The organism is Pseudomonas sp. IPO3749, assembly GCF_013386605.1.
Taxonomy (GTDB): domain Bacteria; phylum Pseudomonadota; class Gammaproteobacteria; order Pseudomonadales; family Pseudomonadaceae; genus Aquipseudomonas; species Aquipseudomonas azotoformans_A.
On the sequence record NZ_JACARN010000077.1, the window covers coordinates 1 to 55,557 of the forward strand.

Annotated in this window: 49 protein-coding genes and 2 pseudogenes; 28 read left to right on the plus strand and 23 right to left on the minus strand. The window is 60.8% G+C overall.

Going from position 1 to position 55,557, the window contains the following annotated elements; translation table 11 throughout:
- The 3 genes from HX812_RS26455 to secA form a co-directional block, all read right to left on the minus strand.
- On the minus strand, positions 1–893 hold an 893-nt coding region (locus HX812_RS26455; protein ID WP_178949135.1), incomplete at its 3' end, for a Nudix family hydrolase.
- 13 nt (positions 894–906) lie between these two features.
- Positions 907–2,124: a bifunctional glutamate N-acetyltransferase/amino-acid acetyltransferase ArgJ gene (argJ, locus tag HX812_RS26460; RefSeq protein WP_038845959.1), complete on the minus strand. Its 1,218-nt coding sequence runs from the start codon at positions 2,122–2,124 to the stop codon at positions 907–909.
- A 124-nt stretch (positions 2,125–2,248) separates the two neighbouring features.
- A complete protein-coding gene (secA, locus tag HX812_RS26465) occupies positions 2,249–4,984 on the minus strand; it encodes a preprotein translocase subunit SecA (protein ID WP_038845958.1) in 2,736 nt (911 codons plus the stop codon).
- Between the two features lie 305 nt (positions 4,985–5,289).
- On the opposite strand from secA, the gene HX812_RS26470 reads away from it, so the two are divergent.
- Positions 5,290–5,745, plus strand: coding sequence for a DUF721 domain-containing protein (locus HX812_RS26470; RefSeq protein WP_033898507.1), 456 nt, complete (start codon positions 5,290–5,292; stop codon positions 5,743–5,745).
- A gap of 4 nt (positions 5,746–5,749) precedes the next feature.
- Here the strand turns inward: HX812_RS26470 and HX812_RS26475 are convergent, their stop codons facing one another.
- Positions 5,750–7,228: a helicase HerA-like domain-containing protein gene (locus tag HX812_RS26475; protein ID WP_038845986.1), complete on the minus strand. Its 1,479-nt coding sequence runs from the start codon at positions 7,226–7,228 to the stop codon at positions 5,750–5,752.
- Positions 7,229–7,432: 204 nt separating this feature from the next.
- Here HX812_RS26475 and HX812_RS32485 point away from each other — a divergent pair.
- A pseudogene (locus HX812_RS32485) lies at positions 7,433–8,464 on the plus strand (cache domain-containing protein); the annotation flags it as partial.
- 93 nt (positions 8,465–8,557) lie between these two features.
- Positions 8,558–9,322, plus strand: coding sequence for a methyl-accepting chemotaxis protein (locus tag HX812_RS32490; RefSeq protein WP_371318416.1), 765 nt, complete (start codon positions 8,558–8,560; stop codon positions 9,320–9,322).
- On the opposite strand, the gene HX812_RS26485 is transcribed toward HX812_RS32490, so the two are convergent.
- Positions 9,323–9,493, minus strand: a complete 171-nt coding sequence (locus tag HX812_RS26485; RefSeq protein ID WP_016975469.1) for a hypothetical protein — start codon at positions 9,491–9,493, stop codon at positions 9,323–9,325.
- Between the two features lie 86 nt (positions 9,494–9,579).
- Positions 9,580–10,428: a formyltetrahydrofolate deformylase gene (gene purU / locus HX812_RS26490; protein WP_010208067.1), complete on the minus strand. Its 849-nt coding sequence runs from the start codon at positions 10,426–10,428 to the stop codon at positions 9,580–9,582.
- Between the two features lie 350 nt (positions 10,429–10,778).
- Here purU and mvaT point away from each other — a divergent pair, with 350 nt between their 5' ends.
- Positions 10,779–11,153 (plus strand): histone-like nucleoid-structuring protein MvaT, encoded by a 375-nt coding sequence (gene mvaT, locus HX812_RS26495; RefSeq protein WP_016970296.1) that lies wholly within the window; start codon positions 10,779–10,781, stop codon positions 11,151–11,153.
- An 89-nt stretch (positions 11,154–11,242) separates the two neighbouring features.
- Here the strand turns inward: mvaT and sbcB are convergent, their stop codons facing one another.
- The gene (gene sbcB / locus HX812_RS26500) at positions 11,243–12,670 is read right to left on the minus strand and encodes an exodeoxyribonuclease I (RefSeq protein WP_038845956.1); all 1,428 of its coding nucleotides are present in this window, start codon (positions 12,668–12,670) and stop codon (positions 11,243–11,245) included.
- 167 nt (positions 12,671–12,837) lie between these two features.
- On the opposite strand from sbcB, the gene HX812_RS26505 reads away from it, so the two are divergent.
- From HX812_RS26505 to HX812_RS26530, 6 genes are read left to right on the plus strand one after another with little or no spacing between them, the layout of a single operon-like run.
- Positions 12,838–13,530 (plus strand): RDD family protein, encoded by a 693-nt coding sequence (locus HX812_RS26505; protein ID WP_038845954.1) that lies wholly within the window; start codon positions 12,838–12,840, stop codon positions 13,528–13,530.
- Positions 13,527–14,507 carry a stage II sporulation protein M gene (locus tag HX812_RS26510; RefSeq protein WP_038845952.1) on the plus strand — a complete coding sequence of 327 codons (981 nt, stop codon included), beginning with the start codon at positions 13,527–13,529 and terminating at the stop codon, positions 14,505–14,507. Before HX812_RS26505 ends, HX812_RS26510 begins: the two co-directional genes overlap by 4 nt.
- Complete coding sequence (locus HX812_RS26515) at positions 14,494–16,023, plus strand: DUF4129 domain-containing protein (RefSeq protein ID WP_038845950.1); 1,530 nt, start codon at positions 14,494–14,496, stop codon at positions 16,021–16,023. The genes HX812_RS26510 and HX812_RS26515 overlap by 14 nt, the downstream gene beginning before the upstream one ends.
- Positions 16,020–17,189, plus strand: coding sequence for a DUF4350 domain-containing protein (locus HX812_RS26520; protein ID WP_038845949.1), 1,170 nt, complete (start codon positions 16,020–16,022; stop codon positions 17,187–17,189). The genes HX812_RS26515 and HX812_RS26520 overlap by 4 nt, the downstream gene beginning before the upstream one ends.
- The gene (locus HX812_RS26525) at positions 17,186–18,181 is read left to right on the plus strand and encodes a MoxR family ATPase (RefSeq protein ID WP_038845947.1); all 996 of its coding nucleotides are present in this window, start codon (positions 17,186–17,188) and stop codon (positions 18,179–18,181) included. The genes HX812_RS26520 and HX812_RS26525 overlap by 4 nt, the downstream gene beginning before the upstream one ends.
- Positions 18,182–18,188: 7 nt before the next feature.
- Entirely contained in the window at positions 18,189–19,520 is a 1,332-nt protein-coding gene (locus tag HX812_RS26530; protein ID WP_038845945.1) for a DUF58 domain-containing protein, read from the plus strand.
- Positions 19,521–19,544: 24 nt separating this feature from the next.
- On the opposite strand, the gene HX812_RS26535 is transcribed toward HX812_RS26530, so the two are convergent.
- The gene (locus HX812_RS26535; RefSeq protein ID WP_016975477.1) at positions 19,545–19,904 is read right to left on the minus strand and encodes a PilZ domain-containing protein; all 360 of its coding nucleotides are present in this window, start codon (positions 19,902–19,904) and stop codon (positions 19,545–19,547) included.
- A gap of 225 nt (positions 19,905–20,129) precedes the next feature.
- Positions 20,130–20,504 carry a hypothetical protein gene (locus HX812_RS26540; protein WP_025854787.1) on the minus strand — a complete coding sequence of 125 codons (375 nt, stop codon included), beginning with the start codon at positions 20,502–20,504 and terminating at the stop codon, positions 20,130–20,132.
- 173 nt (positions 20,505–20,677) lie between these two features.
- Between HX812_RS26540 and pyk the strand changes: the two genes are divergently transcribed.
- On the plus strand, positions 20,678–22,129 hold the full coding sequence (gene pyk / locus HX812_RS26545) for a pyruvate kinase (protein ID WP_038845943.1): 1,452 nt from the start codon (positions 20,678–20,680) through the stop codon (positions 22,127–22,129).
- A gap of 56 nt (positions 22,130–22,185) precedes the next feature.
- On the opposite strand, the gene HX812_RS26550 is transcribed toward pyk, so the two are convergent.
- Together HX812_RS26550 and HX812_RS26555 are read right to left on the minus strand one after the other, a co-directional pair.
- The gene (locus tag HX812_RS26550) at positions 22,186–22,935 is read right to left on the minus strand and encodes an enoyl-CoA hydratase-related protein (RefSeq protein WP_038845942.1); all 750 of its coding nucleotides are present in this window, start codon (positions 22,933–22,935) and stop codon (positions 22,186–22,188) included.
- Between the two features lie 30 nt (positions 22,936–22,965).
- Positions 22,966–23,898 carry an iron-sulfur-binding ferredoxin reductase gene (locus HX812_RS26555; RefSeq protein ID WP_038845941.1) on the minus strand — a complete coding sequence of 311 codons (933 nt, stop codon included), beginning with the start codon at positions 23,896–23,898 and terminating at the stop codon, positions 22,966–22,968.
- Positions 23,899–24,114: 216 nt separating this feature from the next.
- Here HX812_RS26555 and HX812_RS26560 point away from each other — a divergent pair, with 216 nt between their 5' ends.
- From HX812_RS26560 to HX812_RS26580, 5 genes are all read left to right on the plus strand, one after another.
- Complete coding sequence (locus tag HX812_RS26560) at positions 24,115–25,638, plus strand: fumarate hydratase (RefSeq protein ID WP_010208051.1); 1,524 nt, start codon at positions 24,115–24,117, stop codon at positions 25,636–25,638.
- Between the two features lie 103 nt (positions 25,639–25,741).
- On the plus strand, positions 25,742–27,508 hold the full coding sequence (locus tag HX812_RS26565) for an ATP-binding protein (RefSeq protein ID WP_038845984.1): 1,767 nt from the start codon (positions 25,742–25,744) through the stop codon (positions 27,506–27,508).
- Positions 27,502–28,836, plus strand: coding sequence for a sigma-54 dependent transcriptional regulator (locus HX812_RS26570; protein WP_038845940.1), 1,335 nt, complete (start codon positions 27,502–27,504; stop codon positions 28,834–28,836). Before HX812_RS26565 ends, HX812_RS26570 begins: the two co-directional genes overlap by 7 nt.
- Positions 28,837–29,002: 166 nt before the next feature.
- Positions 29,003–30,322, plus strand: a complete 1,320-nt coding sequence (locus tag HX812_RS26575; RefSeq protein WP_038845939.1) for an MFS transporter — start codon at positions 29,003–29,005, stop codon at positions 30,320–30,322.
- Positions 30,323–30,449: 127 nt separating this feature from the next.
- Positions 30,450–31,073, plus strand: coding sequence for a flavin reductase family protein (locus tag HX812_RS26580; RefSeq protein WP_038845938.1), 624 nt, complete (start codon positions 30,450–30,452; stop codon positions 31,071–31,073).
- On the opposite strand, the gene HX812_RS26585 is transcribed toward HX812_RS26580, so the two are convergent.
- Both HX812_RS26585 and HX812_RS26590 read right to left on the minus strand, forming a co-directional pair.
- Positions 31,070–31,312, minus strand: coding sequence for a hypothetical protein (locus HX812_RS26585; protein ID WP_033898533.1), 243 nt, complete (start codon positions 31,310–31,312; stop codon positions 31,070–31,072). The genes HX812_RS26580 and HX812_RS26585 overlap by 4 nt on opposite strands.
- Before the next feature lie 42 nt (positions 31,313–31,354).
- The gene (locus tag HX812_RS26590; RefSeq protein ID WP_016975490.1) at positions 31,355–31,696 is read right to left on the minus strand and encodes an antibiotic biosynthesis monooxygenase family protein; all 342 of its coding nucleotides are present in this window, start codon (positions 31,694–31,696) and stop codon (positions 31,355–31,357) included.
- Positions 31,697–32,024: 328 nt separating this feature from the next.
- Here HX812_RS26590 and HX812_RS26595 point away from each other — a divergent pair, with 328 nt between their 5' ends.
- Positions 32,025–32,954, plus strand: a complete 930-nt coding sequence (locus HX812_RS26595) for an AraC family transcriptional regulator (RefSeq protein ID WP_016975491.1) — start codon at positions 32,025–32,027, stop codon at positions 32,952–32,954.
- On the opposite strand, the gene HX812_RS26600 is transcribed toward HX812_RS26595, so the two are convergent.
- The 4 genes from HX812_RS26600 to edd are packed head-to-tail and all read right to left on the minus strand — an operon-like array spanning position 32,951 to position 37,956.
- Positions 32,951–34,378 carry an ATP-binding protein gene (locus tag HX812_RS26600; protein WP_161630237.1) on the minus strand — a complete coding sequence of 476 codons (1,428 nt, stop codon included), beginning with the start codon at positions 34,376–34,378 and terminating at the stop codon, positions 32,951–32,953. The genes HX812_RS26595 and HX812_RS26600 overlap by 4 nt on opposite strands.
- Positions 34,379–34,409: 31 nt before the next feature.
- Positions 34,410–35,144, minus strand: a complete 735-nt coding sequence (locus tag HX812_RS26605; RefSeq protein ID WP_016975493.1) for a response regulator — start codon at positions 35,142–35,144, stop codon at positions 34,410–34,412.
- Between the two features lie 32 nt (positions 35,145–35,176).
- Positions 35,177–36,133: a glucokinase gene (locus HX812_RS26610; RefSeq protein ID WP_038845937.1), complete on the minus strand. Its 957-nt coding sequence runs from the start codon at positions 36,131–36,133 to the stop codon at positions 35,177–35,179.
- Positions 36,130–37,956, minus strand: coding sequence for a phosphogluconate dehydratase (edd, locus tag HX812_RS26615; RefSeq protein WP_038845936.1), 1,827 nt, complete (start codon positions 37,954–37,956; stop codon positions 36,130–36,132). The genes HX812_RS26610 and edd overlap by 4 nt, the downstream gene beginning before the upstream one ends.
- 221 nt (positions 37,957–38,177) lie before the next feature.
- Between edd and gap the strand changes: the two genes are divergently transcribed.
- The 8 genes and pseudogenes from gap to HX812_RS32500 all read left to right on the plus strand — a co-directional run bounded on the left by gap (position 38,178) and on the right by HX812_RS32500 (position 46,999).
- The gene (gap, locus tag HX812_RS26620) at positions 38,178–39,179 is read left to right on the plus strand and encodes a type I glyceraldehyde-3-phosphate dehydrogenase (RefSeq protein ID WP_038845935.1); all 1,002 of its coding nucleotides are present in this window, start codon (positions 38,178–38,180) and stop codon (positions 39,177–39,179) included.
- 91 nt (positions 39,180–39,270) lie between these two features.
- Positions 39,271–39,789, plus strand: coding sequence for an RNA polymerase sigma factor (locus HX812_RS26625; protein ID WP_033898538.1), 519 nt, complete (start codon positions 39,271–39,273; stop codon positions 39,787–39,789).
- Positions 39,790–39,863: 74 nt separating this feature from the next.
- Entirely contained in the window at positions 39,864–40,832 is a 969-nt protein-coding gene (locus HX812_RS26630) for a FecR domain-containing protein (protein WP_038845934.1), read from the plus strand.
- A gap of 114 nt (positions 40,833–40,946) precedes the next feature.
- Positions 40,947–43,520: a TonB-dependent receptor gene (locus tag HX812_RS26635; RefSeq protein ID WP_038845933.1), complete on the plus strand. Its 2,574-nt coding sequence runs from the start codon at positions 40,947–40,949 to the stop codon at positions 43,518–43,520.
- A gap of 133 nt (positions 43,521–43,653) precedes the next feature.
- Entirely contained in the window at positions 43,654–44,262 is a 609-nt protein-coding gene (locus tag HX812_RS26640; protein WP_038845931.1) for a biliverdin-producing heme oxygenase, read from the plus strand.
- A gap of 57 nt (positions 44,263–44,319) precedes the next feature.
- The gene (locus HX812_RS26645) at positions 44,320–44,721 is read left to right on the plus strand and encodes a YbaN family protein (RefSeq protein ID WP_038845929.1); all 402 of its coding nucleotides are present in this window, start codon (positions 44,320–44,322) and stop codon (positions 44,719–44,721) included.
- Between the two features lie 280 nt (positions 44,722–45,001).
- Positions 45,002–46,141, plus strand: a pseudogene (locus HX812_RS32495) (HAMP domain-containing protein); the annotation flags it as partial.
- 102 nt (positions 46,142–46,243) lie between these two features.
- Positions 46,244–46,999, plus strand: coding sequence for a methyl-accepting chemotaxis protein (locus HX812_RS32500; protein ID WP_370468593.1), 756 nt, complete (start codon positions 46,244–46,246; stop codon positions 46,997–46,999).
- Between the two features lie 63 nt (positions 47,000–47,062).
- On the opposite strand, the gene HX812_RS26655 is transcribed toward HX812_RS32500, so the two are convergent.
- Positions 47,063–47,626, minus strand: coding sequence for an NAD(P)H nitroreductase (locus HX812_RS26655; RefSeq protein WP_038845925.1), 564 nt, complete (start codon positions 47,624–47,626; stop codon positions 47,063–47,065).
- A 140-nt stretch (positions 47,627–47,766) separates the two neighbouring features.
- Here HX812_RS26655 and HX812_RS26660 point away from each other — a divergent pair, with 140 nt between their 5' ends.
- The 3 genes from HX812_RS26660 to HX812_RS26670 are packed head-to-tail and all read left to right on the plus strand — an operon-like array spanning position 47,767 to position 51,390.
- Complete coding sequence (locus HX812_RS26660) at positions 47,767–49,194, plus strand: di-heme oxidoredictase family protein (RefSeq protein WP_038845923.1); 1,428 nt, start codon at positions 47,767–47,769, stop codon at positions 49,192–49,194.
- 31 nt (positions 49,195–49,225) lie between these two features.
- Positions 49,226–50,290 carry an imelysin family protein gene (locus HX812_RS26665; RefSeq protein WP_016975505.1) on the plus strand — a complete coding sequence of 355 codons (1,065 nt, stop codon included), beginning with the start codon at positions 49,226–49,228 and terminating at the stop codon, positions 50,288–50,290.
- A gap of 2 nt (positions 50,291–50,292) precedes the next feature.
- Positions 50,293–51,390 carry a DUF1513 domain-containing protein gene (locus HX812_RS26670; protein ID WP_038845920.1) on the plus strand — a complete coding sequence of 366 codons (1,098 nt, stop codon included), beginning with the start codon at positions 50,293–50,295 and terminating at the stop codon, positions 51,388–51,390.
- A 64-nt stretch (positions 51,391–51,454) separates the two neighbouring features.
- Here the strand turns inward: HX812_RS26670 and HX812_RS26675 are convergent, their stop codons facing one another.
- The 5 genes from HX812_RS26675 to colR form a co-directional block, all read right to left on the minus strand.
- Complete coding sequence (locus HX812_RS26675; RefSeq protein WP_028617789.1) at positions 51,455–51,682, minus strand: hypothetical protein; 228 nt, start codon at positions 51,680–51,682, stop codon at positions 51,455–51,457.
- Entirely contained in the window at positions 51,679–52,398 is a 720-nt protein-coding gene (locus HX812_RS26680; protein WP_038845918.1) for a lipopolysaccharide kinase InaA family protein, read from the minus strand. The genes HX812_RS26675 and HX812_RS26680 overlap by 4 nt, the downstream gene beginning before the upstream one ends.
- A gap of 4 nt (positions 52,399–52,402) precedes the next feature.
- Positions 52,403–53,083, minus strand: coding sequence for a class I SAM-dependent methyltransferase (locus HX812_RS26685; protein ID WP_038845916.1), 681 nt, complete (start codon positions 53,081–53,083; stop codon positions 52,403–52,405).
- Between the two features lie 189 nt (positions 53,084–53,272).
- On the minus strand, positions 53,273–54,553 hold the full coding sequence (locus tag HX812_RS26690; RefSeq protein WP_038845913.1) for a HAMP domain-containing sensor histidine kinase: 1,281 nt from the start codon (positions 54,551–54,553) through the stop codon (positions 53,273–53,275).
- The gene (colR, locus tag HX812_RS26695) at positions 54,543–55,226 is read right to left on the minus strand and encodes a two-component system response regulator ColR (RefSeq protein WP_003175870.1); all 684 of its coding nucleotides are present in this window, start codon (positions 55,224–55,226) and stop codon (positions 54,543–54,545) included. The genes HX812_RS26690 and colR overlap by 11 nt, the downstream gene beginning before the upstream one ends.
- Positions 55,227–55,557 lie beyond the last annotated feature (331 nt).

A 55,557-nucleotide genomic window follows, 5' to 3' on the forward strand; every position in this document is an offset into this window, starting at 1 on the left:
TCCCAAGCCTGCTCTCGCTCGGCAGGCCCCACCCCGCCCAACAGAAACACCGGCTTGCTGAACCCACGGATCAACTCTGCCGCCTGCTCCCATCCCAATGGCTGTGCATCGGGGTGAGTCTGGGTCGGCTGCACCGGCGACAGTGTGACGAAATCCACGTCCATCATTTCCGCCAGCGCCAGCTCCTCGGCATTGTGGCAAGACGCCGCCAACCAACGATCTTTAGGAAGCGGTCGACCTTTGCTCGCGTATTTACGCAGTTGCGCCGAGGTCATGTGCCAGCCGGCCGAAGGAAAATCCCCCAGCCATTCAAACGGCCCCTTGAGCATCAGTTGTGCCTTACCCGCGCACAGCCCCACCGCATCCACCGCGAGGTCACGGTATTTAGGGTCGTAGCCGTTGGGCGCACGCAGTTGCACCAGCTTGATACCGCCAGCAATGGCTTTCTGAATACCCCGCAGTAACGTCGGGGTTTCCAGTTCGCCTGGGGTGATCAGGTATTCAGCCGGCAAACGCGCCGCCGCCACAATCGGCGCATTGGCTGCCGGGAACTCGTAGTTGATCAGGTCCCGAGGAGCGACCCATTCCAACGGTTGCCCTTCAACACCATGAGGCTCGCCGGTAAACGCCGACACTTCCCAGACATCCAGCAACACCTGTTTGTCCGGATAGTCGTGCTGAACCTTGATCAGCGGCCGCGCGGTGGTGACCTGGATACCCAGCTCTTCCTGCAATTCGCGGGACAGCGCGCTGGCGACCGATTCATCGGCCTCCACCTTGCCGCCGGGAAATTCCCAGAGGCCGCCCTGATGCTGGGTATCGGCGCGGCGCGCCAACAGGATCCTGCCGTCGACACCGCGGATCACCGCGGCTGCTACATGCACTCGTTTCACCGCGCGTTTCCTCTTAGGTACGGTATTCCGCGTTGATCTTCACGTATTCGTGGGACAGGTCGGTGGTCCAGATGGTTTCGCTGCACGCGCCGCGACCCAACTCGATACGGATGGTGATTTCTTCCTGCTGCATCACCGCCGAGCCCTGGGCTTCGGTGTAGGTCTCCGCGCGGGCGCCACGGCTGGCGATGCACACGTCGCCGAGGAACACGTCGATCTTGCTCACATCCAGGTCCGGCACACCGGCACGACCCACTGCCGCCAGGATACGGCCCCAGTTGGGATCGGAGGCGAACAAGGCCGTCTTGATCAGCGGCGAATGCGCCACGGTGTAGCCCACGTCCAGGCATTCCTGGTGATTGCCGCCGCCGTTGACTTCAACGGTCACGAACTTGGTGGCGCCCTCGCCGTCACGCACGATGGCCTGGGCCACTTCCATGCACACGTCAAATACGGCTTGCTTCAATGCCGCGAACAACGGGCCGCTGGCCTCGGTGATTTCCGGCAGGTTGGCCTGGCCGGTGGCGATCAGCATGCAGCAGTCGTTGGTCGAGGTGTCGCCATCGATGGTGATGCGGTTAAAGGACTTGTTGGCGCCGTCGAGGATCAGGCTGTGCAGCACGTCGCGGGAAACTTTGGCGTCGGTGGCGATGTAGCCGAGCATGGTGGCCATGTTCGGACGGATCATGCCCGCGCCCTTGCTGATACCGGTCACGGTCACGGTCACGCCATCGTGCACGAACTGGCGGCTCGCGCCTTTTGGCAGGGTGTCAGTGGTCATGATGCCGGTCGCGGCTGCGGCCCAGTTATCCACAGACAGGTCGTCCAGCGCAGCTTGCAGGGCACCTTCGATTTTTTCTACCGGCAATGGCTCACCGATCACGCCGGTGGAGTACGGCAGCACTTGGCTGGCGTCCACGCCGGTCAACTGGGCCAGCTTGGCGCAGGTGCGCGCGGCGGCGACCAGGCCAGGCTCACCCGTGCCAGCGTTGGCATTGCCGGTGTTGGTCAGCAGGTAACGGATCGTGCCAGAAACGCGCTGCTTGGCCAGGATCACCGGTGCGGCGCAGAACGCGTTGAGGGTGAACACACCGGCGACGGTCGAACCTTCGGCACAGCGCATCACCACCACATCCTTGCGCCCAGGGCGCTTGATGCCGGCCGAAGCGATACCGAGTTCAAAACCGGCAACCGGGTGCAATGTGGGCAAAGGACCAAGACCAACAGCCATGAATGCGCTCCTTAAAAATCAGATGATGTCTGTGCCGTCGTAAGCGACGGCGAAATTAATGGCAAAACGCCGCGACGGCAGAGGCCGGTCGCGGCGCGGGGTGTTGCAGCGTCAGGCAAAAATCTTATTCGATCTGGCCGTGGCAGTGTTTGAACTTCTTGCCCGAACCGCAGTAGCACAGCTCGTTGCGGCCCAGCTTCTGGTCATTGCGAACCGGGGTTTGAGCCAGGGCCACGTCGACCTCTTCGCCCAATACCTCAGGCGCTTCCAGGCCCGGTGCTTCGTCATGCTGGAACTGCATGCGCGCAGCCAGAGCCTCGGCTTCCTGACGCAGGCGGGCTTCTTCCTCGATCGGGTCTTCGCGACGCACCTGAACGTGGGACAGCACGCGGATTGAATCGCGCTTGATCGAATCCAGCAGTTCGGAGAACAGCGTGAACGACTCGCGCTTGTACTCCTGCTTCGGGTTCTTCTGGGCGTAGCCACGCAGGTGGATGCCGTGACGCAGGTGGTCCATTGTCGACAGGTGGTCTTTCCACAGGTCGTCCAGCACGCGCAGTACGATTTGCTTCTCGAAGGTGCGCAGTGCTTCGGCACTCGCCTGCTCTTCTTTCTCGTTGTACGCAGCCAGCAGCTCGGTCATCAGCTTCTCGCGCAGCGTTTCTTCGTACAGGTGATCGTCTTCGTCCAGCCACTGCTGAACGGGCAAGTCCACACCGAAGTCGCTCTTCAACGCGGCTTCCAGACCGGCAACATCCCACTGCTCTGGCAGGGACTGTGGCGGGATGTGTGCGCTGACGGTAGCGTTGAGCACGTCCTGACGGAAATCAGCGATGGTCTCGCCAATGTTGTCGGCGGCCAGCAACGTGTTACGCATGTGATAGATCACTTTACGCTGTTCGTTGTTGACGTCATCGAACTCAAGCAGTTGCTTACGAATGTCGAAGTTACGGCCTTCAACCTTGCGCTGGGCCTTCTCGATGGCGTTGGTCACCATGCGGTGCTCGATCGCTTCGCCGGACTGCATCCCTAAGGCCTTCATGAAGTTCTTCACGCGGTCCGAAGCGAAGATGCGCATCAGGCTGTCTTCCAGGGACAGGTAGAAGCGGCTGGAACCGGCGTCACCCTGGCGACCGGCACGACCACGCAGTTGGTTGTCGATACGGCGCGATTCGTGACGCTCGGAAGCGATCACCTGCAGGCCACCGGATTCCAGCACGGCCTGGTGCCGTTTCTGCCAGTCAGCCTTGATCTGGGCGATCTGCTCAGGGCTCGGATTTTCCAGTGCCGCGACTTCCACTTCCCAGTTACCGCCCAACAGGATGTCGGTACCACGACCGGCCATGTTGGTGGCGATGGTCAGTGCGCCTGGGCGACCGGCCTGGGCAATGATCTCGGCTTCTTTTTCGTGGAACTTGGCGTTGAGGACCTTGTGCTCGATGCCTTCCTTGTTGAGCAGGTTCGATACGTGCTCGGAAGTCTCGATGGTGGCGGTACCCACCAGGATCGGGCGACCCTGGGCCATGCCGTCCTTGATGTCGTTGATGATGGCCGCGTATTTCTCTTCGGCCGTCAGGAACACCAGGTCGTTGAAGTCTTTACGCGCCAACGGCTTGTTCGGCGGAATGACCATCACCGCCAGGCTGTAGATCTGGTGGAATTCGAACGCTTCGGTGTCGGCCGTACCGGTCATGCCGGACAGTTTGTTGTACAGACGGAAGTAGTTCTGGAAGGTGGTGGACGCCAACGTCTGGCTTTCAGCCTGGATGTTGAGGTGTTCCTTGGCTTCGATGGCCTGGTGCAGGCCTTCGGACAGACGACGACCCGGCATGGTGCGGCCGGTATGTTCGTCAACCAGCACGACCTGGCCGTCCTGCACGATGTATTCGACGTTGCGATGGAACAGCTTGTGGGCACGCAGGCCGGCATACACGTGGGTCAACAGGCCCAGGTTGTGTGCCGAGTACAGGCTTTCACCTTCGGCCAGCTCGCCGATCTGGGTCAGCATTTCTTCGACGAACTGGTGACCGGCTTCGTTGAGTTCGACCTGGCGGGTCTTCTCGTCGATGCTGAAGTGACCTTCTTTGGTCACCACGCCTTCCACTTCCTCAATGTGCTGCTCCAGGCGCGGAATCAACTTGTTGATTTCGGTGTACAGGCGCGAGCTGTCTTCGGCCTGGCCGGAGATGATCAGCGGGGTACGGGCTTCGTCGATGAGGATGGAGTCGACTTCGTCGATCACGGCAAAGTTGAGTTCTCGCTGGAATTTTTCATCCATGCTGAACGCCATGTTGTCGCGCAGGTAGTCGAAACCGAATTCGTTGTTGGTGCCGTAGGTAATGTCGCAAGCGTAGGCAGCGCGCTTCTCTTCCGGCGGCTGGAACGGCGTAACCACGCCGACGGTCAGGCCGAGGAATTCATACAGCGGGCGCATCCAGTTGGCGTCCCGGCGGGCCAGGTAGTCGTTCACCGTCACAACGTGCACGCCCTTGCCGGACAGTGCGTTGAGGTAAACGCCCAGGGTTGCCACCAGGGTCTTGCCTTCACCGGTACGCATTTCGGCAATCATACCTTCATGCAAGGTCATGCCGCCGATCAACTGGACATCGAAGTGGCGCATGCCCATGACACGCTTACCGGCTTCACGGGCGACCGCAAAGGCTTCGGGCAGCAGCTTGTCGAGGGTTTCACCTTTGGCTATGCGGGCCTTGAACTCTTGGGTCTTGGCGCGCAATTGCTCGTCCGAAAGGGCAACCATCTGCTCTTCGAAGGCATTGACCAGCTGCACCGTCTTGAGCATGCGTTTGACTTCGCGCTCATTCTTGCTTCCAAAAAGTTTCTTTAACAAAGGCGCAAACATATCGGCAGGTTCTTCCACACATAGGGATGGAGGGCGCACCGTGAGTGGCCCGAGCAGCCCTCACGGCCGCATGCGAACGCGCATTCTACCCGGATTCGTGGGTGAGGAAAGTGGCGTTGTTCCCCGATGCTGGCATGGTGCTGTGAGAGGGCTTGTTTAAAATAAGGGCTTTTGTCGGAACTTCAACCCATGGAGCGAAGAAGTTACCAATTGATTTCATGAACAAAACCCTACGAATGCATTGGCTGGGGGCGTTCAGGCGCGTTCTGCTAAGATGGTGGCTCTGTTACTTAAGGTGTCAAATAATGGCGTTTCGCCCCTTATCAGCCCGCGCTCCCGCCGTGTTGCTTCGCGATGCCAAGCCGCTGAAAGCCATCTTTGGCCATGCGCAACGCCTGGGCCGCCTGCAACGACTGCTCGAAACCCAGTTGCAACCGGCCGCACGCGAACACTGCCGCGTGGCGTCCTGGCGTGAAGGCAACCTGCTGCTTATTGTCACAGATGGCCACTGGGCGACACGTTTGCGTTATCAGCAAAAACGCCTGCAGCGTCAATTGATGGCTTTTGATGAATTCGCCGGTTTGACACGCATCCAGTTCAAGGTGCAACCGCCCACCACCCAACCTGGCGTGGCGGAACATATTCATGATTTGTCGACCCATGCGGCCGAAGCCATTCAGGCAACGGCCGACGGGATCAGCAACCCAGGCTTGCGCGCGGCGCTTGAACGGCTGGCGGCCCACGCCAAAGCCAAGCCCTGAATCGCTACTTGCGTTTGCTGCCGCCCAACAACGACCCCAACAAACCACGGACCAATTGTCGCCCCATCTGATTGGCCGCTTGCTGCATTGCGGACTTCAGCGCCTTGCCTGCGGTTGTGCCGAGAAACGCCCCGGCCCTGTCGGTGAAGCTAGGCTCCTCGGCGGCCGGTTTGGCCTCTTCGGTTGGCCCAAGCTCTTTGCGTGCCATCAGCACTTCATACGCGGACTCCCGATCAATCGGCTTGTCATACCGACCCTGCAACGGTGAACTGGCCACCAATGCAGCGCGTTCGGCTTCGCTGAGCGGCCCGATCCGCGATTGCGGCGGAGCGACCAGGACACGCTGGACGACTTCCGGCGTACCCTTTTCCTGCAACGTCCCCACCAGCGCCTCACCCGTGCCCAGCTCGGTCAATACCGAAAGGGCATCAAAGGCCGGGTTCGGCCGAAAACCGTCGGCTACGGCGCGCAAGGACTTCTGTTCCTTAGTGGTGAACGCCCGCAGGCCATGCTGGATGCGCAGGCCGAGTTGCGCCAGCACGCTGTCCGGCAGGTCGCCTGGCGACTGGGTGACAAAATACACGCCAACGCCTTTTGAACGGATCAGCCGCACCACTTGCTCCAGTCGCTCCTGCAACGCCTTTGGCGTGTCGGCGAACAGCAGATGCGCCTCATCGAAAAACAGTGCGAGCAACGGCTTGTCGGCATCACCGCGCTCGGGCAGTTGCTCGAACAGCTCCGCCAGCAGCCACAGCAGGAAGGTCGCGTACACCTTCGGCGCTTCGTGAACCAGACGGCTCGCGTCCAGCAGATGGATGCGACCACGCCCGTCACCCGTGGGCTGCAGGATATCTTCCAGCTGCAGGGCCGGCTCGCCGAACAAGGCTTCGGCGCCCTGCTGTTCCAGCACCGCCAGACGCCGCAACAACGCCTGGCTGGAACCGGTGGTCATCAGCGCCGCGTCTTCGCCCAGCAACTCCGGGTGATAGCGCAGATGATTGAGCAATGCCTTGAGGTCCTTCAAATCCAGCAGTAGCAGGCCTTCGCGGTCTGCGACCTTGAACGCCGCGTAAAGCGCCGATTGCTGGCTGTCGGTGAGTTCCAGCAGGCTACCGAGCAGCAATGGGCCCATTTCGCTGATCGTAGTGCGCAACGGATGACCGGATTGCCCGTGGATATCCCACAGCGTGACCGGATAAGCCTTGGCCGTGTAATTGAGGAACGGCATGCCGGCGATGCGCTCGGCTACCTTGCCCTGCGGGTTCGCCGCAGCGCCCAGGCCGCACAAGTCACCCTTGATATCCGCCGCAAACACCGCCACGCCTGCATCACTGAAGGCTTCGGCCAGGCGTTGCAGCGTGACGGTCTTGCCCGTGCCAGTGGCACCGGCGATCAACCCGTGACGGTTGGCCAGGCGCATGGCCTGGGCGATGGGCTGGCCGTCGAGGCCGGCGCCAATTAGCAGTTGCGTGGAGTCAGGCATTTCGTCACCCATGGTTAATCTTTAGTGCGGCCAGGTCGATACAGAGAAGTGTGAGACCCACAAAGTCTAAAAATAGGTCAGATAGTTCCCACAGGGACCACCGGAACCATCACAAGAAGTATCACACCTTTTTTGACGCTGCCATTTTGCGCCTCCCATAAGGACGCGCTTCGGATATTAAGACCTTAGCGGACCCTACAAGCCATGAATAAAAATCTGCGCTTCAGCCACAAAATCCTGCTTGCAGCCTCCCTTATCGTCATCGCCGCATTCGCACTGTTCACCCTTTACAACGACTACCTGCAACGCAACGCGATACGCGACGATCTCAACAACTACCTGCATGAAATGGGCGATGTTACCGCGAGCAACATTCAAACCTGGCTTACCGGGCGCATTGCCCTGGTGGAAAACGCCGCGCAAAACATCGCCATCAACCCCGAGCCGTCCGCGGTTGCCAGCCTGCTGGAACAGAAAACCCTGACGTCCTCCTTCATGGCGACCTACGTCGGTGACAGCAAAGGTGCCTTCACCATCCGCCCCGACACCAAGATGCCGGACGGTTTCGACCCGCGTGTCCGCCCCTGGTACAAGGGGGCCCAGAGCAGCAACGGTTCAACCCTGACCGAGCCCTATATCGATGCGGCCACCGGCAAGCTGATCATTTCCGTTGCCACCCCCAGCACTCAAGGCACCCAAAGCATCGGCGTGGTCGGCGGTGACCTGAGCCTGCAAACCCTGGTGGATAACATCGGCGCGCTTAATTTCGGCGGCATGGGCTATGCGTTCCTGGTCAGTGCCGACGGCAAGGTACTGGTACACCCGGACAAAAACCTGGTGATGAAGACCCTGGCCGACGTGTATCCGAAAAATACGCCGAAGATCAGCGCAGACTTCAGCGAAGTCGAGGCCAACGGCAAAGACAACATCGTGACCTTCACTCCGATCAAGGGCCTGCCCTCGGTAAACTGGTACCTCGGCATTTCAGTCGATAAAGACAAGTCCTTCGCCATGCTCAGCGAATTCCGCACCTCAGCGGTCATCGCCACGCTTATTGCAGTGGTGATTATCATCGCCCTGCTCGGCATGCTGATCCGAATCCTGTTGCAACCGCTGCATGTGATGACCCGCGCCATGCAAGACATCGCCGATGGCGAGGGCGACCTGACCCGCCGCCTGACCATTCAGAACCACGATGAATTCGGCACGCTGGGTAACGCCTTCAACCGCTTCGTGGAGCGCATTCATACGTCGATCCGCGAAGTGTCTTCGGCCACCGAACAGGTGAATGAAGTGGCACTGCGGGTGGTCAGCGCCTCAAACTCGTCGATGGTCAATTCCGATGAGCAGGCCAACCGCACCAACAGCGTCGCCGCCGCCATCAATGAACTGGGCGCTGCGGCCCAGGAAATCGCGCGCAACGCGGCGCAGGCCTCCCATCAGGCCAGCGATGCACGGCATCTGGCTGAGGATGGCCAGCAGGTGGTGGAACGCAACATCAAGGCGATGAACCAGTTGTCGTCGATGATCAGCGCCTCCAGCAGCAACATCGAAGCGCTCAATAGCAAGACGGTGAACATCGGCCAGATTCTCGAAGTGATCACCAGTATTTCCCAGCAAACCAACCTGCTGGCATTGAACGCCGCCATCGAAGCGGCGCGTGCCGGGGAAGCCGGGCGTGGGTTTGCGGTGGTCGCGGATGAAGTGCGCAACCTGGCGCATCGCACTCAGGAATCGGCGCAACAGGTGCAGAAGATGATTGAGGAACTGCAAGTCGGCGCGCGGGACTCGGTCAGCACCATGGGTGAAAGTCAGCGCCACAGTCTTGAAAGCGTCGATATCGCCAACCTGGCCGGCGAACGCCTGAACAGCGTGACCCAGCGCATCTGCGAAATTGATGGCATGAACCAGTCAGTCGCCACCGCCACTGAAGAACAGACCTCGGTGGTGGAGTCGATCAACATGGACATTACCGAGATCAACACCCTCAACCAGGAAGGTGTGGAAAACCTGCAATCCACGTTGCGTGCTTGTGCCGATCTGGAACAACAGGCTGCACGGTTGAAACAATTGGTTGGCAGTTTCCGGATCTGATCAGGCGTCCTTAGTCTCGGACTTGGCCCGCTCCTGCTCCCACAGTTCGGCGGCACCGGGAAACTCGGTGCCGTCCTCGCTGCTGAGGTCATCCGGGTCGTATCGACTCAAACAGCCCTCCCCTAATGTGGCGGGGGCTTTTGAAGTGGCTTTGTCCAGCGGATCACTCATGATTCAATCCTCGGCAGCGTACAAAGAAAAAGGGCCTGGATCGATTTAACGCCTAGGCCCTTCATTCTTCAATCACAACAGCTCGATCAGAACACGACCGTCTTGTTGCCATGCACCAGCACGCGGTCTTCCAAGTGGTAACGCAGGCCACGGGCCAGCACCATCTTCTCGACGTCACGGCCGAAACGCACCATGTCCTCAATGCTATCGCTGTGGCTGACACGCACCACGTCCTGCTCGATGATCGGACCGGCGTCCAGTTCTTCGGTGACGTAGTGGCAAGTAGCACCGATCAACTTCACACCCCGCAGGGACGCCTGGTGGTAGGGCTTGGCGCCGACGAACGACGGCAGGAAGCTGTGGTGAATGTTGATCACCTTGCCAGCGTATTCGCGGCAGAGTTCCGGTGGCAGGATCTGCATGTAGCGCGCCAGCACCACCACGTCGGCTTCGTGCTGCTTGACCAGACGCGAGACCTCGGCGAACGCCGGCTCCTTGTCCTGCGGGTTGACCGGCACGTGGTAATACGGGATGCCATGCCACTCGACCATGCTGCGCAGGTCATCATGGTTGGAAATCACGCACGCGATCTCGCAGTCCAGCTCATCGCTGTGCCAGCGATGCAGCAAGTCGGCCAGGCAATGGGATTCACGGCTGGCCATCAACACCACGCGTTTTTTCTGCTCGGTGTCGGTGATATGCCAGGTCATCGAAAACTCTTCGGCGATGGGCGCAAACGCGTCGCGGAAGGCATCAAGACCAAAAGGCAGCGAATCGGCACGAATCTCGTGACGCATGAAGAACCAACCGCTGAGATTGTCCGAGTGATGACTCGCCTCGGTGATCCAACCGTTGTGGGAGGCCAGAAAGTTACTGACCTTGGCAACGATGCCAACCCGGTCCGGGCAAGCAATCACCAGCCGAAAAGTGCGCATTAGGGGGAAACTCCAGAACTTCGCAAAGGCCGCCATTCTAGCGATTACGCAGGAAAACTGCAGTATTCGTTGACGCTTATTCTGATCGCTGGCCGACGGCTTGCCCCTTAATAGCCTATGGTTTTACCACCTTTATATGAATCTACTCCCTCAACCTACGGCTATTCCCCGTATTTCAACGAGATTATCTTAAGGCATACGCCCTAGTAATTAACTCGAATGCATAGCAATGCTACAAACATTCAAAGTAATTCACATAAATGCGAGCTTAAATGTTTACTTGGGCAAACTGCCTGACTATTATTGGGCCACTATCCCTGTCAATCAGCGCTCTACATAAGGTAGTCCACATGTCTCTGATCAACGAATACCGTGCCACCGAAGAAGCTATCAAAGAGCTGCAAGCCCGTTTGAAGAACCTGTCCCAAGACGACAAACTGCAAACCGAGCTGGAATTCGAAGGCAAACTGCGCGCCCTGATGGGTGAGTACTCCAAATCCCTGCGTGACATCATCGCGCTGCTGGATCCAGAATCGAAAGTTAAAGCTCCGCGTGGCGCTGTGAAAACTACCGGCACCAAGCGTGCTCGCAAAGTCAAACAGTACAAAAACCCACACAACGGCGAAGTGATTGAAACCAAAGGTGGCAACCACAAAACCCTGAAAGAGTGGAAAGCCAAGTGGGGCGGTGACGTGGTTGAAGGCTGGGCTACCCTGCTGGGCTAAGGCTCGCCAGGCCTGCGCCTGATACGCGATACATTAAAAACGCCAGCTTGCTGGCGTTTTTTATTGCCTGTGTATTGTATGAGAGCCGACTACAGATTCACCTTATGGGCCAGCGCATCGGCATACTCCTGCCACTGCTCAAGCACCTGCGCCTGAAAAGGCGTCGCACTAACGGCAAATTCCTGTTTAGCCTGCTTAAATGCTGCAAGGGTATTTGGCGCGCCCCACTCTGGGTCCGACAAACGTTGCTGACAGAAAAGCTGCCAGCGTTGTTGCTCCTCACTGTTCAAGGTATCGGGGAAGTTACGCGCTCGGTAGCGAAACAGTAATTCAGGTAAACGATGATCATCAAAAGGCCATTGCTGGCGAGCTAATTGCGCAGGCTCGGCCATCCGGACTTGTTCACATAAGCGCCGATCACGATCTCCGATAAAGCCATCGTAAAGCTGTTGCTCCGGGTCTGAACTCGGCGCGAAATCTTCCTCGGCATAAATGGCCGCCAACTTATCGCGCAAAAGTTCCTGTGCGTCAGTTAGCCGCAGGGCGCGCGCCTGATAAAGATCCATGTCCAAGTGCAGACGCTCACGATCTTCTGCCCGAAGCACATTCAAGGGAGCAACCACAGGGCAGCGATTGATGTGCACCAACTTGAGCGGCACCGGCAACTCGCCCTCGGCAAGATCGTCACGACGGGTATAGAGACGCTGACGCAAGGTTTCGGCATCCAGGTCCAACAACCCTTGAGGATCGAGCCCAAGGTCGCAGACGATCAGTGCATTGCGATTGCGTGGGTGCCACGCCAATGGCAATACGACGCCCAGGTAATGACGCTCGGCGGAAAAACGCCCGGAGATGTGCACCATGGGTTGCAGCAATCGCACCTGGTCCATCACCGCCTGCTTGCTGCGCAGTTGAAATAGCCACTTATACAGCTTGGGCTGTTTCTCACGAACCAATCGGGCCAGGGCAATAGTGGCTCGCACGTCGGACAGAGCATCGTGCGCCTGGCCATGGTCGATACCGTTGGCTTCGGTCAGGCGCTCCAGCTTGAGCGTGACGCGCCCATCCTGTTGCGGCCATTCAATACCCTCCGGGCGCAGGGCGTAGGCGGTGCGGATCACGTCGATGAGATCCCAACGACTGTTACCGCCCTGCCACTCGCGTGCGTAAGGGTCGAAAAAGTTGCGGTACAGGCTGTAGCGCGTCATCTCATCGTCAAAGCGCAAGGTGTTGTAGCCAGCGCCACACGTACCCGGAGCCGCCAGCTCGGCATGCACCCGAGTCATGAAGTCGGCCTCGGCCAAGCCTTTTTCCGCGAGGATTGCGGGAGTGATCCCGGTAATAGCGCAGGCGACGGGATGGGGCAGGATATCGTCGCTGGGCTGGCAATAAAGATTGACCGGCTCGCCGATCTCATTGAGCTCGTGGTCCGTTCGAATGCCCGCTACCTGGAGCGGGCGATCACTGCGCGGATTGATGCCGGTGGTTTCATAGTCGTACCAGAAAATGGAGGTCACGGGCTATTCCTGTACTGAAGATCGACAAAGTCTAGGCGCTGGACGGCGTCCGCGACCAGCACCAAATCAACTGTACAAACATCCAGCAAAACCTTGAATGGTTGCTTCCATCGCCGACACTGCTAGCATCCGTGTCTTCCAGCCACTCTGCACTGCCAAGGATCGCGATGCCGTCAGCTCCATTGGACACCCGCTACCAGATCGAAACCCCGGAGGGCATCGACCTGCCGCTGCGCCCCGCTGGCCTAATGCCACGCGCGCTGGCCTTTGCGTTTGACCTGGGTTTGCGCGGGGTGGTGATGGGCGTTCTGCTGGTGCCATTGGCCTTACTTGGCAATGTTGGCATCGGCCTGGGCTCGCTGCTGCTGTTCCTGATCAGTTGGTGGTACATGGTGCTGTTCGAGGTGCTCAACCAGGGTTGTTCGCCCGGCAAGCAAGTCATGGGTTTGCGGGTAGTCCACGATGACGGCACCCCGGTCGGCTGGTCCGCGTCACTGATCCGTAATCTGCTGCGGTTTGTCGACATGCTGCCCTTCGGTTACTTCCTCGGCGCGATCAGTTGCCTGCAGCATCCTCATTTCAAGCGCCTGGGCGACCTGGCCGCCGGTACACTGGTGATCTACCGGGAACAACCGCTGGTACGTCCCAAGATTCCTCAAGCTGCCGCCCTACGCCTGCCCTTCGCCCTGGAGCTGAGTGAACAACGGGCCATCCTTGGCTTCGCGGAACGCCAGGGTGAGCTTTCCACGGAACGCGTTCACGAGTTGGCGTCGATTCTCGCCACCCCGTTGCAGGTATCCCCGGCCCGCGCCGTGGAACAACTCAACGGCGTGGCCCGTGGCCTGTTGGGGCCAACATGAAGCAGAGTCTTTTCGAAAGCCGTCACCAGCCTCAATGGCAGGCGTTTGCCCAACACCTGCAACAGTTGGAACAAGGCAAGGTTAAAACCAGTGACATGGCCGATTTCCCCCATCAGTACCGACGCCTGTGCCAGCACCTGGCCCTGGCCCAGGAACGTGGCTACAGCAGCTATTTGGTAGACCCCTTGCAACAACTGGTCTTGCGCGGCCATCAACAACTCTACCGCCATCGCAGCCAATTGACGGCAAATGTACTGAGTTTCGTACTTGCCGATTTTCCTCGGTTGGTACGGGAACAGTGGCGTTTCGTGCTGGTAGCCAGCCTGCTGTTCTTTGGCAGCCTGGTGGGTATCGCGTTGCTGGTCTACCTGTTTCCCGACCTGATCTACAGCATCGTCAGTCCCCAGCAGGTTGCCGAGATGCAGGGCATGTATGACCCTGATGCCAGCCGGCTGGGCCGCACCGCTGAGCGTGCCTCAAGCGAAGACTGGATGATGTTCGGCTACTACGTGATGCACAACATCGGTATCGCGTTCCAGACTTTTGCTGCCGGATTACTGTTCGGGCTGGGCAGCGTGTTCTTCCTGATTTTCAACGGACTGGTCATCGGTGCGGTCTCCGGGCATCTGACCGAGATCGGCTACGGGCAGACCTTCTGGTCATTCGTGATCGGGCATGGTGCCTTCGAGCTGACGGCTATCGCCCTCGCCGGTGCCGCGGGTATGCAACTGGGCTGGGCGCTGATCGCTCCCGGGCAGTTGAGCCGCGGCGAATCACTGCGGCTGGCGGCGCGCAAGAGCGTGCAAATGTTATGCGGCGTCATGCTCTTCCTGCTGATCGCAGCCTTCATTGAGGCGTACTGGTCATCCACCACCCTTATAGCTCCGTGGGTCAAATATCTGGTTGGCGCGGCGCTGTGGCTGCTGGTAGTCGCTTACTTGAGCCTTGCCGGAAGGACTCGCCATGCGCCTGAGTGATGCCAGCGTGGTAATCCGCCCACGTACTGCCTGGGAGGCGATGGACCTTGGCGTATTGATGGCCCGTGAGCATCGCCTGCTGTTGATGGGCAGTTGGGCATTGGTGACGCTGCCAGTGTTCGCCGTGCTCACGGCACTGCTGTGGAAGTACCCGTCCACCGCAATGTTCCTGTTCTGGTGGCTCAAGCCGGCCTTTGATCGCCTCCCCCTGTATATCTTGTCCAAGGCCCTGTTTGGCGAAACACCCAGCATCAAGCAGGCCGTTCGTCATTGGCCGCGCCTGCTCAAGGGTCAACTGTTGGCCAGCCTGACCTGGCGCCGGTTCAGTCTGAGCCGCAGCTTTGTGATGCCGGTCAGCCAGCTCGAAGGCCTGGATGGGCCCGCACGCCAAAAACGACTGGGTGTACTGCAGCAACGTAATGCCGGGGCCGCACGCTGGTTGACCACCATTGGGGTGCACCTGGAGATCGGCTTGTGGTTCGGTTGCATGGCGCTCTTCTACCTGTTCATTCCCCAAAACGTCGAGATGGATTGGGATTGGCAGCGCCTGGTACTGGCGACAAGCTCGGAAGGGTTATGGCTGGAACATTTGGGCAACGCCTTCTACGCCTTGATCCTGGTGTTTTGGGAACCCATCTATGTAGCCTGCGGTTTCAGCCTCTACCTCAACCGCCGCACCGTATTGGAGGCCTGGGACCTGGAGTTGGTCTTCCGTCGCCTCCGTCAACGCCTGAGCAATGTGGCGCCGCTGCTATTGCTGATGATTGGGCTGACGCTGCTGCCATTCAGCGCGCCCGTCATGGCAGAAGCGTCCAGCCCCTCAAAACCACTGAGCACCCAGAGCGCAAGCCAATCTGTCCAGTCCCTACTGGACAAGCCTCCCTTCAAGAACCCGGAAACCGTCACGCGCTATCGCTTTGGCGAAGAAAAGCCGTCGGTTAAAAGCAAAGCTCACAGCGACGGCAAGCTTCCAGACTGGCTGAAGGCGCTGTTGGATAACTTCAACAGCAATACTTTCAAGTCGATCGCCCTGGGCTTGGAGGTGCTGTTGTGGGGGCTTCTGATCGGCGCCCTGTTCCTGCTGGCGTGGCGTTATCGTGAGTGGTTGCGCACTTTTGTCAGTCGGCGCGGGCCTCGCACGATCAAGGTTGGCGGCCCCGTTCCCACGCAACTGTTCGGCCTTGAACTGGACACGCAGACGTTGCCCGACGATGTGGCCAGTGCCGCCGAGCATTTGTGGGCCACCCATCCCAGGGAAGCCCTTGGCTTACTGTATCGAGGCCTGCTCAGCCGGCTGTTGCATGATTTCAATGTGCCGCTGAAAAGCGCTGATACCGAAGGCCAGGTCCTGGAGCGGGTTCAACGGTTGCGACAACCGCAGCTGCTGGCTTTCAGCGATGAGTTGACCCAACACTGGCAGAACCTTGCCTACGGTCATCACCTGCCTCCCCCCTCAGCCCAGCAAAAACTGTGCAGTGATTGGCGCACCCTGTTCAACCCGGGGAGCAATCAATGAACCGGCCGTTACTGTGGGTCGGGCTATTGTTGGCATGCGTGTTTGGAGCCGGTGCCTTCTACGTGTGGACCAAGGCAATTCCCTACGACGAGGTGGTGGATCGTGGCCCTTCTCCAGAAGCCTTGGCCAACCCCTACTTGGCAGCCGAACACTTTCTACGCCAACAAGGCGTGACCGTTGAGCACGCCAATAGCCTGGAGCGGCTGGCTACCCTACCGGGCAAGGGCAACAGCCTGTTGCTGCTCGGCGAGCGCAGCAACATGTCACCCCGCCAGGTAGAGCAACTGCTGAGCTGGGCCAAATCCGGTGGTCATCTGTTGCTGGTGGCCGAGGCGTTGTGGGATGAGGAGACCGGCAAAAGTGGCGACCTGCTGCTCGATCGCGTGCATATCCATCAAACCTTGAGTGACGAACCTGAGGAACCTGCGCCTTCCAGCAAAAAGCCCCTTAAAAACAAAAGCCAGGACCTCACCAAACTCTACGTCGACAATGAAACGGCCTCGGCGTACTTCAGTTTCGACACGGATTTCAATCTCACCGACCCTAGGCACCAGGCCCAATTTTCCGCCAACAGCTCAAGATCGAGCCACCTGATGCAACTCGACCTCGGGGAAGGCAGCGTCACAGTGATCACCGACAGTGACTTGTGGAAAACCCCGAACCTCGGCAAGCACGACAATGCCTGGCTACTGTGGTACCTGAATCAGGGCACGGCCGTGACCCTGTTGTTCAACAGTGACTTCGACGACCTGTTCACGTTACTGATGCGGTATTTTCCCCAGGCCCTGATCGCACTTATTTCGTTGATCGCCCTGACACTGTGGCGGGCCGGTATGCGTCAAGGCCCGACTCGATCGCCAACCTCCAATGCTCGCCGCCAATTGCAGGAACACCTTAAAGCCAGCGCCGACTTCCTGCTGCGCCGCAGCGGCCAGGGCACGCTGCTGCAAGCCTTGCAACGCGACATCCTGCGCGCGGCCCGGCACCGTCACCCCGGTTTTGAACACCTCGACAGTGCAGCACAGTGCCGGGTGCTTGAACACCTGACGCGACAACCCCTTCATGTCATCAGCCAGGCCCTTGACCCACTCCCGCAGAAACGGCTTTCCAGTGCCGATTTCAGCCGGCAGGTGGCGTGCCTGCAAACCCTCAGGAATGCCCTATGAGCGAACTTCCAAGCGCCACTGCCCTGACCAGCGAGACATTGCAACGTGCCAGCAGGCAAGCCCAAGCCCTGCGTACTGAATTGCGCAAAGCGGTGATTGGCCAAGACCCGGTGATCGACGATGTCCTGACCGCGCTGATCGCCGGCGGCCATGTGCTGCTCGAAGGCGTGCCGGGGCTGGGGAAAACCCTGCTGGTGCGTGCCCTGGCACGTTGCTTTGAGGGGGATTTCGCGCGTATTCAATTCACCCCGGACCTGATGCCCAGCGATGTCACCGGCCACGCCGTGTATGACCTGCATACTGAACAGTTCAAGTTGCGCAAAGGCCCGGTGTTCACCCATTTGTTGCTGGCCGATGAAATCAACCGTGCCCCGGCCAAGACCCAGGCCGCGTTGCTGGAGGCGATGCAGGAACGGCAAGTCACCCTCGAAGGCGAGGCATTGCCCATCGGTCAGCCGTTCATGGTACTGGCGACCCAGAACCCTATTGAACAGGAAGGCACCTACCCTCTGCCGGAAGCGGAGCTGGATCGCTTCATGCTCAAGGTGCGCATGGACTACCCCGACGCGCAGCAGGAATTGGACATGGTACGTGAAGTCACCCGCTCGTCTCGCGCCGACATGCTGGATGTACAACCCTTGCGTACGGTACTGCTGGCCGAAGATGTGCTGCTGCTTCAGCAGATAGCCAGTGAACTGGCACTCGACGAACAAGTGCTCGACTATGCCGTGCGGCTGGCACGCGCCACCCGTAGCTGGCCAGGGCTGGCCATTGGTGCCGGCCCGCGGGCGTCCATCGACCTGGTACGTGGCGCACGTGCCCGTGCCCTGTTGCGCGGTGGTGAGTTCGTCACCCCGGACGATATCAAGGGTTGCGCGCTGGCAGTGCTGCGCCATCGGGTACGCATCGCGCCAGAGCTGGATATCGACGGGCTGGAGGTCGACCAGGTGATCAAGCAACTGCTCGATCAGATCCCGGCACCTCGGCAATGACTCGCCCATGAAACCGACCCGTCTGCTGTTGAACTGGCTTGGCGTATTGCTGGGCTTGGGCATCCTGCTGGGGATTGCGGCAGCGTTGCAGTTCAAGGTGCCCGACACCTTGCACTCCATCGCGTGGGGTCTGCTACTGGCGCTGTTACTGCTCGCGCTGCTGGATGCGATGCGCCTGCGTAGCCGCCCTTCGCCCCGTGTGCAGCGGCAAATTCCCGGAAGCCTGGCTCTGGGCCGCTGGGGGGAAATTCGCCTGGTTCTCGAGCATGACTTCCCGCAGACACTGAGCGTGCAGGTGTTCGATCATGTCCCTGATGGGCTGTCGGTGGAGCACATGCCCCAATCCATAGACCTGCGCCCCGGTGAACGCAGTGAACTGGGTTATCGCCTTCGCCCCTTGAGGCGTGGTCATTTCAGTTTCAACCGCTGTGAAATTCTCCTGCCCAGCCCCATGGGCCTGTGGTCGGCACGACGACTGATCGAAGTGGGCGATACCACCCGCGTCTACCCGGATTTCGCCCGTCTGTACGGTGCCCAACTGCAGGGCGTAGATAACTGGCTGAGCCAACTGGGTGTACGCCAACGTCAGCGCCGTGGCTTGGGACTGGAGTTTCACCAGTTGCGTGAGTTTCGCGAAGGGGACAGCCTGCGGCAGATCGACTGGAAGGCTACCGCCCGGCAACGCACACCCATCGCCCGTGAATACCAGGATGAGCGTGACCAACAGATCGTGTTCATGCTTGATTGCGGCCGCCGCATGCGTAGCCAGGATGACGAACTGTCCCACTTTGACCATGCCCTGAATGCCTGCCTGCTGCTCAGCTATGTCGCGTTGCGCCAGGGGGATGCGGTTGGGCTGTGCACCTTCGCCGGTGACCAGCCACGCTACTTGGCGCCAGTCAAAGGCAGTAGCCAGTTGAACCTGTTGCTCAACGCGGTATACGACCTTGATACCACCCGGCGAACTGCTGATTATCAGGCTGCGGCAAGCCAACTGCTGGCTCGGCAGAAAAGACGCGCGCTGGTGATAGTGGTGACCAACTTGCGGGATGAAGACGATGAAACACTGCTGACCGCAGTCAATCGCATCAGTCGGCACCACAGGGTGCTGGTGGCCAGTTTACGTGAGGAAGCCCTTGATCAACTGCGCCAAGCCCCCGTGCAAACCTTGCCCGAAGCCTTGGCCTACAGCGGCACCATCGACTACCTCAATACCCGCAACGAACTGCATGACCGACTCCGCGCCCAAGGCCTGTCCCTACTGGACACCTTACCGTCTGAACTGGGACCGGCCCTGGTCACGCGTTACCTGGGGTGGAAGAAAGCCGGCGTGCTCTGAAAAGGGCCCGCCGAAGCTCCTTGACTAAGCCGAAGCCTGCAAAGGATCAAAGCTGAAGTAATTCAACAAGACATTGATCAACTGCCCATATTCCTCAGGTGCCTGGAGCACCCTGAACCCGGAGTCGTAGTGTTGCGGGTTGATGTCCTCATGGCTCCACAAACAGGTCACTGTGAGATCGATGGGGTGGAAAGTGTCGTCAGCGCCTGGAATCTTCAAGCGCAGCTCGAAGTCCACGTCGACCATCATGGGCAATTGGCTGATTAACATCAGCCCGTCTTCCGAGACATTGCCCAAAAAGCCGATGGGCTTGTCGGTGAGACGATTAAACACTTGCAGGAAATAAGGAAGCTGATGCCGCTCGATCCTTCGGTCGGTAAACATGGTGAGATCGCCATCCAGTGGCCATGACTGCGGCCGTGCCAGTGATTCGGAACAGGCAACATCGCCTGCTCTCCCTGGATCTCGGTGCGACAACAGGCAATTGCCTGTCGCTAGACAGCCACCCAGTCAGGGACCCACATCCGTTTGCATAGGAACTTATACAAACGAACATTCAAAGAATAGCCCAAGACTGGCGACGGGCCAGTTATTGAATGACGAATATCATCACAAGGACGCTGGACGCGGTTGCGCGACGCTTGCGCCGGGGTAATGCCCCAGTTGTTGCAGGGTGTCGAGCCTTGCGCGGGCACGGTAGGCGTACTCACTCGACGGGTATTGATTGATGATGAATTGATAAGTCTGTACTGCGTCGACGAACAGTTTCTGCCGTTCCAGGCACTGGCCGCGCAACATCGAGACTTCCGGCTGTACATAACGTCGGGTGCGACTTTCACGGTCGACCTGGGACAATTCCAGGGTAACGCGCTCGCAGTCACCGACCTTGTAGGCGCGGTAGGCATTGTTCAGATGATGGTCCATCGACCAGCGGGTGCAGCCGACAACACTGACGGCCAGGGCAGCAATGAGCAAAATTCGCATGAGGGTTCTCCTGTCTTGTGCAGTGTATCGACCCCCCGTCGAAAATCTTCAAGGATGTTCGTATTCAGCCGCAACGAAAACAAGTCAATCGTCGATAAGTAGTGCAAACGAACAATGACTACAACGAAAGAGCATAGTAGCCTTCCTCAGCGCTTGAACTCAGGAGTCTGTGCATGTCCGTCCGTCGTACCAAAATCGTCGCCACCCTTGGCCCGGCCAGCAACTCGCCGGAAGTCCTCGAACAGCTGATTCTGGCTGGTTTGGACGTTGCCCGTCTGAACTTCTCCCACGGCACCCCGGACGAGCACAAGGCTCGCGCCAAGCTGGTGCGTGACCTGGCCGCCAAGCACGGCCGCTTCGTCGCACTGCTGGGTGACCTGCAAGGCCCGAAAATCCGTATCGCCAAATTCGCCAACAAGCGGATCGAGCTGAAGATCGGTGATCAATTCACCTTCTCCACCAGCCACCCGCTGACCGAAGGCAACCAGCAAGTCGTGGGTATCGACTACCCGGACCTGGTCAAGGACTGCGGCGTCGGCGACGAGCTGTTGCTGGACGACGGCCGTGTGGTCATGCGCGTCGAAACCGCGACCCCGACTGAACTGCACTGCGTCGTGCTGATCGGTGGTCCGCTGTCCGACCACAAAGGCATCAACCGTCGTGGCGGTGGCTTGACCGCACCGGCCCTGACCGAAAAAGACAAGGCCGACATCAAGCTTGCCGCCGAAATGGAAGTGGACTACCTCGCCGTGTCCTTCCCACGCGACGCCGCCGACATGGAATACGCCCGTAAACTGCGCGACGAAGCCGGTGGTACTGCCTGGCTGGTGGCGAAGATCGAACGTGCCGAAGCCGTGGCCGATGACGAAACCCTCGACGGCCTGATCAAGGCTTCCGACGCGGTGATGGTTGCCCGTGGCGACCTGGGCGTGGAAATCGGTGACGCCGAGCTGATCGGTATCCAAAAGAAGATCATCCTGCACGCACGCCGTCACAACAAAGCGGTGATCGTGGCGACCCAGATGATGGAGTCGATGATCCAGAACCCGATGCCGACCCGCGCTGAAGTGTCCGACGTGGCCAACGCCGTGCTCGACTACACCGACGCCGTGATGCTCTCGGCCGAAAGCGCCGCTGGCCCGTACCCGCTGGAAGCTGTGCAAGCCATGGCGCGTATCTGCCTCGGCGCTGAAAAGCACCCGACCAGCAAGACCTCCAGCCATCGTATCGGCAAAGAGTTCGAAAGCTGCGACCAGAGCATCGCGCTGGCGGCCATGTACACCGCGAACCACTTCCCGGGCGTGAAGGCGATCATCGCGCTGACCGAAAGTGGCTACACGCCGTTGATCATGTCGCGCATCCGTTCCTCGGTGCCGATCTACGCGTTCACCCCGCACCGCGAAGCCCAGGCTCGCGCTGCGATGTTCCGTGGCGTGTACACCATTCCGTTCGACCCGGCCTCGCTGGCACCGAACGAAGTCAGCCAGAAGGCGATCGACGAGCTGGTCAAACGTGGCGTCGTAGAGAAAGGCGACTGGGTCATCCTGACCAAGGGCGACAGCTACCACACCACTGGTGGCACCAATGGCATGAAGATCCTGCACGTGGGCGACCCGCAGTACTGAGTAACACGCTGAAAAACAAAAGCCCCGCCCTGTGAATGGCGGGGCTTTTTGCTTTCTCAGGACCGGTTGATAAACCCCGACAACGCCGCAATCGCTTCCGGCGACTTCAACCGCTGGACAAACAAAGCGCCCTCTTCCTCAATCACCTGGCGCAATTGCTCACGGTCCACACCCTTCATCAACTGCTTGGTCACCTGCACAGCCCCCGGCGCCAAGGTCTCAAAGCGCTCGGCCATTTCCCGCGCCTTCGCCAACGCCGCCTCGCCGCTGCCCAGCGCCTCGGTGGCAATCCCCCACGCAGCCGCCTGCTCGCCGGTAAAACCCTCGCCCAGCAACAATAATTCCGCAGCCTTTGCGTGCCCCAGCAACCTCGGCAGGATCAGGCTCGACCCAAACTCCGGGCACAGCCCCAGATTGACGAATGGCATGCGCAGCCGCGCATCACGGCTGATGTATACCAGGTCGCAATGCAGCAGCAGGGTCGTGCCAATACCCACCGCAGCGCCCGCCACAGCGGCAATCACCGGTTTGCGGCAGTTGAGCAGGCTCTTCATGAAGTAAAACGGTGGGCTGTCGAGATCGCTGGGCGGCTGTTCAAGAAAATCGCCAATGTCGTTGCCGGCGGTGAAACAGTCACTGCTGCCCTGGATCAGCACGCAGCGGATGGCCTCATCCGCATCGGCCTGCTCCAGGGCCTCGGCCAGTTGCATGTACATGGCGCGGGTCAGGGCGTTTTTCTTGTCGGGGCGATTGAGCTGCAAGGTCAGCAACCCGCGTTCGCGGTGTTGCAGGATGGCATCGGTCATGGCGAATCTCGCGGCTGTAGAATTCAGCGCTCAACCACGGGGCAGGAACACATCGGCCAGCAGTTGATTGCGCGGCAGGCCCGCCAGGAACAGACGCTTGGAAAACGCCTCGACACTGGCCGGGTGCCCGCAGAGTAAAGCCAGAGTTTGCCGCGAAACAAGCCGCAGTTGCGCCAATGCCTGGGCCGCCTGCGCCGCCGTCCACAGCTCCACCGTCACGTTGGGATGCTGTGCCGCCAGCTGCGCCAGGGGTTCGGCCAGGTAATGCCCAGCCGCATCATGGGCGAGGTGAATCACGCGGATGTCGCCCTGATGATCCTGACGCAAGGCCTCACGCAACACGCCCCAAAGCGGGCCAAGGCCGGTGCCGGACGCCAGCAGCCACAACGGCCGACTTTGCCAGTCAGGGTCGTATTGCAGCGCGCCACCGCGCAATTCGCCCAGGCGCAGACGGTCGCCCAGCTGCAACTGACGGGCAAGATCACTGAACTCGCCAGGCAGACGGCAATCGAGGTGAAACTCCAGGAATGGGTCATCCTGAGGCAAGCTCGCCAGGGAATAGGGCCGCGCCACTTGTCCCGCCCACAACACCAGATGCTGCCCGGCCCGATAGCGCAAGCCACGCTCGGGTTGCAGACGCAGGCGCAGCACGCTCGGGCTCAACCAATCCACACCCAGCACCTGGGCCGGCAACCCGTCACGCGTCGGGTCAAAGGCTTCAACGCGCAGGTCCCCGCTCACCTGGCACTGGCACGCCAAGCGCCAGCCGTCCAGGCGTTGCGCCGGGCTCAAGGCCTCGGGCTGCTTGTCCTCGACCTCCCCCCGGCATCGCACCAGGCACGCATGGCAACTGCCGGCGCGGCAACTGTAGGGCACGGCCACACCGGCCTGGTTCAAGGCATCCAGCAGGTTGCTGCCGGAAGATACCGACCAATGGCGTTCGCCGACGTAGAGTTCAGGCATATAAGGGCTCAATCACAAGGGGCGCGCACAGGGAATCATGCCTGCGACAGTTTGACCATAGTCGGGTGTATCGGCCACCGAGCCGGGTTATACTGCCGCGCCTTTTTAGCGTCGCGCCTGCACCACTTTGGCGTGCCTTGGAAAGGTGGCTTCAGCCGACCGATGCAACACTGAAGCCACCTTTATTGAATGTTCCCTTATAGAGGAGCGCGACTCATGACCGTGATCAAGCAAGACGACCTGATTCAGAGCGTTGCCGACGCCCTGCAATTCATTTCCTACTACCACCCCGTTGATTTCATCCAGGCCATGCACGAAGCCTACCTGCGCGAAGAATCGCCAGCGGCCCGTGACTCCATCGCCCAGATCCTGATCAACTCGCGCATGTGCGCCACCGGCCATCGCCCGATCTGCCAGGACACCGGTATCGTTACCGTGTTCGTGCGCGTGGGCATGGACGTGCGTTGGGATGGCGCCACCATGGGCCTGGACGACATGATCAACGAAGGCGTGCGTCGCGCCTACAACCTGCCGGAAAACGTCCTGCGTGCTTCCATCCTGGCCGACCCGGCAGGCGCGCGCAAAAACACCAAGGACAACACCCCGGCGGTCATCCACTACTCCATCGTCCCAGGCAACACCGTGGAAGTGGACGTGGCGGCCAAGGGCGGCGGTTCCGAGAACAAGTCGAAAATGGCCATGCTCAACCCGTCCGACTCGATCGTTGACTGGGTGCTCAAGACCGTTCCGACGATGGGCGCCGGCTGGTGCCCACCGGGCATGCTCGGCATCGGCATCGGCGGCACCGCCGAAAAAGCCGCCGTCATGGCCAAAGAAGTGTTGATGGAGTCCATCGACATCCACGAGCTGAAAAAGCGCGGCCCACAGAACCGTATCGAAGAGATGCGCCTGGAGCTGTTCGAGAAGGTCAACCAACTGGGCATCGGCGCCCAGGGCCTGGGTGGCCTGACCACCGTGCTCGACGTGAAGATCATGGACTACCCGACCCACGCCGCGTCCTTGCCGGTGTGCATGATCCCCAACTGCGCCGCCACCCGTCACGCGCACTTCGTGCTCGACGGTTCGGGCCCGGCATCGCTGGAAGCGCCACCGTTGGACGCCTACCCGGAAATCGTCTGGGAAGCCGGCCCATCGGCCCGTCGCGTCAACCTCGACACCCTGACCCCGGAAGAAGTGCAGAGCTGGAAGCCGGGCGAAACCGTGTTGCTCAACGGCAAGATGCTCACCGGTCGCGACGCCGCGCACAAGCGCATGGTCGAGATGCTGAACAAGGGCGAAACCCTACCGGTTGATCTGAAAGGTCGCTTCATCTACTACGTCGGCCCGGTTGATCCGGTGCGCGAAGAAGTGGTTGGCCCAGCCGGCCCGACCACCGCGACGCGGATGGACAAGTTCACCCGTCAGATCCTCGAGCAAACCGGCCTGCTGGGCATGATCGGCAAATCCGAGCGCGGCCCGACTGCGATCGAAGCGATCAAGGACCACAAGGCCGTGTACCTGATGGCCGTGGGCGGCGCCGCCTACCTGGTGGCGCAAGCCATCAAGAAGTCGCGCGTGGTGGCCTTCGCCGAGCTGGGTATGGAAGCGATCTACGAGTTCGACGTGAAGGACATGCCGGTCACCGTTGCTGTCGACAGCAAAGGTGAATCCGTGCACATCACCGGTCCTGCCATCTGGCAGAAAAAGATCAGTGAAAGCCTGGCGGTAGAAGTGCAGTAAGCCCTTCCGCTGCAGACATAAAGGCGACTGTGGCCATGGCCCAGTCGCCTTTTTTATGGCTCATGGTATGGTGCACTCCCTTACCGTGCCTGCCCATCACCGTATGATCGTGATCCCTCGCCCCCTGCGCCTGACCTTCTATTCCCTGCTGATCATCGCCGGCGCGCTGTTGGCCGCAGCCTTGGCCACGCGCCACGCCGAACGCCAGGCGCTGGTGGACGACGCCGCCCGTGCCAATCAGCAGCTCGCGCTGTACGCCAACTCGTTGCACACCCTGATCGAACGCTACCGCGCCCTGCCCGCCGTGCTGGCGCTGGACTCGGAGATGATCAATGCCTTGAAGAGCCCGCTGGATACCGCAACCCAGGACCTGCTCAACCGCAAACTGGAGCGCATCAACGGCGCGGCGCAGTCGTCCACCTTGGAATTGATGGACCGCACCGGCCTGGCCGTGGCCGCCAGCAATTGGAACCTGCCCAGCAGTTATGTGGGGCACAACTACGCGTTTCGCCCCTATTTCAGCCAGACCTTGAGCCAGGGCACCGGGCGTTTTTACGCGGTGGGCGTGACCACCGGCATCCCCGGTTACTTTCTCTCCAGCGCGGTGGTCGATGAACACGAGCAGTTCCTCGGTGCGATGGTGGTCAAGCTGGAGTTCCCCGAACTTGAGCGCGAATGGGCCCAGGGTAATGACCTGCTGCTGGTCAGCGATGCGCGTGGCATCGTGTTCATCGCCAATCAACCCGGCTGGCGTTACCGCAACCTGCGACCGTTGACGGCCAGCGACCTTGCCGAGCTGAAAGCCACACGCCAATACGACAAGAAACACCTGCAGGCGCTGGAAACCAGCACCCTGCAACGCTTCGACGAAAACAGCCATTTGATGCGCGTCAACGGTCCGGATGGCAGTGCCAATTACATCTGGGAATCTCTGCCGCTGAAGGCCGAAGGCTGGACCCTGCACCTGCTGCGCAAGCCGCAGTTCGCCTTTGAAGATCAGCGCAACGCCGGGTTGGCCGCCGCCGGTTCCTGGCTGGCGCTGGTGTTCCTGGTGCTGTTCCTGACCCAACGTTGGCGCCTGGCCCGCTTGCGTCAGCGCAGTCGCGAAGAGCTTGAGCAACTGGTGGAAGAACGCACCCAGGCGCTTCGCACGGCGCAGGATGGCCTGGTGCAATCGGCCAAGCTCGCGGCGCTGGGGCAGATGTCCGCCGCCCTCGCCCACGAAATCAATCAGCCACTCACCGCCCAACGCATGCAATTGGCCACATTGCGCCTGCTGCTGGATCACGGTCGTGTCGACGATGCCTACCAGGCGCTCACGCCACTGGACGACATGCTCACGCGCATGGCGGCCCTCACCGGCCACCTCAAGACCTTCGCGCGCAAAAGCCCCAGCGGCCTGCGTGAACGCCTGGACCTGGCCACCGTGGTCGACCAGTCCCTGCACTTGCTCGATGCGCGCCTGCGCGATGAATCCATCGGCGTAGTGCTGGACCTGACCCGCCCCGCCTGGGTGCGCGGAGATGCGATCCGCTTGGAACAGGTTCTGATCAACCTGCTGCGCAACGCCCTCGACGCCATGGCCGACAAGCCGCGCAAACGCCTGGAAATCCGCCTGCATGCCGATCAACAACTGTGGCAGCTCACCGTCAGCGACAGCGGCGGCGGGATTGCCGAAGAACATCTGAACAGCGTATTCGACCCGTTCTTCACCACCAAGCCCGTGGGCGACGGGCTCGGCTTGGGGCTGGCGGTGTCCTACGCTATCGTGCACGAATTGGGTGGGCGCCTGATCGCCGGCAATCGTGGCGACGGCGCGGTATTCACCCTGACGCTGCCTATCGCGCTGGAGACGCCCGACCTATGTTGAACGCGGTGATTGTGGTCGATGACGAAGCCAGCATCCGCACGGCCGTCGAGCAATGGCTGAGCCTCTCGGGGTTCGAGGTGCAGTTGTTCAGCCGCGCCGAGGAATGCCTGGCGCAATTGCCCAAGGATTTCCCCGGTGTGATCCTCAGCGATGTGCGCATGCCCGGACTCAGCGGCCTCGAACTGCTGGCCGAAGTGCAACGTCGCGATGCCGATTTACCGGTCATCCTGCTCACCGGCCACGGCGATGTGCCGATGGCGGTTGAGGCCATGCGCGACGGTGCCTACGACTTTTTGGAAAAACCCTTCAGCCCCGACGCCCTGCTCAACAGCCTGCGCCGGGCCTTGGACAAACGCGGGCTGATCCTGGAAAACCGACGCCTGCACCAACAGGCCGATCATCGGGCGCAGTTGGAAACGACCCTGCTGGGTGTGTCGCGTGGTTTGCAAACCTTGCGCCGCCAGGTGCTGGACCTGGCGAGCCTGCCGGTCAACGTACTGATCCGTGGCGAGACCGGCAGCGGCAAGGAAATGGTCGCCCGTTGCCTGCATGATTTTGGCCCTCGGTCGAAGAAACCCTTTGTCGCGCTCAACTGCGCCGCCATCCCCGAGCAGTTGTTTGAAGCCGAGCTGTTCGGCCACGAAAGCGGCGCGTTTACCGGCGCCCAGGGCAAGCGCATCGGCAAACTGGAATATGCCCACGGTGGCACGCTGTTCCTCGATGAAATCGAAAGCATGCCACTGGCCCAACAGGTGAAACTGCTGCGTGTGTTGCAGGAACAGAAACTGGAGCGACTGGGCTCCAACCAAAGTATCCACGTCGACCTGCGCATCATCGCCGCGACCAAGCCGGACCTGCTGGAAGAGGCCCGCGCCGGGCGCTTTCGTGAAGACCTGGCCTACCGCTTGAACGTCGCACAATTGCGCCTGCCGCCCTTGCGTGAACGCCGCGAAGATATCCCGCTGCTGTTCGACCACTTTGCACAGAGTGCCGCCGAGCGCCTGGGCCGCAGCGTCGAGCCCCTGAGCGGCGCGCAACTGGGGCGCCTGCTCAGCCACGACTGGCCGGGCAATGTGCGTGAGTTGGCCAACGTTGCCGAACGCCAGGTACTCGGCCTTGTCGAGCCGGAACCGGAAGGCATCGAGGCCGGGCAATCCCTGGCCGCGCAGCAGGAGGCCTTCGAAGCCCACTGCCTGAAAGCCGCACTGACCCGGCACAAGGGTGATATCAAGGCGGTGCTGGCCGAGCTGCAACTGCCACGCCGTACCTTCAATGAAAAGATGCAGCGCCACGGGCTCGCCCGCGACATGTTCCTGAAGGACGAATGAGCGGATTTCCGCTCACTCCCTGAAAATCATCAGCGGCTTTCCGCTCAATAAAAAGCTGCAACCCTTCTATTCCGGGCCTTCATCCATCTGGCACAGCTCCTGCTATAGCTCGAGTCAGGCTGCGCACGCGCCGCTCCATAAAAACAACTAGATGAAGGATCCTTCAATGGATAACTCCAACTCCCTGCCTTTGGGGTCGGCGGCTGCGCCGACGCAGGCACGCACCACGTCCAGCCGCATCAAATCGATTTTCAGTGGTTCCATCGGCAACATGGTCGAGTGGTACGACTGGTACGTCTACGCCGCGTTTTCGCTGTACTTCGCCAAAGCCTTCTTCCCGAAAGGCGACACCACCGCTCAATTGCTCAATACCGCCGCGATCTTCGCCGTGGGCTTCCTGATGCGCCCGATCGGTGGCTGGCTGATGGGCCTGTATGCCGACAAAGTCGGGCGTAAAAAAGCCCTGATGGCCTCGGTCTACCTGATGTGCTTCGGCTCGCTGCTGATTGCCCTGAGCCCAGGCTATGAAATGATTGGTATCGGTGCGCCGATCCTGCTGGTATTCGCCCGTTTGCTGCAGGGGCTGTCGGTCGGTGGCGAGTACGGCACCTCCGCCACTTACCTCAGCGAGATGGCAACCAAGGAACGCCGTGGTTTCTACTCCAGCTTCCAGTATGTAACCCTGATCTCCGGCCAGCTCATCGCCCTGGCCGTGCTGATCGTGCTGCAACAGGTGCTGACCACCGAGCAGCTGTATGCCTGGGGCTGGCGCATCCCGTTCGCCATCGGCGCACTGTGCGCAGTGGTCGCGCTGTATCTGCGTCGTGGCATGGAAGAAACCGAGTCGTTCACCAAGAAGGAAAAAGCCAAGGAAAGCGCAATGCGCACCTTGATGCGCCATCCCAAGGAGCTGCTGACCGTGGTCGGCCTGACCATGGGCGGCACCCTGGCCTTCTACACCTACACCACCTACATGCAGAAATACCTGGTGAACACGGTCGGCATGAGCATTTCCGACTCCACCACCATCTCGGCGGCGACGCTGTTCCTGTTCATGTGCTTGCAACCCATCGTCGGCGGGCTGTCGGACAAAGTCGGACGTCGTCCGATCCTGATCGCCTTCGGCATCCTCGGCACGCTGTTCACCGTGCCGATCCTCACCACCCTGCACACCATCCAGAGCTGGTGGGGCGCGTTCTTCCTGATCATGGCGGCGCTGATCATCGTCAGCGGCTACACCTCGATCAACGCCGTGGTGAAGGCCGAGCTGTTCCCCACCGAAATCCGCGCCCTCGGCGTGGGCCTGCCGTACGCCCTGACCGTCTCGATCTTCGGCGGCACCGCTGAATACATCGCGCTGTGGTTCAAGAGCATCGGCATGGAGACCGGCTACTACTGGTATGTGACTGCATGTATTGCAGTGTCGCTGGTGGTCTATGTGACCATGAAGGACACGCGCAAGCACTCGCGCATTACTACGGACTAACGTTTCACCTGCAATGCAAAAGGGGCTGTGTCAGCAGATGACAGAGCCCCTTTTTTTGTTTTGAAAACCACCAACTGTGCAGTGCACTATGACCGCCTCCCAGAACTGCGCACCAGGAACCCCGGCCATGTCCGACGATATCCACTTCTACGAACCCGCCAACGGCCACGGCCTGCCCCATGACCCGTTCAATGCCATCGTCGGTCCACGGCCGATCGGCTGGATTTCGTCCCACGACAGCGAAGGCCGCCTGAACCTGGCGCCCTACAGTTTTTTCAACGCGTTCAACTACATTCCGCCGATCATCGGGTTTTCCAGTGTCGGGCGCAAAGACAGCCTGAACAACATCGAACAGACCGGCGAGTTTGTGTGGAACCTGGCGACCCGCCCGCTGGCCGAGCAGATGAACCAGAGTTGCGCCCCGGTATCACCCGAGGTGAATGAGTTCGAATTGTCCGGCCTGACGCCGGTCGCTTCCAAGATCGTGGGCGTGCCACGGGTGGGCGAGAGCCCGGTGTCGTTCGAGTGCAAGGTGACGCAGATCATTCAGCTTCAGCGCGCCGATAAGGCATTGGTGCCTAGCTGGCTGGTGCTGGGCGAGGTGGTCGCGGTGCACATTGCCAAGTGGTTGCTCAAGGACGGCATCTACGACACCGCCGCCGCCGAGCCGATTTTACGCGGTGGCGGCCCGGCGGATTACTTCCAGTTGGGCCCTGAGGCCCTGTTCAAGATGCATCGACCCAAGGCTTAGGATTCGGCAGCCCACGCCAACTGACCTTCTTCGTCGACATCGACCAACCGCTCCAATTGCAGGGTGGCCGCATCATCGGCGTCGGAGGCGGTCTTGAACGTCTGGCCATCAAGGATCTTGTGAAAGCGCGGTGCGCCCATGCCATCCAGTGCCTTGACGGCGACGGCGGCGCTGTAGCCACCCTCCCCCGGTACTACGGCGGAAACGGCTTCGTGGTGGGCAAATTGTTTACGTGCCATGTTGCAGGTCCTGGCCAATGGAAAAGTCGGCCATTCTAACCCTCAACCGGCCAGTTGCAGGTACTCGCCGTAGGCATGGGCGGCGGATGCATCGGTAAAGGTCTGGAAGTCCATGCTGCGGACCACCATGTCGTTCAACAGCTCGGTAAAGATCATCAAGGCCGGAGAATTGAAGTAGGCACTCATCGCCTGCTCGCTGCTCCAGAAGCCCGAGACCAGCCATACATCGGGATCGACCTGGGAATGCTGCAACGAGAATTGCAGGCAACCCTGAGCCTGACGGCCCGGTTCGATCAAACTGCTCAAGCGTGCACCGAGTTCGGTGCTGCACCCGGTGCGGGCGCGGATAAAGGCCATATGGCTCGCGGGAATGGGGGTGGACATGTTCGACTCTCCCGTTGAGAAGTGATGCTCGGCAAGCACTGTGAGGGCGTGTTGCCACAGGATCAAAGATAACGGCGCAAATGCGAGCGCGGTTAGTCAATTCCTGTCGGCTTATTGCACAATCCTGCGAGAAGCGTAGAGAGGACGTCTGGCGCAGCTGTTTTATTCCATTGGCCAACGCCTTGTTTCAGGGAGATGACAGGCGCTGCGATTGCCTGATTCACGATGCGCCGCAGGATCAGGCAAGGATTGTGCAGAATCGACGTAACACTTTTTGAAAAGCCGCCGCTAAGCTGAGCCCATCGAAGTAGCCAGTAGAGGACGCTCCATGTCGTCGCCCGAACATAAAGCCATCCCCCTCGATGCCGAGATGGAAAAGCAGCGCGCCGAACTGGCCAGCATCGTGCATCGGCACACCTGGGAGGACGGCTCCTACGGCACCGCCATCACCACCTTGTTCCTGAACCGCCACAACACGCCGCGTGACTTCATGCCGGTGTTGGTGGAGCCCGCCCTGTGCATCCTGGCCAGCGGCAGCAAGGAAGTGCGCCTTGCCGACGAGATCTTTGCCTACGACCCACTCAACTACCTGGTGTTCTCGGTGGCGATGCCGGTGGCCGGGCGGATCATCGAGGCCACCCCGGAAGACCCGAACCTGTCGGTGCGCATCAATATCGACCCGGCGCAGCTCACGGCCTTGATCGCGGAAGCAGGCCCGATGGGCGTGCCGTCGCGTCCGACCTCCCGTGGCATGTATGTCGACCGCATCGACGGCCAACTGCTCGACGCCGTGCTGCGTCTGGCGCGCCTGCTGGACTCGCCCAAAGACATCGCCATGCTGGCGCCGCTGATCAACCGCGAGATTCTTTATCGCCTGTTGCGGGGTCCACAGGGTTATCGCCTGTATGAAATCGCCGTGGCCAACAGTCAGAGCCATCGGGTCAGCCAGGCGATCAAATGGTTGAACGGCAACTACGAGCAACCGCTGCGCATCGACGATCTGGCCAAGGAAGTGAACCTGAGCGTCTCGACCCTGCACCACCGCTTCAAGGCCATCACCGCCATGAGCCCGTTGCAGTACCAGAAGCAACTGCGCTTGCAGGAAGCCCGGCGGTTGATGATTGCCGAAGGGTTGGAGGCGTCGGCGGCCGGGTATCGCGTGGGATATGAAAGCCCGTCGCAGTTCAGCCGCGAGTACAGTCGGTTGTTTGGGGCGCCGCCCCTCAGAGATTTGGCCCGGCTGCGCCAGAGCATTTAGTCGAGAGTGCGCGGCAGTTGCAGGGTCACCCGCAACCCACCCTCACGCAAATTCTGCAAACTCACTTCGCCGCCATGGCTATGGGCAATGTTGCGCGCAATCCCCAGTCCCAGCCCGTAGCCCTGTTGCTGCCCGGCCAGGCGGAAGTGCGGTTCGAACACCTGCTCCAGGCGTTGCTCGGGCACGCCGGGGCCTTCGTCATCCACATGCAGGATAAATTCCACGCCATCGTCTTCGATGCGCAGATGGGCGTTCTGGCCGTACTTCAACGCGTTGTCGATCAGGTTGCCGATGCATCGCTTGAGCGCCAGCGGCTTGCCCGGATACGTCGTCAACGCCCGCCCATGCTGGGTCACGCGCCCATTGCCGTTCGGCGCCAAATAAGGCTCCACCAGGCAGTCGAGCACATGGTTCAGGTCGACCGGCTCGATATTTTCGTGGATATCCGTGTCTTTCACGCATTGCAGCGCGCCCTTCACCAACAACTCCAGCTCATCCAGGTCGCGGCCGAACTTGGTTTGCAGGTTCTCGTCTTCCAGCAATTCCACACGCAGGCGCAGGCGGGTGATCGGTGTGCGCAAGTCGTGGGAAATCGCGCTGAACAACTGGCTGCGCTCGGTCAGGTAACGGCTGATGCGCTCGCGCATGGCATTGAACGCCCGCCCCACTTCCACCACTTCGCTGCCGCCACCTTCGGCCACCGGCTCTACGTCGGCGCCCAGCGACATGTCCCGCGCGGCCCGCGCCAAGCGCTTGAGAGGGCGACTTTGCCAGTGCACCAGCAGGCCGATGAACAGCAACAGGAAGCCGCTGGTCAGCACGATAAACCACACCTGCTGCGACGGCAGGCCTTGTTCTTCCAGACTGGTGTAGGGCTCGGGCAACAGCGAGGCGATGTACAACCATTCGCCGGGCGCGAGCTGGATCTGAGTGACCAGCACCGGCGGGTTCACCGGTTCCAGGGTCAACGCGTAGTGGGCCCATGAACGCGGCAATTCATCGAGTTTCAGGCCGGCATTGAAGATGCGCAGGTCTTCGGCGCTGACGAACTCCACCGAGATATGCACATCGGCGCCGAGGGTTTGTTTCAGCACTTCATCGACCGCTTCGAGCACCGCCTGTTTACGCGGAGTCTGCGGCAGGATGGCCATGTCCAGAGGACGATCATTGAGGGTCACGACGAAACGCGTGCCGCCCATGCTGCGCAATTGATCGAGGACCAACGGACGGTAGGCCACCGGCAACGAACGGAAATAACTCACGCTGGCGGTCATCGAATGCGCCAGGCTGCGGGCGCTGGTGACCAGGCCTTCGAGCTGGGTGGCGCGCAACTGCGAGACCCAGATCACGCTGGACAGCGCCTGGGCAAACAACACTGCCAGCAACGTCAGCAGCAGCATACGCCCCAGCAACGAACGGGGCACCGGGAAGCGGCGGCGGCGCTCAGTCAGATGTTCAGTGGGCATTGCCGGCAACCACGCTGGCTGCCAGTTGATAACCGCTGCCGCGCACGGTACGGATCAGCCTCGGGGGTTTTTCAGTGTCGCGCAGGCGTTGGCGCAAGCGGCTGACGGCCATGTCGACGATACGGTCCAGCGGCATCAGGTCACGGCCACGGGTGGCGTTGCCGATGGTGTCGCGGTCGAGGATCTGTTGCGGATGGTCGAGAAACAATTTGAGCAGGGCGAAATCGGCCCCGGAAAGGATCACTTCCTCGCCATCCACATGGAACAGGCGGTGGCTGATCATATCCAGGCGCCATTCATCGAACACCAACACTTCGCCACCACTGCTGCGCTCCTGGCCAAACTGGCAGCGACGCAACAGGGCTTTGATCCGCGCCTGCAACTCGCGGGGGCTGAAAGGCTTGCCGATGTAATCGTCGGCGCCCAGCTCCAGGCCGATCACGCGGTCGGCCTCGTCGGAACTGGCGGTCAGCATGATGATCGGCACCTGCGCCTGGCGCGGGTGCTGGCGGATCCAGCGGCAAAGGCTGAAACCGTCTTCGTCCGGCAACATCACATCGAGGATGACCAAGTCGCACGGCGCCTCGTTCATCGCCTGGCGGAACCCCGCGCCATCCGGCACGCCACGCACCTGGAAACCGGCGCGACTGAGGTAGGTCTGCAGCAATTCGCGGATTTCCTGGTCGTCGTCGACGAGGAGAATCGATTTACTGATTACGCTCACGGGGTCCTCCTTGTTGTTATAAGTGTTGCAGGTCAGGCAAACGCCTGTTCCAACGCGACGCCGGCCCCGGTCAACCCGGAATACGGCGCGGTTACCAACCACACCGGAATGCCCTTGAAGTAGTCACTCATGCAGCCTTTGTCGCTAAAACTCTTGGCGAAACCACTGTTGATAAAGAAGTCGGCAAACCTCGGTATCACCCCACCCACGATGTACACGCCACCGCGTCCACCGGTGGTCAGCACATTGTTGCCGGCGACGCGGCCCAGCCAGATGCTGAACTGGTCCAATACCTCCATCGCCACCGGGTCGCCGGCCAGGCCTGCGGCCGTGATGGCCTCGGGGGTTTCCAGTACCGGCGTGTGGCCGTCGACCGCGCAAATGGCACGGTACAAACGCGGCAACCCGCCACCGCTCAAGGCGGTTTCGGCGCTGACGTGGCCGATCTCAGTGTAGATGTGCTGCCACAGCTGGGTTTCACGCGGGCTGCTCAGGGGCAGGTCGACATGCCCGCCCTCCCCCGGCAACGCCGCAAAACGACCTGCGCCGAGGTCCAGCAGCGTCCCGACACCCAGGCCAGTGCCAGGGCCAATCACTACCGCCGGGCGCAACGGCTCCGGCGTACCCTCGCAAACCACACGGAATTCGTCGGGCTTGAGGCGGGTCATGCCCAGGGCCATGGCCGAGAAGTCATTGACCAGCAGCAGTTCATCGACCTGCAACGTCTTGCAAAACGCAGTCTTGCTCAGGCGCCAGTGGTTGTTGGTGAATTTAAATTCATCGCCGCTCACCGGTCCGGCCACCGACAGGCACACCGCACCGATGTCGCCGATTTGCAGGCCTTCCTCGTTGAGGTAAACCTTGATCGCGTCTTCAGGGCTGGAGTGATCCGCCGTGGCATGCACGCGGATCGAATGCAGTTCCTGATCGCGCCACAACGCGAAACGGGCGTTGGTGCCCCCGATATCACCGACCAGCGCAAGCTTCACTTAAGCGTCTCCAAGGCAGAGGTAAAGGCGCTGGCGCCCTGCTCTGCAGAGCTTGCGGCCAAGCGCATAAATGCAAACAGCTCGCGACCGGCCCCCACGTTATTACCCAACAGGCCCGTGGCAGGCGCGCGCGCTGCAAACTCATCGGCGTCCACCTTAAGCTCCAAGGTGCCCTTCACGCCATCCACGCGAATGATATCGCCATCGCGCACCCGCGCCAGCGGCCCGCCGCTCTGGGCTTCGGGGTTGACGTGAATCGCGGCGGGGATCTTACCCGACGCGCCGGACATGCGCCCGTCTGTTACCAGTGCGACTTTGAAGCCACGGTCCTGCAACACACCGAGGAACGGCGTCATCTTGTGCAATTCGGGCATGCCATTGGAGCGCGGGCCCTGGAAGCGCATGACGGCGACGAAGTCTTTTTCCAACTGGCCGGCCTTGAACGCGTCGGCCAGGTCTTGCTGGTCCTGGAACACCATCGCCGGTGCTTCAACAATCTGGTGCTCCGGCGCCACGGCCGAGACTTTCATCACGCCGCGACCGAGGTTGCCTTCCATCACGCGCAAGCCGCCTTCCGGCGAGAACGCACGGGCCACCGGGCGCAGGATGCTTTCGTCGAGGCTTTCGATAGGGCCGTCGCGCCAGATCAATTCGCCATCGACCAGGAAGGGTTCCTGGGTGTAGCGGCTCAGGCCCTTACCGGCCACAGTGTTGACGTCTTCGTGGAGCAGGCCGGCTTCGAGCAGTTCGCGGATCAGGAACGACATGCCGCCCGCCGCCTGGAAGTGGTTGATGTCGGCCTTGCCGTTTGGATACACGTGGGACAGGGTCGGCACCACCTCGGAGAGGTCGGCCATGTCGTCCCAGGTGAGGATGATGCCCGCCGACATGGCGATGGCCGGCATGTGCAGGGTGTGGTTGGTCGAACCGCCGGTGGCGTTGAGGGCGATGATGGAGTTGACGATGGATTTCTCGTCGACGATCTCGCCGATCGGCATGAAGCTGCCGTTGGCTTTGGTCAGGCGCGTGACCTGGTGCGCGGCTTCGCGGGTCAGCGCATCGCGCAGCGGTGTGTACGGGTTGACGAAAGAGGCGCCCGGCAAGTGCAGGCCCATCACTTCCATCAGCAGCTGGTTGGTGTTGGCGGTGCCGTAGAAGGTGCAGGTGCCGGGGCTGTGGTAGGACTTCATTTCCGATTCCAGCAGCTCTTCGCGGGTGGCCTTGCCTTCGGCGTAGCGCTGGCGCACGTCGGCTTTCTGCTTGTTGGAGATGCCCGACGGCATCGGCCCGCCCGGCACGAAGATCATCGGCAGGTGGCCGTAGCGCAACGCGCCCATCATCAGGCCGGGGACAATCTTGTCGCAGATGCCCAGCATCAGCGCGGCATCAAACATGTTGTGGGACAGCGCTACCGCCGTGGACATGGCAATGACTTCACGGCTGAGCAGGCTCAACTCCATGCCAGGCTCGCCCTGGGTCACGCCGTCGCACATCGCGGGGGTGCCGCCGGCGAACTGGCCGACCGAGCCAACTTCGCGCAAGGCTTTCTTGATTTGTTCAGGGAAATGCTCGTACGGCTGGTGCGCCGAGAGCATGTCGTTATATGACGAAACAATTGCCACGTTGGCGGCATTCATCATGCGCAGACTATTTTTATCTTCAGTGCCGCAACCGGCCACGCCGTGGGCGAAGTTGGCGCATTGCAGCTTGCCGCGCATCGGACCGTCGATGGCTGCACCGCGAATGAGCGCAAGGTAGGCCTCGCGGGTGGCGCGGCTGCGGGCGATAAGCCGTTCGGTGACCTCAAGAACGCGGGGATGCATGTGTAGAACTCCAGGCTAACGGATGTGGCGACCTGAGTGTCTATGCTGATCAAACGCCCGCAGCGCATGGGATGGCAGGGAGTCGTTTGGATCATCGGACCAGTTGATTCAGGTCACTCGTTGTAGATTGAACAAAATATTGCCACTAAAAAGGCTTGTTTTCTATTTTTATGCGAATAATCTTGTAATTCTTACAACAAATCGACGACAGGCACTTTCCAATGACTCTTCGTATCGCAATCAATGGTTTTGGCCGTATCGGCCGTAATGTCCTGCGCGCACTGTATACCCAAGGCTACCGCCAGGATTTGCAGATCGTCGCCATCAACGATCTGGGCGACAGTTCGATCAACGCCCACCTGCTCAAATACGACACCGTGCATGGCACTTTCGACGCAGAGGTCGCCCACGATCAGGAAAGCCTGACCGTCAATGGTGACCGGATTGCCGTCAGCGCCATTCGCAACCCCGCCGACCTGCCGTGGGCTGCGCACAAGATCGACGTGGTGTTCGAATGCACCGGTCTGTTCACCGACCGTGACAAGGCTGCCGCCCATATTACCGCTGGTGCGCGCAAGGTGATCATCTCGGCACCGGCCAAGGGCGCGGACGCTACCGTGGTCTACGGTGTGAACCACGACATTCTGCGCCAATCCCACCAGATCATCTCCAACGCGTCGTGCACCACTAACTGCCTGGCGCCTGTGGCGCAAGTGCTGCACCGCGAGCTGGGCATCGAAAGTGGCCTGATGACCACGATTCACGCCTACACCAACGACCAGAACCTGACCGACGTCTACCACACCGACCCGTACCGTGCGCGTTCGGCCACTCAGAACATGATCCCGAGCAAGACCGGCGCAGCTGAAGCCGTCGGCCTGGTGCTGCCGGAACTGGCGGGCAAGTTGACCGGCATGGCGGTGCGTGTACCGGTGATCAACGTGTCGCTGGTGGACCTCACCGTGCAGTTGAAGAAAGAAGCCACTGCCGAACAGGTCAATGCGTTGCTCAAGGATGCCAGCCAGCATTCCAAGATCCTTGGTTACAACACCTTGCCGCTGGTTTCCAGCGACTTCAACCACAACCCGTTGTCGTCGATCTTCGACGCCAATCACACCAAGGTCAGTGGCAAGTTGCTGAAAGTGTTGGCTTGGTATGACAACGAGTGGGGCTTCTCCAACCGTATGTTGGATAACTGCCTGGCGCTGTGTAACGCCGAATAACCCTCACGGGAAAAGGCTCACAGAAATAGCTACTTGCCATTTGAGTTGATGATAAGCATTATCATTAACTGCAAATCGGTCTGGTATCACTGTGAGCCAATCTCGCTTCAACCACGTTTTTCTCACCCAACGGGTGGTTCTGCTTCGCACCTTGCAGCGGATGGTGAATAACCACAGCACCGCCGAGGACCTGTTGCAGGAAACCTACCTGCGCGTGACTCGGGCCCTGAGCGAGCGGCCGATCGACCACCTTGAACCTTTTGTCTATCAGACGGCACGCAACCTGGCGCTGGATCATCTGCGCGCGCGCAGGATCCAGGCCCGCACGCTGCAGGAAGATGTTCCGCTGGACGTTCTGCAAAGCGTCGCGGCTCCCATCAGCACCCCCGAAGATGCCACCCAGGCCGAGCAAATGCTTGAAGCCTTGAGCGTCAGCCTGGGCCAGTTGAGCGCCCGCCAACAGCAGATCTTCATCCTCAGCCGCCTGCATGGTTGCAGCTACCAGGAGATTGCCGATCAGTTGGAAGTGTCCTTGAGCACCGTGCAAAAGGAACTCAAATTGATCATGGCCATCTGTGTAGGTGTGGCCGAACGGCTGGATCGGCCTTAAGCTTCACCCGAAAGAAGCGTCGACCCAGGCTGTAGGAAAGTTGAATAGAACGTGGCGAAGACCCGAGGAACACCGTGACGGACCCGAATAAACTGCAGCCCCATGAGCTGGCTCATGAGGTGTTGCAAGACACGGCTATGGATCAAGCCCTCGACTGGCTGATCGCCTTGCAGTGCCCGCAACCCGGGCAGCAAGCCGAATTCGAAGCCTGGCTGGCCAGCGATCCCGCCCACGTTCATGCTTTCGCCAAGGCCCAGGCCGCCTGGGGTGGCGCGCCGGTGCACAGTGCCGCCGTCGCACTGGCGGTACCGCGCAAACCCAGCGCCTGGCGCCGCATCAAACCGCATTGGAAACCACTGGCTACCGCCGCCGTGCTGCTGATCGGCCTGTTCAGCTTCAGCAACCTGCCGGTACGCCTGCAAGCCGACCACCTCACCGTGGTGGGCGAACGCCAGCGCCTGCAACTGGACGACGGCTCCAAGGTGCTGCTGAACACCAACTCAGCGTTTTCCAGCAGCATCAAGGACCACCAGCGCATCGCCCGCCTGTACCAAGGCGAGGCGTTTTTCGAAATCGTGCCCAGCCACGGCCTGCCCCTGGAAATCGACGCCGGCCCCGTGCGCGCCAGCGTGCGCGATACGGCGTTTGCCGTGCGTTACCTGAATGGCGAAGCTCAGGTGCAAGTGCAACGCGGCGATGTCGACCTGAGCAACACCTTCGATGATGCCCGCGTGCGCCTGAGCGCCGGTGAAAGCATCCGCATCGGGCCCAAGGGCTTCGGCCAGCCGGCCAAGCTGGACACCAACAAGGACCTGGCCTGGGTGCAAGGACGACTGATCTTCGAAAACTGCCCGATGAGCGAAGTGCTCGCCGAGTTGCGTCGCTATTACCCTGGCTGGATCGTCAACACCAATGACCAACTCGCCAGCGTTGCCGTCACCGGCAATTATCGCCTCGACCAGCCCCTGGACGTGGTGCGATCCCTGGCCCACATCACCTCGGCCAAGCTGTCGGAATACCCGGCGCTGGTGATCTTGAACTAAATGAGAATTATTTTTACTCGATAGCTGTGGGTGGTACGTCTCGTCTTAGCCAATGCAACTGATTCCTATTTGTCTCAGTTTGCAACTATAAGATTCGTACCCGGAGCGCTCTCGATGTCCTCTTGTTTCAAACGCCGGTCCTCTTCGCCCGTCCTGTCCTTGCTGACGGCCGCCATTCTGCTGGCCGGTGCGCCAGTGATGAGCGCCACCGCCGCCGAACCTGCTGCGCGCAGTCACGGCAACTACAACTTCAGCATCGAGCAGCAATCGCTGGTCTCGGCCCTCAACGCTTTTACCGCGGTGACCGGTTGGCAAGTCGGCCTGCCCGCTGAATTGGGCCAGGGTGTGTCGTCCCCTGGCGTGCGCGGCCCGCTGCCGCCGGAAAAAGCCCTGGACCGACTGTTGGTGGGGACCAACCTGAGCTATCGCAAACTGGGCAGCAACAACATCGTCCTGGAAAAACGCGCAGCGGGCAGCACCCTCAACCTGCAGCAGGTGACCATCAGCGCCACCCGCAACGAGCAGGACGTGAGCACCGTACCGAGCACCGTCAGCGTGCATGACCGCGAAGAGCTGGACCGCCAGAACGTCAACACCATCCGCGAGCTGGTGCGCTATGAGCCCGGCGTTTCGGTCGGTGGCGCCGGCACCCGTGCCGGTAACGCCGGCTTCAACATTCGCGGCATCGACGGCGACCGCATCCTCACTCAGGTCGATGGCGTGGAAGTGCCGGACAACTTCTTCAACGGCCCCTACGCCAAGACCCGTCGCAACTACGTCGACCCGGAAATCGTCAAGCGCGTCGAGATCCTGCGCGGTCCGGCCTCGGCCCTGTACGGTAGCAGCGCCATTGGCGGCGCAGTGAGTTACTTCACCCTCGACCCGGACGACATCATCAAGCCCGGCCAGGACGTCGGCGCCCGTCTCAAGACCGGCTACAGCTCCGCCGATGAAAGCTGGCTGACCTCCGGCACCTTCGCTGGTCGCGTACAGGACTTCGACGGTTTGCTGCACCTGAGCCAGCGCAATGGCCACGAAATGGAGTCCTACGACGGCAACAACGCCACCGGCCTGGCCCGTACCGGCGCCAACCCGGAAGACGCGCGCACCACCAACATCCTGGCCAAGCTGGGCTGGAATTACGGCGACGACAATCGCCTTGGCCTGACGTATGAGAAGTACAAGGACGATCGCGACACTAACCAGAAGAACGCCATAGGCGGGCCGTTCAACACCGGTGCCCCTGTCTCCCCCAACCTGTACCGCGCACGCTCGGGCAACGACACCATCACCCGTGAGCGCTTCGGCCTGGAAAACAGCTTCGCGCTCGAATCGCCGATTGCCGACCGCATCAAGACCAGCCTCAACTATCAGATTGCCAAGACCGACCAGACCACCGCCGAGATCTACCAGGCCGGCCGTCGCGTGCTGCGGACCCGCGATACGCTCTACCAGGAAAAACAATGGGTATTCGACGCCCAGCTGGACAAGGCCTTCAGCCTCGGTGACACCGATCACCAAGTGACCTACGGCACCACCCTCAAGCAGCAGAAAGTCACCGGTTCCCGTGAAGGTGCCGCCACCTGCCTGGCCGTCGGCAGTGGCTGTACCGCCATCGGCGCCCCCAGCCCGTCTGCCACAGACAGCGTGAGAAAGGCCAGCGACTTCCCGGACCCGACCATCAACACCTATTCGCTGTTTGCCCAGGATCAGATCGCCTGGAACAACTGGACCTTCCTGCCCAGCGTTCGCTATGACTACACCCAGCTCAAACCCAAGCTGACCGAGGACTTCCTCAACGCCACCGACCCGAACCGGATCTACCCACACGACGACGACACCAAGACCTGGCACCGTGTTTCGCCGAAATTCGGCCTGACCTACGCGCTGACAGACCACTACACCTGGTTCGGCCAATACGCCGAAGGCTTCCGCACGCCATCAGCCAAGGCCCTGTACGGCCGCTTTGAAAATATCCAGCAAGGGTACGTGGTCGAGCCAAACCCAAGCCTCAAGCCGGAAACCAGCAAAGGCATCGAGACCGGGATTCGCGGTAACTTCGACGCGGGTAACTTCGATGTCGCGGTGTTCTACAACAAGTACAAAGACTTCATCGACGAGGACAACACCTCCGTCGCCCCGACCGGCACGATCTTCCAGCCGTTCAACATCAAGCGCGCCACCATCAAGGGCATCGAAGCCAAGGGCCGCATGAACCTGGACGCGTTTGGCGCGCCCCAAGGCCTGTACACCCAAGGTGCGGTGGCGTACGCCTATGGCCGCAACGACGAGACCGGCGAGCCCCTCAACAGTGTCAACCCGCTCAAGGGCGTGTTCGGTCTGGGTTACGACCAGGAACAATACGGCGCGTTGGTCAGTTGGACACTGGTCAAGAAACAGAACCGCGTCGACAGCACCACCTTCTTCTCGCCAGACGGCGACAAGTCCAAGGGCCCGTTCAAGACCCCAGGCTTTGGCATCGTCGACCTGACCGGCTTCTACAAAGTCACCAACGACGTGACCCTCAACGGCGGCCTCTACAACCTGACCGACAAGAAGTACTGGAACTGGGACGACGTGCGCAGCTACGACGGCGTCGGCGAAGCCGGCGTGACCTCCCCGGCCAACCTCGACCGCCTGACCCAGCCGGGTCGCAACTTTGCGATAAACGTGATCTGGGACATCTGATCCGCCCTACTCACCTCGTCGAAATGTCATCGACGAGGTGAGGATTTTTTACTGTGCCGCGTCTTCTTGTTCGTCTAGTTGATAACAGCTCTCTTTAGGGCACCCAGGCGCTCCCCTTCTCAAGGACTTTTTCATGACCGCTTCTCCAACCGCAGAACGCCCAAGCCTACGCTCCCAGCGCCTGAACCAGATCACCAACGAGCCACATACCAAACTCGACGCCCTGGTCAAAGCCCACGCGCCGTTCGAAACCCAGGCCAATTTCGCGCGTTTCGTGGTCGCGCAGTACCTGTTCCAGTCGGAATTGGTGGCGCTGTACAACGATGCCGAGCTGATCAAGATCGTGCCTGACCTGGCAGAGCGTTGCCGCGCCGAAGCCGCCAAACTGGACCTGGGCGACCTCGACACCGAAGTGCCTGCACCGGTCGCCGGTGCCGTGAAAAACCCGAGCAAAGCCGAAGCCTTGGGCTGGCTGTTCGTGTCCGAAGGCTCCAAGCTGGGCGCTGCGTTCCTGATCAAGCGCGCCGTGGGCCTGGGCCTGAGCGAAACCTTCGGTGCCCGCCACCTGGGCGAACCGGCCGGTGGTCGTGCCGAAGGCTGGAAGCGCTTCACCCGCACGCTCGACGGCCTGGAGTTCAGCGCTGAAGAAGAAGCCGCCGTGGAAAAAGGCGCAATCGACGCGTTTGTACGCTTCACCGTCTTGCTGGAACAAGCGTACGCTAGCGCCCCTGAACTGGCCTGATACCCTGTAGGAGCGGCTACGTCCGCTCCTGCTTCCTCGACTCTGTAAATCGCTCCCATGACCGGCAAAACCCAATCCACCTCGAAGATCGCCCGGATCCTCTTCGGCCTGCTGGCCTACGTCAGCCTGGGCATCGGGCTGGTGGCGATTGTCGTGCCGGGTTTGCCCACCACCGAATTCATTCTGCTCGCCGCCTGGGCCGCCACCAAAAGCTCACCGCGCCTCAGCGCCTGGCTGGAAAACCACCGGCTGTTCGGGCCCATCCTGTTCAACTGGCGCAACGGCAAGATCATCGCCCGCCGCGCCAAAGTCAGTGCCACGGTAAGCATGCTGTTGTGCGCCATCCTGATGCTGGTGATGCTTGATCACGGCTGGCCGATCTACCTGGCGATCGCCGGGATGAGCCTGGGCAACCTGTGGATCTGGTCACGCCCGGAACGGCTCGCAGCGCCCGTATAACGGCGCGTGTAGGGTTTTTCCTACCGCTCATCGCCTCTCTCTCATGAATTGATTCATGACGCCGATGTTTCAGACATAGCGCTGAATGGACTTGGCCTGCACTGCGTGCTTTCCAACAAGTCCATTCGTGAGTGAACCTATGTTCGACACCCTCTCCATTCGCTTGAAAATCGTGCTGCTGTCAGGCCTTTGCCTCTTGGGGGTCATCGCACTGATCATCAGCATCAACCTCTACGAAACCAATCAGAACGATCAACTGATCAGCGATTCAAGCTCGCGAATGCTCACTAACAGCGTGCAGAACCTGCTGCAATCCAAAGCCGCCGAACAGGCCGTGCAGTTGCAGAAAACCTTTGGCGAAAACCTGTTGGTGGTGACGGCCCTTGCCGACCAGGTCAAGGACCTGCGCGCCCTGGCCGCCAAGCGTTCACTGGAGCCTGGCGCCTTGCGGGAAGAACTCAACCAGAGCCTCAAGACCACCTTCGAACGCAACAGCAAGGTGCTGGGTATCTGGCTGTCATTCGAGCCCAATGGACTGGATGGCAAGGACAGCGAATTCGTCGACGACAAGGCCCGCGTGTCCAACGAAAAAGGCCGTTTCTCCAGCTACTGGAGCCGCGCCGGCGGTGAAGGCCTGAACACCATCATGGTCGAGGAAGACCTGACCAAGACCACCCCCAACCTCAGCGGCACGCCCTACAACATCTGGTACACCTGCCCACGGGACACGCGCAAGGTTTGCCTGCTGGATCCCTACGCCGATGAAGTGGCCGGCAAGCAGATGCTGATGACCACCATTGCCTTGCCGCTGATCGTGGACGGCAAAGTCATCGGCGTGGTGGGTATCGACATCGCCCTCAACACCCTGCAGGCCGTGACGGACGCGGCGCAAAAAGAACTGTTCGACGGCGCGGCGCATCTGGAGATCCTGTCCAGCACCGGCCTGATCGCAGCCTATAGCGGCCAGCCGGACAAGGTTGGCAAAAACCTGATCGACACCCTCGGCGCCGAAGGCAAGGAAATCGTGCAGTTGCTGGCCGGCGACTCGTCCATGATCCGCGAGCAGGAGGACACCATCCGCGCCGTGTACCCGGTCAAGCCGATTGCCGATGCAAAATCCTGGGGCGTGGTGATCAAGCTACCCAAGAACGTGATGCTGGCTGACACCTTGAAGCTGCAAGACGTGCTCGACAAAGCCCAGGCCGCCGGTACGCTCAAGGCCTTGCTGGTCGGCGCCGCCGCCGCGCTGCTGGGTTTGCTGCTGATCTGGCTGACCGCCACTGGCGTAACTCGCCCAATCAACAGCGTGGCCGCCATGCTCAAGGACATCGCCAGCGGCGACGGTGACCTCACTCAACGCCTGGCCTACACCAAGAAGGATGAACTCGGAGAGCTGGTCAACTGGTTCAACCGCTTCCTCGACAAGCTGCAACCGACCATCGCCCAGATCAAGCAAAGCATCACCGAAGCCCGTGGCACCGCCGATCAATCCTCCGCCATCGCGCGCCAGACCAGCGAAGGCATGCAGGTGCAGTTCCGCGAGATCGACCAGGTGGCCACGGCCTCCAACGAAATGAGCGCGACTGCCCACGATGTCGCCAACAGCGCCTCCAATGCTGCCAGCGCGGCGCGGGGTGCGGATCAGTCGGCGCGCGAAGGCATGTCGATCATCGAGCAGAGCACCCGCGACATCACCACCCTGGCCGAAGAAGTCAGCAAGGCCGTGGGCGAAGTCGAAGCCTTGGCGGTCAACAGCGAGCAGATTGGTTCGGTGCTGGAAGTGATCCGCAGCATCGCCGAGCAGACCAACCTGCTGGCGCTGAACGCCGCCATCGAAGCGGCACGCGCCGGGGAAAGCGGGCGTGGTTTTGCGGTGGTGGCCGACGAAGTGCGCAACCTGGCCAAGCGCACCCAGGACTCCGTGGAGGAAATCCGCCTGGTGATCGAACGCATCCAGAGCGGCACCCGCGGCGTGGTGGCAACCATGCATTCAAGCCAGAGCCAGGCCCAGAGCAATGCCGGGCAGATCCATCAAGCGGTGCAGGCCTTGGGCAAGATCAGCGACGCGGTGACCGTGATCAGCGACATGAACCTGCAAATCGCCAGCGCCGCCGAACAACAGAGCGCCGTGGCCGAAGAGGTCAACCGCAACGTCTCGGCGATCCGCACCGTGACCGAAACCCTCACCGGCCAGGCCACCGAGTCGGCGGCCATCAGCAGCCAACTCAATGCGTTGGCCAGCCAGCAGATGAAGCTGATGGATCAGTTCAGGGTCTGACTCGGTTCCAAAACCACAGAGATACTTGTGGGAGCCCGCTCCCACATTTGGATCACCTTGGCCTTAGAGACCTGGCCAGGCCTGTACGAACGCAGTCACATCTTCTTTAGCCGCCGTACGCGGTGGATTCTGCGGCGTGCCCAGGTAAAGGAAGCCAATCACTTCCTCATCTGCTGTCAGCCCCAGGCCTTTGGCGACATGGGCCGAATAGGACAACTCGCCAGTGCGCCACACGGCGCCAATTCCCTGGGCATACGCCGCCAGCAGGATGCCGTGGGCCGCACAGGCGGCGGCCAGCAATTGCTCGGATTTCGGCACCTTGAAGTGTTCCTGCAAACGGGCAATCACCACCACCACCAACGGCGCACGCAACGGGCCGTTCTGGGCCTTGTCGATGGCGGCTTGTGGCGCATCGGCGTCTTGCAGGCGCGCAGCCTCGGCCAACAGCGTGCCCATTTGCTCACGGGCAGCACCTTCAACGGTGAGGAAGCGCCAAGGGCGCAATTGGCCGTGGTCGGGCGCGCGCATGGCGGCGGCGAACAGCACGTCGCGCTGCTCCTGGGTCGGCGCCGGTTCCAGCAGACGCGGCACGGAAACACGGTTGAGCAAAGCGTCGAGAGCCTGCATTGGCCACCTCCAGAGAAAAATGTGCGGCCATTCTAGCGGGAATACATCGCCATCCACCAAACGATAATTGCTCTTATTCATTCGGCCCTGCCCTGTTAGACTTTGCGACCTTATTTTCAGCCTTCGCGCCAGGAAACTCGATGTTCCGTCTGCTTTTCCGCCTATCCGCAGCCGTGTTGGCCTTGAGCCTGACTGCCTGCGATGACGCGCCACGTTTCACCAAGGCCGAGCCGGGTGAATCACGGGCGGGCGGCGCTGCGACAGTGAACAAGCGCGACCAGAATGCATTTTCCCTGCCTTCGGCCAACCTGTCGCCCACCCGGCGCCTGGATTTCAGCGTGGGTAACAGCTTCTTTCGCAGCCCCTGGGTGATCGCGCCGTCCACCACCACCGCGCGTGATGGACTTGGCCCGCTGTTCAACACCAATGCCTGCCAGAACTGCCATATCAAGGATGGCCGTGGGCACCCGCCATTACCCGACGCACCGAATGCAGTGTCGATGCTGGTGCGCCTGTCGATTCCGGATGCGGCGCCCTATGCCAAGCTCATCGAACAGGTCGGCGTGGTGCCCGAGCCGGTCTACGGCGGTCAGTTGCAGGATATGGCTGTGCCGGGCGTGCAGCCTGAAGGCAAGGTGCGGGTCGACTACACACCGGTCAACGTGACGTTCAAGGACGGCACGGTGGTCGAGCTGCGCAAGCCGGACCTGCAGATCACCCAGCTCGGTTACGGCCCGATGCATCCGGATACACGCTTCTCCGCACGCATCGCCCCACCCATGATCGGCCTGGGCCTGCTCGAAGCCATCAGCGACGCCGATATCCTGCGCAACACCGACCCGAAGACCGCCGACCAGGAAGCCATCGTCGGCCGTGCCAATTGGGTCTGGGACGACGCCCAGCAAAAAACCGTGCTTGGGCGTTTTGGCTGGAAAGCCGGGCAACCCAACCTCAATCAACAAAATGTTCACGCGTTTTCTGGTGATATGGGCCTCACCACCTCTTTGAGACCCTTCGATGACTGCACCGATGCCCAAGTCGCCTGCAAACAGGCCCCCAACGGCAATGGCCCCGATGGCGAGCCGGAAGTCAGCGACAACATCCTGCGCCTGGTGCTGTTCTACACCCGCAACCTCGCCGTGCCAGCGCGCCGTGGCGTCAACACGCCGCAGGTGCTGGCCGGCAAGAACCTGTTCTACCAGGCCGGTTGCCAAGGCTGTCACACGCCCGCGTTCACCACGGCGGCCAATGCCGCTGAACCTGAGCTGGCCAACCAAGTGATCCGCCCCTACAGCGACCTGCTGCTGCACGACATGGGCGAAGGCCTGGCCGACAACCGCAGCGAATTCAAAGCCAGTGGCCGCGACTGGCGCACGCCGCCGTTGTGGGGCATTGGCCTGACGCAAACCGTGAGTGGCCACACCCAGTTCTTGCATGACGGCCGCGCCCGCAACCTGCTGGAGGCCGTGCTGTGGCACGGCGGTGAAGCACAAGCGGCGCAGCAGCATGTGTTGTCCTTTAATGCCGAGCAGCGCGCTGCGTTGCTGGCGTTCCTGAATTCTTTATAAGCTTCGCCCCAATTACAGAAGGGAGCTCGACATGTTCCGTCCCAAGTTGTTGTTCACCAGCCTGGCCGCCCTCGCCCTCGGTGCCTGCTCGCCGCAAGACCCGCAAGCGGTGACCTCGGCGGCCATCGCCAAGCAAGTGATCCTGCCCACCTACAGCCGTTGGGTCGAAGCCGACCGCCAACTGGCCGTCAGCGCCCTGGCCTACTGCCAAGGCAAAGAGAGCCTGGACACCGCCCGCGCCGACTTCCTGCACGCGCAAAAGGCCTGGGCCGAGCTGCAACCGCTGTTGATCGGCCCGCTGGCCGAGGGCAACCGTTCGTGGCAGGTGCAGTTCTGGCCGGACAAGAAGAACCTGGTCGGCCGCCAGGTCGAGCAACTGGTCGCCAGCCAGCCGCAGATCGATGGCGCCGCCCTGGCCAAGTCCAGCGTGGTGGTGCAAGGCCTGTCGGCCTACGAATACATCCTCTACGACGCCAAGACCGACATCGCCGACGACGCGCAAAAAGCCCGTTACTGCCCACTGCTGGTGGCCATCGGCGACCGTCAAAAAGCCCTGGCCGAAGAGATCCTGGCCAGCTGGAACAGCACCGACGGCATGCTGGCGCAGATGACCAAGTTTCCGAACCAGCGCTACGCCGATTCCCACGAAGCCATTGCCGATCTGCTGCGCGTCCAAGTGACCGCACTGGACACTCTGAAGAAAAAACTCGGCACGCCAATGGGTCGCCAGACCAAGGGCATCCCGCAGCCCTTCCAGGCCGATGCATGGCGCAGCCAGTCGTCCCTGCAAAGCCTCGAAGCCAGCCTTGCCGCCGCCCAGACCGTATGGGTCGGCGTCGACAACAAAGGCCTGCGCGGCCTGCTGCCGTCCGAGCAGAAGCCGTTGGCCGACAAGATCGACGCCGCCTATGCCGCGTCCCTCAAACTCTTCGCCAGCAACCAGCGCACCCTCAATGAACTGCTGGCCGACGACGCCGGGCGCCAACAGCTCAACGATATCTACGACAGCCTCAACGTCGTCCACCGCCTGCACGAAGGCGAATTGGCCAAGGCGCTGGGCATTCAACTGGGCTTTAACGCCAACGACGGTGACTGATGATGCTCAGGCGACAGGCTTTGGCGGTTGGCAGCGTGCTGCTCAGTGCGCTCACGTTGGGCGGCTGGACGCTGTTCAAAGGGAAAGACAAGGGCCCGCTGCTGCTCTCGGCGCGGGATGATGCAGACGGCAAGCACTATGCCGTGGGCTATCGCCTGGACGGCAAGCCGGTGTTTGCCACCCAGGTCGGCCAGCGCTGCCACGACATCATCAACCACCCGACGCTGCCAATTGCACTGTTTGTCGCCCGTCGCCCAGGCACCGAGAGTTACCTGATCGACTTGCGTGATGGCGCGCTGCTGCAAACCATCACCTCCAAGGCGAATCGCCATTTCTATGGCCACGCGGTCATTCACAAGAGCGGCGACTGGTTGTACGCCACCGAGAACGACACGTCCGACCCCGGCCGTGGCCTGCTTGGTGTGTATAAGTTCGAAGGCGAGCGGCTGGTGCATACCGGCGAGATGTCCACCCACGGCATCGGCCCGCATCAGGTGTCATGGATGCCCGACGGTGAGACGCTGGTGGTGGCCAACGGCGGCATTCGCACCGAAGCCGAAAGCCGCGTGGAAATGAACCTCAACGCCATGGAGCCAAGCCTGGTGCTGATGCACCGCGACGGCAGCCTGATCAGCAAGGAAACCCTGGACCAGCAGATGAACAGCGTGCGCCATATGGGGATCGCCAGCGATGGCACCATCCTCACCGGGCAGCAGTTCATGGGCGCGTCACAGGAGCGTTCCGAGTTGCTGGCAATCAAGCGGCCGGGCCAACCCTTCGTGGCGTTCCCGGTGGCTGATGAGCAGTTGCAGGCCATGGGGCACTACACCGCCAGCGTCGCGGTGCACAGCGAGTTGCGCCTGGTGGCGTTGACCGCTCCACGGGGCAACCGCTTCTTTATCTGGGACATGGACAGTGGCGAGCTGCGCCTGGATGGGCCACTGCCCGACTGTGCCGGTGTCGGCGCCGTCGAGGATGGCTTTGTCGTGACCTCGGGCCAAGGTCGTTGCCGGTTCTACGATTGTCGCCAGAAACCGTTGATGGCAAAGCCGTTGGAATTGCCCGCCGGGCTCTGGGATAACCACCTGCATCTGATCTGAGCTGGCGCACAGCAAAAAAAAGGGCCTCGCATCGCAAGGCCCTTTCCTGGGGGTTTGAATCGTTTCAACTCTGTGGCCTCATCCCTTGAGACATGCCAAACATGAACAGCAACAACTCATGATCAGGCTTGGCCGCGGTGCTCGCCTTGGCGACGCGCGGCAACAGGCATTGCGCGCCACCCTGCGTTGCACTGAGCACCTGTGTGCGAGGCTGTTCCCAGGCCGCCAGCGCCAAGGCTGCAACGCCCAACGCCCCGACCAGGAACAAACCTCGTGCTATTTCTAGCTTCATCTGGTTAAACCCTTGATAGCGCTGCCAAACGCCGTTTCGTAAAAGTAGCTGAGTTTCTTCCAGTCCGTGTCGTTCCACGACGAATGGCGGCGCAATTGCAGCATGTCATGGGAAGCGGCCCGATAAGCGGTCAAGCGCTGGCGGCATTTCTCGAAATCCAGCAGCGCCACTTCGACGTTGGCCGAGTCGCCCTGGCCGGTCACCCTTACAAAAATGTGCTTGATGTACAGGCAGCCATGCTGCCAGCGCCCACGGTGCATCCGCGCCAAGGTGCCAGCAAGCTCCTTGAGCACGCGCTCATGCACCAGTTCGCCGTACTGTTCACGACCACCGGCGGCGTACCAGTTTTCGATTTCGTCGAAGCCGTCGAGGGCTGCGGTGACCAGCAGTGCCTGCCAGCGGTGCTCGGGGTCGCGGCGCGCCTCGCAAAAAACCATGTCGGGTACGCGTACATCCAACAGGCGAAGGCCCTTGATGGCATCCCGCTCACGCAACACAGTGGGACGGCCAAACGGGTGCAACCAACTGCGGTAGATATGTCCGGTCTGGCGCTTGCTGTAGAGCAAGCGTCCATTGGCGCTCATCACGCGCTGCACGCCACTTTCACCACCACGCCGGCGGTTGGGTTCTTCAACCCACTCGCCTTGCTGGCGCCAGAAATAATCGAATCTCTCCTCGGGAGCTACGTGACTGCCTGCTACGCACTCAACTGCCATCCTGTTACCTCTTGCGCAATACATACACTCGCCACATGGCGTAGAGCGGAATGAAGTCCAGGGACTCCTGAACACGGAAACCGGCTTCTTCGAATTCTGCTTCAACAGTAGCAGCCGGTAACACAAATCTGTTTTGGTAACCTTCCTGCTCACCTTTTTTACGACGCTGCTCTTCGAGACGCTTGCGTTTCCAGGCTTTGAAATTGCCATCGACCCACAGCGAAACGATCACACTGTCACGGGTAACGCGCTGAAACTCCCGCAGTATCGCCAGTCGGTGCGCCGGATCACCAATGTGGTGCAACAGGCGCATGCAAAAAATGCTGTCGACCGAGTTATCCGGCAGATCGATATCAAACGCAGATGTGTGCAAGGGTCGTACCCGTTTCACCACATCGGCGGGTTGGGCAGCCGTTGCGACCTTCAACATCGACGCCGAGTTGTCGGCTCCAATGATGACGCGATTGGGCTTTTCGGCCAGCAGCGGCCAGAAACGCCCGGCACCGCACGGCAAGTCCAGCACCAGGCCAGGCTCACCGGCCATCGCCAGCGCGCCACGGGCCAATTGCTCGTCGCGTTTGTGGGACAACCGGCGGGCCAGATTGTCCTGGTGCTTGAGCAAATACTCTTGGGCGTGTTCGTCGTCGTACTTTTCGGAAAATTCGAGTTTGGTCGGGGTAGACATCAACGGATCTCCAGTTGCTGATGCCTACAACCTTAAGCAGCCGTCTGTGATCAACAGGTCAACCCGTTGTGAAAAACTTGTCCTGTCCAATCCCCATACATTTCAAGACTTTACAGACACAAACAATGGCATGGGGCCATCTTCGCCGAATGACGGTGATCTCTGGCAGGATAGCGGCAGAGGGTGGAGTCAGGCGTTGACCTGACTCAGTTGTACATGAAAGCGGCAGCCGTTGGGCTCCATGGTGCTGAGGCTCACAGTCCAGCCCTGGTTCTCGCAGATGCGCTGGACCAGCGACAACCCAAGGCCCAGGCCGTCACCGCGTTTCTCGTTGCCGCGCACAAACGGCTCGAACATCGCTTCGCGCTTGTCTTCGGGAATCCCCACGCCGGAGTCTTCTACCACAAAACCACTGGGCTCCAGGGTCAGGCGGATAAAACCGTGCTCTGTGTAGTGCAAAGCATTGCGCAGCAGATTACCCATGACCGCGTGCAGGAAGGTCGCGTTGTACCGGGTATCCAGAGGGTTGCCCGGCTGGTAGGTCAACACCAGGCCCTTGCGCTCGATAGGCTCACGCCAGATGCCGAGCAGGTCATCGGCCACTTGCTCCAGGCTGACCTGGGGCGACATGGTGCCGTCGTCATGTTCGGCGCGGGCCAGCATCAGGAAGGTCTGCACCAGTTCGCGCATTTCCTCACAAGCACGGGCGATGCGCTCAACCTGGTTACGCCCGCGCTGGTCAATGGCCGGGTTTTCCAGCAACAGTTCGCAGGAGCTGGCCAGCACCATCAACGGTGTGCGCAATTCGTGACTGACATCACTGGTGAACAACTGCTCACGGGACAGCGCCTGGCGCAGGCGCCCCAGGGTGGCATCGAAGGCCACGGCCAGTTCACCCACTTCATCCGCCGCGTAATCCGGTGCCAACGGCGGCGCCAGGCCCAGCAGTTGGTCACGATGACGCACCTGACGGGCCAGGCGCACGACCGGCGCCATCACCTTGCGCGCCAGCACCCAACCGAGGAATACCGCCAGCGCCAGGCTGAGGACGAAACCCACCAGCACCACGGCAAACAGCACGCGCTCGCGCTCTTCGAAATCGCTTTGATCCTGCAGCAACACGTAGCGCCGACCGTCGACCACTTCGACCATCGCGTGGTACGACAGCGCTTCGCGGAACACTTCATGGAAACCGGGCTCAAGGTGGCGCAGATCCTTGGGCAACTCAAAATCGCCGGGGCCACCGCTGAAGTAAAACAGCTGATCCGGCTCGGGCCGGTGCCGCCAGTCTTCGACCGTGTCCATCAGCAACAAGCGTTGCAGGTCACCGCCCAGGCCCGCCGAGATCAACTTTTCTTCCACCAGGTGCACCGTCGCGACGATGCCCATGGCAAAGGCCCCCGCCACCAACGCACTCATCAACGCAAAGGCGATGATGATCCGCTGGGCAAGGCTTTGCTTAAACTCCATCTCGACCCTCGGCCAGGCGATAACCGACGCCGTGCACCGTTTGCAGCAACGGCTTGGCGAACGGTTTGTCGATCACTTGGCGCAATTGGTGGACGTGGCTGCGCAGGCTGTCGCTGTCCGGGCAGTCGTCGCCCCACAGGGCTTCTTCGAGAATTTCGCGGCGCAACACGTGCGGGCTCTTTTGCATCAGCACCGCCAGTAGTTTCAGGCCAACTGGGTTGAGCTTGAGCAAGCGGCCTTCGCGGGTCACTTCCAGGGTGTCGAGGTCGTAGCTCAGGTCACCCACTTGCAGGGCGCGGCGCCCGCCACCCTGGGCACGGCGCAGCACCGCTTCGATGCGCGCGGCCAGTTCCGACAGGGCAAACGGTTTGAGCAAGTAGTCATCGGCGCCGGACTTGAAGCCCTGCAGCCGGTCATCCAGTTGGTCGCGGGCGGTGAGCATGATCACCGGCGTGTCGCGGCGCGCATCTTCACGCAGGCGTTTGCACAGGGTGTAGCCATCGATGCCGGGCAGCATGATGTCGAGCACGATCAGGTCGTAATGCTCGGTGGCGGCCAGGTGCAGGCCCGACAAACCGTCCTGCGCACAGTCCACGGTATAGCCTTTTAGTCCCAGGTAATCGGCCAGGTTGGCCAGAATATCGCGGTTGTCTTCAACCAATAGAATTCGCATGGGCAGTGTCTCCGTACGCGGTAACGGCCGTGTTGGCTCGCGCAGCTTAAGGCCAAGTTTGGCTCAGGGATAGACCCGAGAGGGCCATCGATTAAGGTTTTCAACCGATATTTTAGTTGAACGAGATTTTCACTATAGCTTCACGGATTGAACACAGCGCTGATGAGAAAATTACCGATGGCTTGAATATTTTCTTCGACAGATTGACCGCTTTCGCGGGTAAGCCCGCTCCCACATTGGGATGGGAAACACCCTTTTGCCCACAAAAAAGCCCCGCCTGCATCACTGCAGGCGGGGCTTTTCAGTTAGCCGTGTCCCGTCCTGAATAAGG

Bases quoted from the DNA above. Each gene is read 5' to 3' on its own strand.
- argJ (WP_038845959.1), bottom strand. From the start codon at position 2,124: ATGGCTGTTGGTCTTGGTCCTTTGCCCACATTGCACCCGGTTGCCGGT.
- secA (WP_038845958.1), bottom strand. From the start codon at position 4,984: ATGTTTGCGCCTTTGTTAAAGAAACTTTTTGGAAGCAAGAATGAGCGC.
- HX812_RS26470 (WP_033898507.1), top strand. From the start codon at position 5,290: ATGGCGTTTCGCCCCTTATCAGCCCGCGCTCCCGCCGTGTTGCTTCGC.
- HX812_RS26475 (WP_038845986.1), bottom strand. From the start codon at position 7,228: ATGCCTGACTCCACGCAACTGCTAATTGGCGCCGGCCTCGACGGCCAG.
- HX812_RS32490 (WP_371318416.1), top strand. From the start codon at position 8,558: ATGGTCAATTCCGATGAGCAGGCCAACCGCACCAACAGCGTCGCCGCC.
- HX812_RS26485 (WP_016975469.1), bottom strand. From the start codon at position 9,493: ATGAGTGATCCGCTGGACAAAGCCACTTCAAAAGCCCCCGCCACATTA.
- purU (WP_010208067.1), bottom strand. From the start codon at position 10,428: ATGCGCACTTTTCGGCTGGTGATTGCTTGCCCGGACCGGGTTGGCATC.
- mvaT (WP_016970296.1), top strand. From the start codon at position 10,779: ATGTCTCTGATCAACGAATACCGTGCCACCGAAGAAGCTATCAAAGAG.
- HX812_RS26505 (WP_038845954.1), top strand. From the start codon at position 12,838: ATGCCGTCAGCTCCATTGGACACCCGCTACCAGATCGAAACCCCGGAG.
- HX812_RS26510 (WP_038845952.1), top strand. From the start codon at position 13,527: ATGAAGCAGAGTCTTTTCGAAAGCCGTCACCAGCCTCAATGGCAGGCG.
- HX812_RS26515 (WP_038845950.1), top strand. From the start codon at position 14,494: ATGCGCCTGAGTGATGCCAGCGTGGTAATCCGCCCACGTACTGCCTGG.
- HX812_RS26520 (WP_038845949.1), top strand. From the start codon at position 16,020: ATGAACCGGCCGTTACTGTGGGTCGGGCTATTGTTGGCATGCGTGTTT.
- HX812_RS26525 (WP_038845947.1), top strand. From the start codon at position 17,186: ATGAGCGAACTTCCAAGCGCCACTGCCCTGACCAGCGAGACATTGCAA.
- HX812_RS26530 (WP_038845945.1), top strand. From the start codon at position 18,189: ATGAAACCGACCCGTCTGCTGTTGAACTGGCTTGGCGTATTGCTGGGC.
- HX812_RS26535 (WP_016975477.1), bottom strand. From the start codon at position 19,904: ATGTTTACCGACCGAAGGATCGAGCGGCATCAGCTTCCTTATTTCCTG.
- HX812_RS26540 (WP_025854787.1), bottom strand. From the start codon at position 20,504: ATGCGAATTTTGCTCATTGCTGCCCTGGCCGTCAGTGTTGTCGGCTGC.
- pyk (WP_038845943.1), top strand. From the start codon at position 20,678: ATGTCCGTCCGTCGTACCAAAATCGTCGCCACCCTTGGCCCGGCCAGC.
- HX812_RS26550 (WP_038845942.1), bottom strand. From the start codon at position 22,935: ATGACCGATGCCATCCTGCAACACCGCGAACGCGGGTTGCTGACCTTG.
- HX812_RS26555 (WP_038845941.1), bottom strand. From the start codon at position 23,898: ATGCCTGAACTCTACGTCGGCGAACGCCATTGGTCGGTATCTTCCGGC.
- HX812_RS26560 (WP_010208051.1), top strand. From the start codon at position 24,115: ATGACCGTGATCAAGCAAGACGACCTGATTCAGAGCGTTGCCGACGCC.
- HX812_RS26565 (WP_038845984.1), top strand. From the start codon at position 25,742: ATGATCGTGATCCCTCGCCCCCTGCGCCTGACCTTCTATTCCCTGCTG.
- HX812_RS26570 (WP_038845940.1), top strand. From the start codon at position 27,502: ATGTTGAACGCGGTGATTGTGGTCGATGACGAAGCCAGCATCCGCACG.
- HX812_RS26575 (WP_038845939.1), top strand. From the start codon at position 29,003: ATGGATAACTCCAACTCCCTGCCTTTGGGGTCGGCGGCTGCGCCGACG.
- HX812_RS26580 (WP_038845938.1), top strand. From the start codon at position 30,450: ATGTCCGACGATATCCACTTCTACGAACCCGCCAACGGCCACGGCCTG.
- HX812_RS26585 (WP_033898533.1), bottom strand. From the start codon at position 31,312: ATGGCACGTAAACAATTTGCCCACCACGAAGCCGTTTCCGCCGTAGTA.
- HX812_RS26590 (WP_016975490.1), bottom strand. From the start codon at position 31,696: ATGTCCACCCCCATTCCCGCGAGCCATATGGCCTTTATCCGCGCCCGC.
- HX812_RS26595 (WP_016975491.1), top strand. From the start codon at position 32,025: ATGTCGTCGCCCGAACATAAAGCCATCCCCCTCGATGCCGAGATGGAA.
- edd (WP_038845936.1), bottom strand. From the start codon at position 37,956: ATGCATCCCCGCGTTCTTGAGGTCACCGAACGGCTTATCGCCCGCAGC.
- gap (WP_038845935.1), top strand. From the start codon at position 38,178: ATGACTCTTCGTATCGCAATCAATGGTTTTGGCCGTATCGGCCGTAAT.
- HX812_RS26635 (WP_038845933.1), top strand. From the start codon at position 40,947: ATGTCCTCTTGTTTCAAACGCCGGTCCTCTTCGCCCGTCCTGTCCTTG.
- HX812_RS26640 (WP_038845931.1), top strand. From the start codon at position 43,654: ATGACCGCTTCTCCAACCGCAGAACGCCCAAGCCTACGCTCCCAGCGC.
- HX812_RS26645 (WP_038845929.1), top strand. From the start codon at position 44,320: ATGACCGGCAAAACCCAATCCACCTCGAAGATCGCCCGGATCCTCTTC.
- HX812_RS32500 (WP_370468593.1), top strand. From the start codon at position 46,244: ATGCAGGTGCAGTTCCGCGAGATCGACCAGGTGGCCACGGCCTCCAAC.
- HX812_RS26655 (WP_038845925.1), bottom strand. From the start codon at position 47,626: ATGCAGGCTCTCGACGCTTTGCTCAACCGTGTTTCCGTGCCGCGTCTG.
- HX812_RS26660 (WP_038845923.1), top strand. From the start codon at position 47,767: ATGTTCCGTCTGCTTTTCCGCCTATCCGCAGCCGTGTTGGCCTTGAGC.
- HX812_RS26665 (WP_016975505.1), top strand. From the start codon at position 49,226: ATGTTCCGTCCCAAGTTGTTGTTCACCAGCCTGGCCGCCCTCGCCCTC.
- HX812_RS26670 (WP_038845920.1), top strand. From the start codon at position 50,293: ATGCTCAGGCGACAGGCTTTGGCGGTTGGCAGCGTGCTGCTCAGTGCG.
- HX812_RS26675 (WP_028617789.1), bottom strand. From the start codon at position 51,682: ATGAAGCTAGAAATAGCACGAGGTTTGTTCCTGGTCGGGGCGTTGGGC.
- HX812_RS26680 (WP_038845918.1), bottom strand. From the start codon at position 52,398: ATGGCAGTTGAGTGCGTAGCAGGCAGTCACGTAGCTCCCGAGGAGAGA.
- HX812_RS26685 (WP_038845916.1), bottom strand. From the start codon at position 53,083: ATGTCTACCCCGACCAAACTCGAATTTTCCGAAAAGTACGACGACGAA.
- HX812_RS26690 (WP_038845913.1), bottom strand. From the start codon at position 54,553: ATGGAGTTTAAGCAAAGCCTTGCCCAGCGGATCATCATCGCCTTTGCG.
- colR (WP_003175870.1), bottom strand. From the start codon at position 55,226: ATGCGAATTCTATTGGTTGAAGACAACCGCGATATTCTGGCCAACCTG.